General features: G+C 65.7%; 55 protein-coding genes (1 of these 55 running past the window's edge). 27 read left to right on the top strand and 28 right to left on the bottom strand.

Annotated elements, in window-relative coordinates; translation table 11 throughout:
- The 3 genes in view from glmS to BMW90_RS14385 are tightly spaced (each overlapping or abutting the next) and all read left to right on the top strand, a layout consistent with a single transcriptional unit that may run on beyond the window.
- Window positions 1–540, top strand: partial view of a glutamine--fructose-6-phosphate transaminase (isomerizing) gene (gene glmS / locus BMW90_RS14395; protein ID WP_074837208.1) — the 3' end only. The gene continues 1,284 nt to the left of window position 1, outside the view; the window shows 540 of its 1,824 coding nt (coding positions 1,285–1,824); the start codon falls outside the window, past its left edge; it ends in the stop codon at window positions 538–540.
- Window positions 540–1,091, top strand: coding sequence for a pyridoxamine 5'-phosphate oxidase family protein (locus BMW90_RS14390; protein ID WP_074837207.1), 552 nt, complete (start codon window positions 540–542; stop codon window positions 1,089–1,091). Before glmS ends, BMW90_RS14390 begins: the two co-directional genes overlap by 1 nt.
- The gene (locus tag BMW90_RS14385; RefSeq protein ID WP_074837206.1) at window positions 1,088–1,768 is read left to right on the top strand and encodes a DNA alkylation repair protein; all 681 of its coding nucleotides are present in this window, start codon (window positions 1,088–1,090) and stop codon (window positions 1,766–1,768) included. The genes BMW90_RS14390 and BMW90_RS14385 overlap by 4 nt, the downstream gene beginning before the upstream one ends.
- Here the strand turns inward: BMW90_RS14385 and BMW90_RS14380 are convergent.
- Complete coding sequence (locus BMW90_RS14380; RefSeq protein ID WP_244526519.1) at window positions 1,758–2,249, bottom strand: hypothetical protein; 492 nt, start codon at window positions 2,247–2,249, stop codon at window positions 1,758–1,760. The genes BMW90_RS14385 and BMW90_RS14380 overlap by 11 nt on opposite strands.
- 82 nt (window positions 2,250–2,331) lie before the next feature.
- Here BMW90_RS14380 and moaA point away from each other — a divergent pair, with 82 nt between their 5' ends.
- Entirely contained in the window at window positions 2,332–3,339 is a 1,008-nt protein-coding gene (gene moaA / locus BMW90_RS14375) for a GTP 3',8-cyclase MoaA (RefSeq protein WP_074837291.1), read from the top strand.
- A 156-nt stretch (window positions 3,340–3,495) separates the two neighbouring features.
- On the opposite strand, the gene BMW90_RS14370 is transcribed toward moaA, so the two are convergent.
- Window positions 3,496–4,275, bottom strand: a complete 780-nt coding sequence (locus BMW90_RS14370; protein WP_074837204.1) for a glycosyl transferase — start codon at window positions 4,273–4,275, stop codon at window positions 3,496–3,498.
- Between the two features lie 183 nt (window positions 4,276–4,458).
- Between BMW90_RS14370 and BMW90_RS14365 the strand changes: the two genes are divergently transcribed.
- Together BMW90_RS14365 and rsgA are read left to right on the top strand one after the other, a co-directional pair.
- The gene (locus tag BMW90_RS14365; protein ID WP_074837203.1) at window positions 4,459–4,764 is read left to right on the top strand and encodes a DUF2934 domain-containing protein; all 306 of its coding nucleotides are present in this window, start codon (window positions 4,459–4,461) and stop codon (window positions 4,762–4,764) included.
- Window positions 4,765–4,973: 209 nt separating this feature from the next.
- Window positions 4,974–6,008, top strand: a complete 1,035-nt coding sequence (gene rsgA / locus BMW90_RS14360) for a ribosome small subunit-dependent GTPase A (protein WP_074837202.1) — start codon at window positions 4,974–4,976, stop codon at window positions 6,006–6,008.
- A gap of 84 nt (window positions 6,009–6,092) precedes the next feature.
- Here the strand turns inward: rsgA and BMW90_RS14355 are convergent, their stop codons facing one another.
- The gene (locus BMW90_RS14355) at window positions 6,093–7,256 is read right to left on the bottom strand and encodes a M20 aminoacylase family protein (protein ID WP_074837290.1); all 1,164 of its coding nucleotides are present in this window, start codon (window positions 7,254–7,256) and stop codon (window positions 6,093–6,095) included.
- A gap of 52 nt (window positions 7,257–7,308) precedes the next feature.
- Window positions 7,309–9,129: an ABC transporter ATP-binding protein gene (locus BMW90_RS14350; protein WP_074837201.1), complete on the bottom strand. Its 1,821-nt coding sequence runs from the start codon at window positions 9,127–9,129 to the stop codon at window positions 7,309–7,311.
- Between the two features lie 249 nt (window positions 9,130–9,378).
- On the opposite strand from BMW90_RS14350, the gene BMW90_RS14345 reads away from it, so the two are divergent.
- The 4 genes from BMW90_RS14345 to BMW90_RS14330 all read left to right on the top strand — a co-directional run bounded on the left by BMW90_RS14345 (window position 9,379) and on the right by BMW90_RS14330 (window position 14,438).
- Window positions 9,379–11,076 (top strand): peptide ABC transporter substrate-binding protein, encoded by a 1,698-nt coding sequence (locus BMW90_RS14345; RefSeq protein WP_074837289.1) that lies wholly within the window; start codon window positions 9,379–9,381, stop codon window positions 11,074–11,076.
- Between the two features lie 89 nt (window positions 11,077–11,165).
- Window positions 11,166–12,203 (top strand): ABC transporter permease, encoded by a 1,038-nt coding sequence (locus BMW90_RS14340; RefSeq protein WP_048532331.1) that lies wholly within the window; start codon window positions 11,166–11,168, stop codon window positions 12,201–12,203.
- Entirely contained in the window at window positions 12,196–13,146 is a 951-nt protein-coding gene (locus tag BMW90_RS14335; RefSeq protein ID WP_244526518.1) for an ABC transporter permease, read from the top strand. The genes BMW90_RS14340 and BMW90_RS14335 overlap by 8 nt, the downstream gene beginning before the upstream one ends.
- Before the next feature lie 209 nt (window positions 13,147–13,355).
- Window positions 13,356–14,438: a YeeE/YedE family protein gene (locus BMW90_RS14330; RefSeq protein ID WP_074837199.1), complete on the top strand. Its 1,083-nt coding sequence runs from the start codon at window positions 13,356–13,358 to the stop codon at window positions 14,436–14,438.
- Here BMW90_RS14330 and BMW90_RS14325 read toward each other — a convergent pair.
- The 3 genes from BMW90_RS14325 to BMW90_RS14315 form a co-directional block, all read right to left on the bottom strand.
- Entirely contained in the window at window positions 14,365–15,654 is a 1,290-nt protein-coding gene (locus BMW90_RS14325; RefSeq protein ID WP_074837198.1) for a DUF3422 family protein, read from the bottom strand. The genes BMW90_RS14330 and BMW90_RS14325 overlap by 74 nt on opposite strands.
- A 487-nt stretch (window positions 15,655–16,141) precedes the next feature.
- Complete coding sequence (locus BMW90_RS14320) at window positions 16,142–17,575, bottom strand: NAD(P)(+) transhydrogenase (Re/Si-specific) subunit beta (RefSeq protein WP_048532335.1); 1,434 nt, start codon at window positions 17,573–17,575, stop codon at window positions 16,142–16,144.
- A gap of 13 nt (window positions 17,576–17,588) precedes the next feature.
- Window positions 17,589–19,160: a Re/Si-specific NAD(P)(+) transhydrogenase subunit alpha gene (locus tag BMW90_RS14315; RefSeq protein ID WP_048532336.1), complete on the bottom strand. Its 1,572-nt coding sequence runs from the start codon at window positions 19,158–19,160 to the stop codon at window positions 17,589–17,591.
- 333 nt (window positions 19,161–19,493) lie between these two features.
- Here BMW90_RS14315 and BMW90_RS14310 point away from each other — a divergent pair, with 333 nt between their 5' ends.
- Window positions 19,494–20,243: an SDR family NAD(P)-dependent oxidoreductase gene (locus BMW90_RS14310; RefSeq protein ID WP_074837197.1), complete on the top strand. Its 750-nt coding sequence runs from the start codon at window positions 19,494–19,496 to the stop codon at window positions 20,241–20,243.
- A gap of 27 nt (window positions 20,244–20,270) precedes the next feature.
- Here the strand turns inward: BMW90_RS14310 and BMW90_RS14305 are convergent, their stop codons facing one another.
- The 4 genes from BMW90_RS14305 to BMW90_RS14285 form a co-directional block, all read right to left on the bottom strand.
- Window positions 20,271–21,128 (bottom strand): lysophospholipid acyltransferase family protein, encoded by an 858-nt coding sequence (locus BMW90_RS14305; RefSeq protein ID WP_074837196.1) that lies wholly within the window; start codon window positions 21,126–21,128, stop codon window positions 20,271–20,273.
- A gap of 145 nt (window positions 21,129–21,273) precedes the next feature.
- Window positions 21,274–23,994 (bottom strand): M1 family metallopeptidase, encoded by a 2,721-nt coding sequence (locus tag BMW90_RS27015; RefSeq protein ID WP_244526517.1) that lies wholly within the window; start codon window positions 23,992–23,994, stop codon window positions 21,274–21,276.
- 72 nt (window positions 23,995–24,066) lie between these two features.
- Complete coding sequence (locus BMW90_RS14290) at window positions 24,067–24,477, bottom strand: CopD family protein (RefSeq protein ID WP_048532340.1); 411 nt, start codon at window positions 24,475–24,477, stop codon at window positions 24,067–24,069.
- A 4-nt stretch (window positions 24,478–24,481) separates the two neighbouring features.
- Window positions 24,482–24,754 carry a DUF2312 domain-containing protein gene (locus BMW90_RS14285; RefSeq protein ID WP_048532341.1) on the bottom strand — a complete coding sequence of 91 codons (273 nt, stop codon included), beginning with the start codon at window positions 24,752–24,754 and terminating at the stop codon, window positions 24,482–24,484.
- Window positions 24,755–24,870: 116 nt separating this feature from the next.
- Between BMW90_RS14285 and BMW90_RS14280 the strand changes: the two genes are divergently transcribed.
- The gene (locus BMW90_RS14280) at window positions 24,871–25,086 is read left to right on the top strand and encodes a hypothetical protein (RefSeq protein ID WP_048532342.1); all 216 of its coding nucleotides are present in this window, start codon (window positions 24,871–24,873) and stop codon (window positions 25,084–25,086) included.
- A 58-nt stretch (window positions 25,087–25,144) separates the two neighbouring features.
- Here BMW90_RS14280 and BMW90_RS14275 read toward each other — a convergent pair whose 3' ends face one another.
- Window positions 25,145–25,360 (bottom strand): hypothetical protein, encoded by a 216-nt coding sequence (locus BMW90_RS14275; RefSeq protein ID WP_048532343.1) that lies wholly within the window; start codon window positions 25,358–25,360, stop codon window positions 25,145–25,147.
- 282 nt (window positions 25,361–25,642) lie between these two features.
- Between BMW90_RS14275 and BMW90_RS14270 the strand changes: the two genes are divergently transcribed.
- Genes BMW90_RS14270 through BMW90_RS14260 form a run of 3 tightly spaced genes read left to right on the top strand, consistent with a single transcriptional unit; the run spans window position 25,643 to window position 26,940 of the window.
- Window positions 25,643–26,068: a YeeE/YedE family protein gene (locus BMW90_RS14270; protein ID WP_074837194.1), complete on the top strand. Its 426-nt coding sequence runs from the start codon at window positions 25,643–25,645 to the stop codon at window positions 26,066–26,068.
- Window positions 26,068–26,499, top strand: a complete 432-nt coding sequence (locus BMW90_RS14265; RefSeq protein WP_048532345.1) for a DUF6691 family protein — start codon at window positions 26,068–26,070, stop codon at window positions 26,497–26,499. Before BMW90_RS14270 ends, BMW90_RS14265 begins: the two co-directional genes overlap by 1 nt.
- A 9-nt stretch (window positions 26,500–26,508) precedes the next feature.
- Window positions 26,509–26,940 (top strand): protein tyrosine phosphatase family protein, encoded by a 432-nt coding sequence (locus tag BMW90_RS14260; protein ID WP_048532346.1) that lies wholly within the window; start codon window positions 26,509–26,511, stop codon window positions 26,938–26,940.
- 14 nt (window positions 26,941–26,954) lie between these two features.
- Here the strand turns inward: BMW90_RS14260 and BMW90_RS14255 are convergent, their stop codons facing one another.
- From BMW90_RS14255 to BMW90_RS14235, 5 genes are all read right to left on the bottom strand, one after another.
- The gene (locus BMW90_RS14255; protein ID WP_074837193.1) at window positions 26,955–28,040 is read right to left on the bottom strand and encodes a FliM/FliN family flagellar motor switch protein; all 1,086 of its coding nucleotides are present in this window, start codon (window positions 28,038–28,040) and stop codon (window positions 26,955–26,957) included.
- A gap of 59 nt (window positions 28,041–28,099) precedes the next feature.
- Complete coding sequence (locus BMW90_RS14250; protein ID WP_074837192.1) at window positions 28,100–30,829, bottom strand: ATP-binding protein; 2,730 nt, start codon at window positions 30,827–30,829, stop codon at window positions 28,100–28,102.
- A complete protein-coding gene (locus BMW90_RS14245) occupies window positions 30,826–31,113 on the bottom strand; it encodes a hypothetical protein (protein WP_048532349.1) in 288 nt (95 codons plus the stop codon). Before BMW90_RS14245 ends, BMW90_RS14250 begins: the two co-directional genes overlap by 4 nt.
- Window positions 31,110–31,478 (bottom strand): response regulator transcription factor, encoded by a 369-nt coding sequence (locus tag BMW90_RS14240; RefSeq protein WP_048532350.1) that lies wholly within the window; start codon window positions 31,476–31,478, stop codon window positions 31,110–31,112. Before BMW90_RS14240 ends, BMW90_RS14245 begins: the two co-directional genes overlap by 4 nt.
- Before the next feature lie 184 nt (window positions 31,479–31,662).
- Entirely contained in the window at window positions 31,663–32,976 is a 1,314-nt protein-coding gene (locus BMW90_RS14235; RefSeq protein ID WP_074837191.1) for a helix-turn-helix transcriptional regulator, read from the bottom strand.
- A 223-nt stretch (window positions 32,977–33,199) separates the two neighbouring features.
- Here BMW90_RS14235 and BMW90_RS14230 point away from each other — a divergent pair, with 223 nt between their 5' ends.
- The 9 genes from BMW90_RS14230 (at window position 33,200) to aat (ending at window position 41,944) form a co-directional block, all read left to right on the top strand.
- Complete coding sequence (locus BMW90_RS14230; RefSeq protein WP_048532352.1) at window positions 33,200–34,546, top strand: substrate-binding protein; 1,347 nt, start codon at window positions 33,200–33,202, stop codon at window positions 34,544–34,546.
- A gap of 109 nt (window positions 34,547–34,655) precedes the next feature.
- The gene (locus BMW90_RS14225) at window positions 34,656–35,687 is read left to right on the top strand and encodes a branched-chain amino acid ABC transporter permease (RefSeq protein ID WP_048532353.1); all 1,032 of its coding nucleotides are present in this window, start codon (window positions 34,656–34,658) and stop codon (window positions 35,685–35,687) included.
- Between the two features lie 4 nt (window positions 35,688–35,691).
- Window positions 35,692–36,906 (top strand): branched-chain amino acid ABC transporter permease, encoded by a 1,215-nt coding sequence (locus BMW90_RS14220; protein WP_048532354.1) that lies wholly within the window; start codon window positions 35,692–35,694, stop codon window positions 36,904–36,906.
- Between the two features lie 12 nt (window positions 36,907–36,918).
- Window positions 36,919–37,674 (top strand): ABC transporter ATP-binding protein, encoded by a 756-nt coding sequence (locus BMW90_RS14215; protein ID WP_074837190.1) that lies wholly within the window; start codon window positions 36,919–36,921, stop codon window positions 37,672–37,674.
- Window positions 37,675–37,757: 83 nt separating this feature from the next.
- The gene (locus BMW90_RS14210) at window positions 37,758–38,513 is read left to right on the top strand and encodes an ABC transporter ATP-binding protein (RefSeq protein WP_048532356.1); all 756 of its coding nucleotides are present in this window, start codon (window positions 37,758–37,760) and stop codon (window positions 38,511–38,513) included.
- 199 nt (window positions 38,514–38,712) lie between these two features.
- Window positions 38,713–39,222, top strand: a complete 510-nt coding sequence (locus BMW90_RS14205) for a hypothetical protein (protein ID WP_074837189.1) — start codon at window positions 38,713–38,715, stop codon at window positions 39,220–39,222.
- Between the two features lie 221 nt (window positions 39,223–39,443).
- Entirely contained in the window at window positions 39,444–39,935 is a 492-nt protein-coding gene (gene accB, locus BMW90_RS14200; protein ID WP_048532358.1) for an acetyl-CoA carboxylase biotin carboxyl carrier protein, read from the top strand.
- A 10-nt stretch (window positions 39,936–39,945) separates the two neighbouring features.
- Window positions 39,946–41,292: an acetyl-CoA carboxylase biotin carboxylase subunit gene (gene accC / locus BMW90_RS14195; RefSeq protein WP_074837188.1), complete on the top strand. Its 1,347-nt coding sequence runs from the start codon at window positions 39,946–39,948 to the stop codon at window positions 41,290–41,292.
- A gap of 4 nt (window positions 41,293–41,296) precedes the next feature.
- Window positions 41,297–41,944, top strand: a complete 648-nt coding sequence (gene aat, locus BMW90_RS14190) for a leucyl/phenylalanyl-tRNA--protein transferase (RefSeq protein WP_048532360.1) — start codon at window positions 41,297–41,299, stop codon at window positions 41,942–41,944.
- On the opposite strand, the gene BMW90_RS14185 is transcribed toward aat, so the two are convergent.
- The 7 genes from BMW90_RS14185 to BMW90_RS14155 all read right to left on the bottom strand — a co-directional run bounded on the left by BMW90_RS14185 (window position 41,911) and on the right by BMW90_RS14155 (window position 48,056).
- Window positions 41,911–42,267, bottom strand: a complete 357-nt coding sequence (locus BMW90_RS14185) for a DUF2155 domain-containing protein (RefSeq protein ID WP_048532361.1) — start codon at window positions 42,265–42,267, stop codon at window positions 41,911–41,913. The two genes, aat and BMW90_RS14185, sit on opposite strands and share 34 nt — an antisense overlap.
- Complete coding sequence (mlaD, locus tag BMW90_RS14180) at window positions 42,267–42,716, bottom strand: outer membrane lipid asymmetry maintenance protein MlaD (protein ID WP_048532362.1); 450 nt, start codon at window positions 42,714–42,716, stop codon at window positions 42,267–42,269. Before mlaD ends, BMW90_RS14185 begins: the two co-directional genes overlap by 1 nt.
- A gap of 10 nt (window positions 42,717–42,726) precedes the next feature.
- A complete protein-coding gene (locus BMW90_RS14175; RefSeq protein ID WP_074837187.1) occupies window positions 42,727–43,110 on the bottom strand; it encodes an NADH:ubiquinone oxidoreductase subunit NDUFA12 in 384 nt (127 codons plus the stop codon).
- A gap of 125 nt (window positions 43,111–43,235) precedes the next feature.
- The gene (clpX, locus tag BMW90_RS14170) at window positions 43,236–44,501 is read right to left on the bottom strand and encodes an ATP-dependent Clp protease ATP-binding subunit ClpX (protein ID WP_048532364.1); all 1,266 of its coding nucleotides are present in this window, start codon (window positions 44,499–44,501) and stop codon (window positions 43,236–43,238) included.
- A 125-nt stretch (window positions 44,502–44,626) separates the two neighbouring features.
- A complete protein-coding gene (locus BMW90_RS14165) occupies window positions 44,627–45,256 on the bottom strand; it encodes an ATP-dependent Clp protease proteolytic subunit (RefSeq protein ID WP_048532365.1) in 630 nt (209 codons plus the stop codon).
- Between the two features lie 116 nt (window positions 45,257–45,372).
- Entirely contained in the window at window positions 45,373–47,352 is a 1,980-nt protein-coding gene (locus tag BMW90_RS27205) for a sensor histidine kinase (RefSeq protein WP_139211386.1), read from the bottom strand.
- Between the two features lie 116 nt (window positions 47,353–47,468).
- Entirely contained in the window at window positions 47,469–48,056 is a 588-nt protein-coding gene (locus BMW90_RS14155; protein WP_074837185.1) for a riboflavin synthase, read from the bottom strand.
- Between the two features lie 98 nt (window positions 48,057–48,154).
- On the opposite strand from BMW90_RS14155, the gene BMW90_RS14150 reads away from it, so the two are divergent.
- The 3 genes from BMW90_RS14150 (at window position 48,155) to BMW90_RS14140 (ending at window position 52,752) form a co-directional block, all read left to right on the top strand.
- The gene (locus BMW90_RS14150; protein WP_074837184.1) at window positions 48,155–49,447 is read left to right on the top strand and encodes a capsule biosynthesis protein; all 1,293 of its coding nucleotides are present in this window, start codon (window positions 48,155–48,157) and stop codon (window positions 49,445–49,447) included.
- Between the two features lie 130 nt (window positions 49,448–49,577).
- Complete coding sequence (locus BMW90_RS14145; RefSeq protein WP_456152286.1) at window positions 49,578–50,714, top strand: polysaccharide biosynthesis/export family protein; 1,137 nt, start codon at window positions 49,578–49,580, stop codon at window positions 50,712–50,714.
- Between the two features lie 4 nt (window positions 50,715–50,718).
- Window positions 50,719–52,752, top strand: coding sequence for a capsular polysaccharide biosynthesis protein (locus BMW90_RS14140; protein WP_074837182.1), 2,034 nt, complete (start codon window positions 50,719–50,721; stop codon window positions 52,750–52,752).
- Window positions 52,753–52,760: 8 nt separating this feature from the next.
- On the opposite strand, the gene ribD is transcribed toward BMW90_RS14140, so the two are convergent.
- From ribD to BMW90_RS14120, 4 genes are all read right to left on the bottom strand, one after another.
- Window positions 52,761–53,855: a bifunctional diaminohydroxyphosphoribosylaminopyrimidine deaminase/5-amino-6-(5-phosphoribosylamino)uracil reductase RibD gene (ribD, locus tag BMW90_RS14135; RefSeq protein WP_244526516.1), complete on the bottom strand. Its 1,095-nt coding sequence runs from the start codon at window positions 53,853–53,855 to the stop codon at window positions 52,761–52,763.
- 17 nt (window positions 53,856–53,872) lie between these two features.
- Complete coding sequence (gene nrdR, locus BMW90_RS14130; RefSeq protein ID WP_048532372.1) at window positions 53,873–54,340, bottom strand: transcriptional regulator NrdR; 468 nt, start codon at window positions 54,338–54,340, stop codon at window positions 53,873–53,875.
- Between the two features lie 254 nt (window positions 54,341–54,594).
- On the bottom strand, window positions 54,595–55,638 hold the full coding sequence (locus BMW90_RS27200) for a DNA methyltransferase (protein WP_083416058.1): 1,044 nt from the start codon (window positions 55,636–55,638) through the stop codon (window positions 54,595–54,597).
- A 24-nt stretch (window positions 55,639–55,662) separates the two neighbouring features.
- Window positions 55,663–55,979: IS5/IS1182 family transposase (locus BMW90_RS14120; protein ID WP_074837180.1), on the bottom strand; the 317-nt coding region annotated here is incomplete at its 5' end.

Below are 55,979 nucleotides of genomic sequence, written 5' to 3'. Positions count from 1 at the left end.
CAGGATCACCTGGCCACCCTGCGCGCGCTGCCCGGCCAGATCAACGACGCCCTGACCCTGAGCGACGCGCTGCGCGACATCGCGCACGATCTTTCCGATGCCAGCGACGTGCTGTTCCTCGGCCGCGGCCTGATGTACCCCCTGGCATTGGAGGGCGCGTTGAAGCTCAAGGAAATCAGCTATATCCACGCCGAAGCTTATGCGTCGGGCGAGCTCAAGCACGGCCCCATCGCGCTGGTCGATCCGACGGTGCCGGTGGTGGTCATGGCACCGCGCGACTCGCTCTTCGACAAGACGGTGTCGAACATGCAGGAGGTCATCGCCCGCTCCGGCCGGGTCATCCTCATCACCGATGCGCAGGGCCGCGACGAGGCCGCCGAGGACGTCTGGCACAGCCTGGCCCTGCCGACGGTGCCCGAGGTGCTGACCCCGATCCTCTATGCCATCCCGGCACAGCTTCTGGCCTATCACACCGCGATCGCCAAGGGCACCGACGTCGACCAGCCCCGCAACCTCGCCAAATCGGTGACGGTGGAATAATGGGCAAGCAGTTCGAGGCCCTGAGCGACGCCCACCGCGATTTCATCGCCGCGCAGCACATGTTCTTCTGCGGCACGGCGGCGGCCGAGGGCCGGGTCAATATCTCGCCCAAGGGCATGGACAGCCTGCGGGTGCTCGGCCCCAATCGGATCGTCTGGCTCAACATGACCGGATCGGGCAATGAAACCGCCGGCCACCTGGCGCGCGACCCGCGGATGACGCTGATGTGGTGTTCTTTCGACAAGCGCCCGCAGATCCTGCGCACCTATGGCCGCGCCCGCACCCTGCACCGCGATGCCGCCGACTGGGACGACATGATCGCCCGGTTCGGCGACCGGCTCGGCGCGCGCCAGATCTATGACCTGAGCATCGACATGGTGCAGACCTCCTGCGGCTATTCCATCCCCTTCATGGATTTCACCGGCGAACGCGACACCCTCACCCGCTGGGGCGAGGACCGGGGCGCCGAGGGGATCCGCGACTATTGGGCCAGCCGCAACCGCGAGACGATCGACGGCCTGCCCACCGGCATCGACGCCAACCTGACATGACCCTCGACGACGCGCTCGCGGCGCTCGAGGCCCGAAGCGACGCCGGCCGCGCGGCAGGCGCCTCCGCCTATCACAAGGCGGCGCGGCGCTATCTCGGCGTACCGAACCCGGTGCTCAACGACCTGACCAAGAGCTGGCGGCAGGCGCTGTCGCTGCCCGAACGCCTGGCCCTGGCCGAGGCCCTCTGGCAGACCGACATCCACGAGGCCCGGATCGCCGCCGCCAAGCTGCTCACCCAGGCGCGCCTCCGCCCGGATGACGCCGTCTGGGCGCTGATCTGCACCTGGGTTCCCGATTTCGACGCCTGGGCGATTGCCGATCATGCCTGCATGGCCGGGCAGCGTCGGCTGAGCGCCGATCCGTCGCGGCTCGACCAGGTCGAGACCTGGACCGCCTCGGATCACCTGTGGACCCGGCGCGCAGCGCTTGTCATCACCCTGCCCTGGGCCAAGCTGCGCCATCCGAAGCCGGCGCAGGAGGCCGAGCGGCACCGTATTCTCGGCTGGGCGGCGGGCTACGTCGACGATCCCGCCTGGTTCATCCAGAAATCCGTGGCCTGGTGGCTGCGCGACCTGTCGAAACATGCCCCCGAGCTGACCCGCGCGTTCCTGGCGCAGCATGGCGCGCGGATGAAGCCCTTTGCCCGCCGCGAGGCCGGCAAATACCTCAGTTCCTGAACACCCGGAGCGTGACCAGCCCGGTCAGCGGCGCTCCGAGCAGGCGCATCGCAGGCAGCGAAATCCGGCTACCGGCGGTCGCCGCCCCATCGATCGGGATCAGCTCGACCTGCGCCGATTTGCCGGTCTCCGGGTACTCCACCCGGCCCTGCGCCGGCGCATCCACCAGCGGTGTCTCGAGCCAGAAGCCGGAGCGCGTCGGATCGCCCAGCGAGGCGACGGTGGTGCCAAGCGATTGCGCGCCGGCCTCGGAGGGCGCCGCGGCGGCCCTGGCGCGCTCTTCGGCCGACGTGGTGTCAAAAGCCGCTTCCGACGCCGCATCGGCCGGCGGCGCGGCAGCCGTTTCCGGCGCACCGTCGGTGTCGGAAACCCCGGCAGGCGCATCCGCCTGCCGCTCTCGTTGCTGGAACGGGGCGCTCAACTCGGTACAACCTGCCAGCACAACCAGCGCCGTGGCGCCGAAGAAAAACCGGTACATCATGGCGGCAGGTTACGCCAATGGTCTCGGCCGTCAACGCCACATTCCCCTTGTCGGCCCGTTTCGGCAACCTTACGTTCATCACATGACTACAAAGCTCATCGATCCCTTTCTCCGCCCGATCTCCTACCTTCGGGTCTCGGTCACCGACCGCTGCGATTTCCGCTGTGTCTATTGCATGGCCGAGAACATGACCTTTCTGCCCAAGAAAGAGCTGCTGACGCTGGAGGAACTGGATCGGATGTGCTCGACCTTCATCGGCCTCGGGGTGGAAAAGCTGCGCATCACCGGCGGCGAACCTCTGGTGCGTCGCGACATCATGACGTTTTTCCAGGCGATGACCCGCCATCTCGACAGTGGCGCGCTCCAGGAATTGACCCTGACCACCAATGGCAGCCAGCTCGAACGCTTCGCCGATCAGCTTTTTGCCGCCGGCGTGCGCCGGGTCAATGTCTCGCTCGACACGCTGGACGAGGAGAAATTCGCTCGCGTCACCCGCTGGGGCCGCCTGCCCCAGGTGCTGCGCGGCATCGACGCGGCGCAAAAGGCCGGGCTCCGGGTCAAGATCAACACCGTCGCGCTCAAGGGCTTCAACGAAAACGAGCTCTTCACGCTCACCCGCTGGTGCGCCGCGCGCGACATCGACCTGACCTTCATCGAGGTGATGCCGATGGGCGATCTCGGCAACGAGGACCGGGTCGGCCAATATTGGTCGCTCGACGACCTGCGCGACCAGCTGCGACAGGAATACCGACTCACCGACCTGCCCGAGCGCACCGGCGGCCCGGCGCGTTACGTGCGGCTCGAGGAGACCGGCCAGAAACTCGGCTTCATCACGCCGCTGACCCATAATTTCTGCGAAAGCTGCAACCGCGTGCGCCTGACCTGCACCGGCGAGCTGTTCATGTGCCTCGGCCAGGAAGACAATGCCGACCTGCGCGCCGCGCTGCGCAATCATCCCGAGGATGACGCGCCGCTCGAGGCCGCAATCCGCGACGCCATCGCGCACAAGCCCAAGGGCCATGATTTCGATTATTCCCGCCAGCGCGCCGATGGTCAGGTCTCGCGCCACATGAGCCACACCGGCGGCTGATCCGCCGGCGGCGCGCCCGGGGCGGCCGGCGCGCAGCGTATTTGTCAAAGAGAAGAAGCAGCAGGTCTTTCTTCTCTTTCCCAAATACGCCTGCACCTCGTTTCATGCCCTGTTTGACGCCAGTTGGGCGCGGTGTCCCCGGCCAGGGTCACCGGATCAGGCCCACTCCGGCCCGAGATCGTCGTGGGCGCGATCGATCCAGTGGTCTTTCAGCCAGTCGCAGGGCTTGGAGTAGCGGATGAAAGAGCCGGTGTACCCCTCGAGCGCATCCGGCATTTTCGGGCGCCCGTGGAAACAGACGACGCGCGCCTCGTCTGGCAGGCGCGGGGCGGCAAGGTAATTGCGCGGGAACGGGTTGCAATCGTATTTGTAACTCACCACCCAATCGCCGGGAATATAGTCGAAGACGCCCTCATCCATCGCCTTGTGCGACGTGTAACGCTGTTCGGATCCACGGGCCTTTTCGACTTCTTCGTAAGGGTTTGCGGCCAGATCTTCATACAGGAACCCATGCCGGCCGGGATCGAAGCGAAACACCGATCCATGACCGGTGGGCCGGCCCTTGCGGGCTTCTGTCCAGTCGTGGCGCATGGCGATCTTGCCCGGCGACATCTTCCAGATCGGCGTCAGGTCGCCGGTGATCACCACGTCGAGATCGAACCCCAGCACCGGCCCGTCGAGATCCGGCACCAGCCCGGGGCGGAACAAAGAGACCTTGCGCATCGCCCCCTGCCGGTTGGCGACGGCAAGGGCGGCATTCATCGGCTCGGCAAAGGGTTCGACCGGCAGGTCGAGCAGCTCGATGTCCGGGTGCAGCCCGGCGCGCTCTTCGGTCATGCAGAAAAACCGCACCGGGTGGTCCAGGTTGCGCCGCACCCCGGAATAGAGCCGGTTGACGTACTCCGGGCCGAAAAGCGTGCCCCATTTGATGCACATGATGTTCGCGGTCTGAGCTTGCGTCACCCTTGGCTCCTTTTTTCTGCCCTCCCCGCTTAGCGCGGATTTTTTTGCCACACCAGCCGGGGCGTGACATTTCTGCACAGGTCCGGGGAATTGTGCAGGTGCAGAAAAAACGCTATCCATGTTAGCGCTAACCTAACCCATGAGCGAGGGGACATCATGTCCGAGGGTCACACCGCCGACACCACTGCCATTGCCGAAGCCGCGTTTTACCTGTGGCTCGAAGAAGGCCAGCCGCATGGCCGCGATCAGGAATTCTGGCTGCGCGCCGAACAGACGCTGAACGCGGCCATTGCCGCGCCCAAGGCGCGCCGCGCCACCGCCCGAAAAACCGCATCGCCGAAGAAGGCCGCTGGCAAGACAACTTCCAAGGCCAAATCCGCCGCCAAGCCGGCTGCCAAAGCGGCGGCCAAAACGGCGCCCAAGACCGCCAAACCCAAGGCCCCTGCCAAACCCAAAGCCTGAGCCTCGATGGACGGGTGGCTTGCTGCGGCCGCCCGCCAATTCACTTGATCCGCCGCATCCGGCGGATTAAGGTGCCCGCAGCCATTGTTTCAGCGCAGGAGGGCTTCATGGAGAATGTCAGCACCCTGCGGGCCGCCGTCTGACGGCGCCCGGTTCGGAATTATGCTTGGACACCGAGCATGTGATCCCCCTGAAACAGGACAAATCCCTTGAACGATAAAACCTTGTCTGACCTCGGATGGTCGGAGCAATTCGCACGTCAGCTCACCGCGGCCGACGCCGTCTTTTCGCCTGCCCGCGTGGCCGAAATCCATCGCGACCGGCTGGTCGTTGTCACGCCCGAAGGCTCTTTCAACCTGCACCCGCGCGAAGCCAGCGGCGCCTATGCGGTGGGCGACTGGGTGCTGACCGATGGCACCTCGGCGGTGCGCCGCTTGACGCCGGTGTCCGATCTCAGCCGCCGCGCCGCCGGGCCGGGCGTCGCCGCGCAGCGCATTGCCGCCAATATCGACACCATCGGCATCGTCACCAGCTGCAACGACGATTTCTCGGTGCCCCGGCTCGAGCGCTATCTGGCGCTGGTCTCCTCCGCCGGCTGTCTGCCGCTGGTGATCCTCACCAAGGCCGACAAGACCGAGGACGCCCGTCCCTTCCTGCGGCAAGCCGAAAAGCTCTCGCCGCTGGTGACCGCGCTGGCGCTCAACGCCAAGGACCCGGAGGATGCCGCGCGGCTCACGCCCTGGTGTTCCAGGGCGCAGACCCTGGCGCTAATCGGCTCGTCCGGTGTCGGCAAGACCACGCTGCGCAATGCGCTGACCGGAGAAAGCGCCCAGACCCGCGAGATCCGCGAAGACGACGCCCGCGGCCGCCATACCACAACCTTTCGGGCGCTGCGGCCGACGCGGGCCGGCGGCTGGCTGATCGACACCCCGGGCATGCGCGAGTTGCAGCTCACCGATGCCGCCGAGGGTATTGGCGCGGTGTTCGACGATCTCGAGGAGTTGGCCGCCGATTGCCGGTTCAGCGATTGCGGCCATGACAGCGAGCCCGGCTGTGCAATCAAGGCGGCGGTGGCCAGCGGCGCGGTGGCGCCCGACCGGGTGGCGCGTTGGCAGAAGCTCTTGCGCGAGGATCGCCACAACTCGGAAACCTTGGCACAGTCGCGGGCCCGTGGGCGGAGCTTTTCCCGGGTGATCAAGGAAGCCAAGGCCGAAGGGCGACGCAAGCGCGACGTCGAACGTTGACCTGCCCGCGTCCCGGACCCCGATCCGGGACCTCGCCCCGCAAGGAACCGCGCGGCCCCGGATCACGTCCGGGGCGCGTTGCGGCTATGCCGCCGGCATCCGGGTCTCGACGATCTCGGCCCACCAGGAGCAGCCCGCCGGGATCGCGGCGTCGTTGAAGTTGTATTCCGGGTGGTGCACCGCCGCGGTGTCGCCATTGCCGACGAGGATATAGGCGCCGGGGCGCTCTTCGAGCATATAGGCGAAATCCTCGCCGCCCATGATCAGCGGCGCGGTGGCGCAATCGCCGGCCACCTTGCGGGCGACCTCGGCGGCGAAATCGGTCTGTTCCTCGTGGTTGACCATGCAGGGATAGCCGCGGTGATAGCGCACATCCACCGTGCCGCCAAAGGTCGCGGCGATGCCGTCGCAGATCGCGGCAATCCGGGTCTCGGCAAGATCGCGCATCTCGGCGGACATGGTGCGCACGGTGCCGCGCAGATCGACCTTTTGCGGAATGACGTTGAAGGCATTCGACGAGGTCTGGAACGAGGTCACCGAGACGACGACCTGATCTACCGGATCGGCATTGCGCGACGCGATGGTTTGCAGCGCCAGCACCGCCTGCGCCGCCATCACCGTGCTGTCGACCGTCTCATGCGGTTTCGCGGCATGGCCGCCCTTGCCTTCGAAGGTGATGTCGAACTGGTCGGTCGCGGCAAAGAAGGCGCCTGGCCGGATGGCGAAAGAGCCCAGCGGCTGGCCCGGCCAGTTGTGCATGCCATAGACTTCCTGGATGCCCCAGCGCGTCATCAGCCCTTCGTCGCACATTTCCTTGCCGCCGCCGCCGCCCTCTTCGGCGGGTTGGAAGATCACCACCACGGTGCCATCGAAATTGCGGGTCTCGCTCAGGTATTTGGTGGCGCCCAGCAGCATCGCGGTATGGCCGTCATGGCCGCAGGCGTGCATCGCGCCATCAGTCTTGGAGGCATAGTCGAGCCCGGTCTGCTCGTGGATCGGCAGCGCGTCCATGTCGGCGCGCAGCCCGATCACCTTGCCCGAGCCATTGGCCTTGCCCTTGATCACGCCGACCACGCCGGTGCGGCCGATGCCGGTCATCACCTCGTCACAGCCGAAGTCGCGCAGCTTGTCCGCCACCAGCGCGGCGGTGCGATGGGTGTCAAACAGGATCTCGGGGTGCGCGTGCAGATCCCGGCGCCATTCGGTGATCTCCTCCTGGAGCTCGGCAAAACGGTTCTTCACGGGCATCATCACTCTCCTTGTCTGCTTGCCTCTGAGGTGCGCCTTTCCGCGCCGCGCGTCAATATCCCGATGCGGTCGTCAGAACAAAGTGATCGGTGCCGGCCTGCGCATACACCGAAGGCTCGGGCACATGGCCCACAGGATGAATTGGCGAGGGGATGGGCTTGAAATTCAGGTCTTTTTCGCCTTTCCGGCGCTGCGGATCGGCGACCGGCACCGCCTTGATCAGCGCCTTTGTATAGGGGTGCTGCGGATTTTCGAAGACCGCCGCGCGCGGCCCGATCTCGACGATGCGGCCCAGGTACATGACGGCGACATCATGGCTCACCCGTTCGACAACCGCCATGTCGTGGCTGATGAACAGGAAGGACAGGCCGAGATCGGCCTGCAACTCCATCATCAGGTTGAGCACCTGCGCCTGCACCGAGACATCCAGTGCCGAGACCGCCTCGTCGGCGATGATCAGCTTGGGGTTCAGGGCCAGCGCCCGGGCGATCGCCACCCGCTGGCGCTGGCCGCCCGACAGTTCATGCGGGTAGCGCCGCAGGAAGCTGCGCGGCAGGTGGACCCGGTCGAACAGCGCGGCAACCCGATCGGTCAACGCGCTGCCCGAGGCAATGTTGAAATTTCGTAGCGGCTCGCTCACCTGGTCGAACAGCCGCATCTGCGGATTGAGCGAGGCAAAGGGATCCTGAAAGATCATCTGCATGTCGCGCCGCGCGCGGCGCAATTCTGCCGGGGCCAGCGCCGTGACATCGGTCTCGTCCAGATGCACCTGGCCCGCCTGCGGTTCGACCAGCCGCAGGATCGAACGGCCGGCGGTGGATTTGCCGCAGCCCGATTCGCCGACAAGGCTGAGGGTGCGCCCGCGATTGAGCGTGAACGACACATCCTCGACCGCATGCACCTGCGCCACCGTACGTCGGAACAGCCCGCCCCGAACGGCAAAGCGCGTGGTCAGGTTGCGCACACGCAGCAGCGGCGTCGTGCTGCCCGGGATCGGCGCGATCCGCTGATCGTCGGCGCCCAGGAGCCGCATCGGCTCCGGCGCCGGCTTGCCGCGCATCTCGCCCAGCCGCGGCACCGCCGCCAAGAGCGCCCGCGTATAGGCGTGTTGCGGCGCCTCGAAGAGGCGCTCGACCGGCCCCTCCTCGACCTTGCGGCCCTGGTGCATGACAACCACCCGGTCGGCCATCTGCGCCACCACGGCCATGTCATGGGTGATGAACATCACCGCGGTGCCGGTCTCGCGCTTCAACCGGTCGATCAGCGCCAGGATCTCGGCCTGGATGGTGACGTCGAGCGCGGTGGTCGGCTCATCCGCGATCAGCAGACGCGGCGCGCAGGCCAGCGCCATGGCGATCACCACCCGCTGGCGCATGCCGCCGGACAGCTCGTGCGGATATTGCCGCAGCCGCCGCTCAGGCTCGGGCATCCGCACCTGGCGCAACAACTCGAGCGCCCGCGCGCGCGCCTGACGCCGGCTCATCCCCCGGTGCAGGCGCAGCCCCTCGGTCAATTGCCGGCCGACGGTGAACACCGGGTTGAGCGCGGTCATCGGCTCTTGAAAGATCATGCCGATTTCATTGCCGCGAATGCCGCGCATCGCCTCCTGCGTGCTCTGCGTCAGATCGGTTTCGCCGCCCTCGCGCCGGTCGAACAGCAGCCGGCCGCCGGCGATCTCGCCGCCGCCGAACTCCACCAGCCGCATCAGAGACAGCGACGAGACCGATTTGCCGGAGCCGGATTCGCCGACCACGCAGACCGTTTCGCCGGGATTTATGTCGAACGACAGATCGGCGACCCCGGCAACCGGACCGTCGCGGGTCTGAAAGGTGACGCGCAGGCGGTCGATCCTGGCAATCGGCTGATCGAGCATCTGGCGAATGTCCCCGTGGGTGCTGAATTGGCGGGCAAGCTAGGCGCGGGTCAAAGCGGTGTCAAACCGACAGCCCCCATGGCAGAATGACAACGCTTGCATTTCTTTCAGCTTCTGTTTCGATGTGTGCCTGTGAAAGGCTGGCAAAATACCGCCTATACGCGTAATTCTGCTCGCACCACTCACAACCCGATGCTGCGTCATCCCGGCCGCGACACCGTGCGGCGCAGAGTCAGCAAGGAGATCGACATGACGGCAAGAACCCTTTTGCTCGGGGCGACGGCGAGCATTGCCATGGCCGCAAGCGCGCAAGCCGAACGGGGCAGCGACGGCGAGCTCCGGCTGCTCTACTGGCAAGCGCCTTCGACGCTGAATCCGTTTCTATCGGGTGGGCGCAAGGATTCCGAAGCCGCCGGGCTGGTGCTCGAGCCGCTGGCGCGATTTGACGAGCGCGGCGTTCTGACCCCCTGGCTGGTCGACGAGATCCCAACCGTCGAAAATGGCGGGGTGCGCGAGGATCTGACCCAGATCACCTGGAAGCTCTCTCCCGGCGTCACATGGTCCGACGGCACGCCGCTGACCTCGGCCGACGTCAAGTTCACCTACGATTATTGCACCCATCCCGAAGGCGGCTGTGCGCATCAGACCAAGTTCGACGGCATCACTTCGGTCGAGGCGCCCGACGCGCAGACCGTCGTCATCACCTTCGACGCCCCCACCCCAAATCCGCATGTGGCCTTTGTCGGTCTCGAGAGCCCGGTTTTGCAGGCAGCGCAATTCGCCGACTGTCTCGGCGCCACCGCCTCGACCTGTACCGAGGCCAATTTCAACCCGATCGGCACCGGCCCCTTCGTGGTGGACGAGTTCAAGCCGAACGACGTGATCATCTATTCCGCCAATGACCGGTTCCGGCTGGAAGGCAAGCCGCATTTCGGCAAGGTGACGCTCAAGGGCGGCGGCGACGCGGCTTCGGCGGCGCGGGCGGTGATGGAGACCGGCGAATTTGACTACGCCTGGAACCAGCAACTGGCCCCCGACATCATCAAAAGCATGGAAGCCAGCGGCAAGGGCCGGTTCATCTCGGAATTCGGCCCGACGGTCGAACGGCTGGTGCTCAACCACAGCAATCCCGACCCGAGCCTCGGGCCCGACGAACGCTCGATCATCAAGCCGCATCCCTTCTTGCAGGATCCGGCGATCTACAAGGCGATGTCGATGGCGATCGACCGGCCGCTGCTGGTCGAAGTGGGCTATGGCCCGGCCGGCAAGGTCACCTGCAACTGGGTGCCGGCGCCGGAGTGGCACAACTCCGACACCTTCGATTGCGACGAACAGGATCTCGAAGGCGCCAACAAGCTGCTGGATGACGCCGGCATCGTCGATACCGACGGCGACGGCATCCGCGAAAAGGACGGCGTGCCGCTCAAGGTGCTGTACCAGACCTCGACCAATGCGGTGCGCCAGGACACCCAGGAGCTGGTCAAGATGATGTGGGCCGACATCGGCATCGAGACCGAGCTGCGCAACATCAATGCCAGCGTCTATTTCGGCGGCGATGCCGGCAGTCCCGACACCTTCCAGAAGTTCTATGCCGACGTGCAGATGTATTCCAACACCTTCGGCGGCACCGATCCCCAAGGCTATTTCGGCAACGGTCTCTGCGACAAGGCGCCGACCCCGGAAAAGCAATGGCAGGGGGAAAACATCTCGCGCTACTGCAACCCGGAATTTGACGCCCTGTTCGAAGAGCTCAAGACCGCGGTCGGCAACGAGGCGCGCGGCGCCATCGGCCGCAGGCTCAACGACATGGCGATCGAAGATGGCATGATGATCCCGCTGGTGCACCGCGGCCGCGTCTCGGCACAGTCCAACACGCTCGAAGGGGTGGTGATGAACGCCTGGGACAGCGAGCTCTGGAACATCCACGACTGGCGCCGCGCGGATTGATCGGCGCCGAAACCTGACCGCCAGGCGGATGACCGCGCCTGGCGGTTTCGACGACAAGCGCCTGCGCGCTGACACGGATCTTCCATGACATGCTGACTTTTGCCATCAGACGGTTGGTGCTTTCGGTACCGACGCTGCTTTTCATCGCGCTGGTGATCTTTCTGCTGCTCAACCTCGCGCCGAACGATCCGATGGCGCAGGTGCCGCTGACGATCCCGCCCGAGGTCAAACAGAAGATGCGTGAGGCGCTTGGCATCGGCGAGGCGCTGCCGCTCCAGTTCTGGAAATGGCTGGTGGCGATGTTCTGGACCGAGCCCAAGGTGCTGATCGACTGGCTCACCGCCGACAGCCTGCTGCTTGGCTGGTTGCCCGATACCGCGCTCTACCAGGGCGAGCTGCGGGTGATCTCCTGGCAGACCCGGTCACCGGTGATGGACATCGTTGTCCAGCGCCTGCCGCAGACGCTCTGGGTGGTGGGCACCGCCTATCTGCTGGCCATCGTCATCGCCGTGCCGATCGGCATCTATTCCGCCTATCGGCAATATTCCTGGTTCGACCAGGCCGGCACCTTCGTGTCGATGATCGGCTTTTCGATCCCGCCATTCTTTTCCGGCGTTCTGGTTATCGTGATCTTCTCGGTCCAGCTCGGCTGGTTCCCCTCGATCTACGACACCACCTTGCAGGTGACCGACTGGGACAGCTTTCTGCGCCAGATCAACCAGATGATCCTGCCGGTGATGGTGCTGACCTTGCAGATCACCGCGCAGCTCAGCCGTTTCATGCGTGCCTCGATGCTCGACAACCTGGGCCAGGATTACGTGCGCACCGCCCGCGCCAAGGGGCTGGGCGAACCAAATGTGGTGCTGGTGCACGTGCTCAGGAATTCGATGATCCCGGTGGTCACGGTGATCGCGCTTGGCGTGCCCAATATCTTTGGCGGCGCCATCATCACCGAGCAGGTGTTCAAGGTGAACGGCATTGGCCAGTTGCTGATCACCGCAATCGAGGCCAATGACCTGCCGATGGTGCAGACGCTGACTTTTGTCTTTGCGGTGCTGATCGTGCTCTTCAACCTGATCGCCGACCTCGCCTATGGCATGCTCGACCCGAGGATCCGCTATGACTGACACCCCGCTTGCCCCGCCGCGCAGCCAATGGGCCGACGTCTGGCACCAGTTCCGGCACCATCGCGGCGCGATGTTCGGCGCCTTTGTCTTCCTCTTCCTCGTGGCGGCGGTTTATCTCGGGCCGCTGGTCTGGACGGTCGATCCGCAGTTTCTGCCGCGCGGCCGCGACTTTCTCGATCTGCGCGACACCCGACCGATCTACGTGGCGCTCTGGGATGGCGGCGCCAAGGTGAGCTGGGCGCATCCTCTGGGCACCGACAACCTCGGCCGCGACACACTCGCCCGGCTGATGTTCGGTGGCCGGGTCTCGATTGCGGTGGGGCTGACCGCCATGGTGCTTTCGGTGCTTCTGGGCACCTTCATCGGCATTCTCGCCGGGTTCTTCCGCCGCCTCGACGGGCCGTTGATGCGGCTCACCGATCTGTTCCTGGCGCTGCCGCTGCTGCCGCTGATCCTCGTCGCGTCGCTGCTCTTTCGCGAGGCGCTTGCGGCGCGTTTCGGGCCCGAAGGCGGGGTGTTCATCCTGATCGTCACACTGATCGGCCTGACTTCCTGGATGCAGACCGCGCGGATCGTGCGGGGCGACGTGCTGGCGCTGAAAGAGCGCGAATTCGTCCTCGCCGCCCGCTCGATCGGCACCACCGACACGCGGCTGATCACCCGCCACATGCTGCCCAACATCCTCTCGCCGATCCTGGTCTCGGCGACGCTGGGCATCGCCACGGCGATCATCACGGAATCTGCGCTCTCCTTTCTCGGCTTCGGATTTCCGCCGGATTTCCCCACCTGGGGCCGGCTGCTCAACGACGGCGTGGTGCGGCTCTCGAGCTACCCCGAGCGGCCGATCTGGCCGGGCATCCTGATCTCGCTTACCGTGCTCTCGGTCAACTACCTCGGCGACGGGCTGCGCGATGCGCTCGACCCGCGGATCCGGGGGCGGTGAGGCGAAAATAAGATCACCTGTTCGGCCCGACCGGCGCGCGGCTGGCGGCGATTTCGACCCGACGGAGCCCGCCGGAACGCCATTCCGCCCAAAGCCCGGGCGACAAGGCGAATGTTCCGTGAAAGCCGGCCAGATCCCCGGCCTGCCCCCTTGATCGCGGCGGGATTTATGCGCATGTGCACCCGGATCTGCCAAAGGGAGTCTGCCCCATGTTCGAGCAATTCGGCTTTGAGGACACCACCGTCAAACAGGCCAGCCTTGTGCTGGCGCTGATCCTTGGCGCGCTCTTCGGCATTCTGGCCGAACGCACCAAATTCTGTTTCCGCCGCGCTCTGGTGGGCGAAGACCGCAAGCAGGCCGCCGGCGTCTGGCTCATGGCGCTGGCCACCGCCCTGCTCGGCACCCAGGCCGCCGTGGCCGCCGGTGTGATCAGCTTCGACGACCACCGCTTCATGACCGCCGATCTCGCCTGGCTCGCCATTGCGCTCGGCGGCGCGATGTTCGGTGCCGGCATGGTGCTGACCCGGGGCTGCATCTCGCGACTGACGGTGCTGGGCGCCGGCGGCAACCTGCGGGCGCTGACCGTGATCCTGGTCTTTGCCGTGGTGGCGCATGCGACGCTCAAAGGCGTTCTGGCCCCGGCCCGCACCGCCCTTGCCAGCGTCACCCTGCCGCTGGGCGAGAATATCTCGCTGGCCGCCCTGCCCCTCGGCGCGCTTGTCTGGACCGGCCTCATCGCGGCGCTGGCGCTGGGCGTTGCCCTGCGCTCGGGCAGCCGCGCCTCGCATCTCGTCATGGCCGGCCTTCTGGGCCTGCTGGTGCCCGCCGCCTGGGTCGGCACCGGCTTCCTGCTCTACGACGATTTCGATCCGATCGCGATGGAAAGCCTGTCCTTCACCGCCCCCGCCACCGAAACTCTGTTCTGGAGCGTTGCCAGCACCGCCATCGCGCCGGGCTTTGGCGTCGGCTTCTTCGGCGGTGTCCTCGGCGGCGCGCTGCTGGCCGCGCTGGTCTTTCGCAGCTTCCGCTGGCAGAGCTTTGTCTCGCCGCGCGAAACCGGCCGCTACCTGTCCGGCGCCACGCTGATGGGGATTGGCGGCGTTCTGGCCGGCGGCTGCACCGTCGGCGCCGGCCTCGCCGGTGTACCGACGCTGTCGCTTGCCGCGCTCCTGGCGCTGGGTTCCATCGTCGTCGGCGCCCTGGCCACCAATGCGGCGCTCAATGCTGGGCGCCGAGGCGACTCCTCATCCGGTGCAGCGCCCAAGCGACAAGCAGCACAACCGGCAGAGTAAGCCCGGCCAGCACCCATTCCTTGCTTATCCCGAGGCTCTTGCCAAAGGGATAGGCGAGGTAGCCGGCCAGCGACACGGCGTAATAGCTGATCGCCACCACCGACAGACCTTCGACCGTTTCTTGCAGGCGCAGCTGCAATTCCGCCCGCTTGTTCATCGCCTCGAGCTGCGACTGGTTCTGTGCCGAGCGCTCGACCTCGATCCGCGTGCGCAGGAGTTCGCTGGCCCGCATTGCCCGCTCTGCCATATTGGCCAGCCGCCGCTCGGTCGATTTCACGGTGCGCATCGCCGGGTCATACCGCCGGATCATGAATTCATGCCAGCTCTGCCGGCCATTGAAATGGCTTTCCCGCAGCATCTCGATCCGTTGCAGCACGATGGCCTCATAGGCCCCCGTGGCCCCGAACCGGAAGGACGAGGTCGCCGACTGCGCCTCGAGCTCGGCCGAAATCGCCAGCAGCGCTTGCAGCGTCTCATCGGCCGGAACGGTCTCGTCCGTCATCCGGTTCATCAGGTCCGACAGCCGGTCATCCAGCGCCCCCAGGACCGGGCCCAATTCGCGTGAGCGGGCAAAGCCCAACATCGACAAGGATTTGTAAAGCTCGATCTCGCAGATCCGTTGCAGGATTCGGCCGACCCGGCTGGCGCCCGTGCCCTCACCGGGAAATACCGCAAACCGCACATGCCCGGCCGGATCGATGCGGAAATCCCCCGCCACGATCGCCGCTCCTTCCAGCACATGGCTGACCGCCAGGCTTTCCGGCACGAACCATTCCTGCAAGGCATGCGACAGCCGCTCCTCCTCCGGTGGCGTCTCGACCCTGACCAGCGCCGATGTCACCCGCTGGCCCGGCGCGCTGGCCAGCCAGTCCTTGGGAAAGACGTCGAAATCCGCCGGGTCGAAGGGCCGCTCGCCCAGACCGTCCATGAACACCGAATAGGTCACCACCTCGGTGTGGCTCTCCCATTTGAGATTGTGCTTGCCGATCTGCGCCGAATGATGAGTCGCGCCGGGCTGGGGATGCGCCGCGCCGTAGCGGTCCAGCAGGTCTATGAGATGCGCCAGGTCTTCGCTCTTGTCGCGAGAGGCGGCGTGATTTTCTTTCCTGACAACAAGATAGACCGCCCGCCCCGGCGCATGTGCGGTCGGAAACGGCCGTGCGTGCAGCTCGTTCGACAGCTGGTAGCGCAAGGGATGATCGGTGAATTCCGGCATGGCAGCGGCCCCGTTGTTTTGGTGCAACTTAACCGCTCTTCCCGCAAGGTAAAGAAAGATATTGTCGCAGTTTCAATATGTTACGTGAATACAACGGCATACCGATCGCGCTGCCCCCGGCGCCCGAACGCAAACGGGGCGCCGCATCGCCGCGCCGCCCCGGAGATCGTCTTCAAAAGGCCGGATCACGCGGCCTTTTTCAGCGCTTTCTTGGCTTTTTTCAGCTTGGCTTCCTGCCGCGCGACTTTCTTCTTGCGGGCGGCCACTTCTTTTTTCAGGTCTTTGATCTTTGCTTTGCTCGCCATGACAGGCTCCTTTTTGATTGAGGTCACACGCGGTCTGCGCCGCGCTGTATATATTCATACTATAGACAAAGTATATACGTAACCCGAAATCTGCGGCCTGCCGCAAAGAAAAAGCCTCCCCGGATATCTCCGGGAAGGCTTGTTGATGTTCGTTGGGCGGGTGTTCAACCCACCGCCGGCTGTCAGTCGACCAGCCCGAGAAGCTTGTCGAGGCTTTCGCGCGCGTCGCCGTAGAACATCCGCGTGTTGTCCTTGAAGAACAGCGGGTTCTCGATGCCGGAATAGCCGGTGCCCTGGCCCCGTTTGCAGACAAAGACCTGCTTGGCCTTCCAGCATTCCAGAACCGGCATGCCGGCGATCGGGCTGTTGGGGTCGTCCTGGGCGGCCGGGTTCACGATGTCGTTCGAGCCGATGACGATGGCAACGTCGGTCTCCGGGAAGTCCTCGTTGATCTCGTCCATCTCCATCACGATGTCATACGGCACCTTGGCCTCGGCCAGCAGCACGTTCATGTGGCCGGGCAGACGGCCCGCCACCGGGTGGATGGCGAAACGCACGTTCTTGCCCTGGCCGCGCAGCTTCCGCACCAGGTCCGAGACCGCGTTCTGCGCCTGGGCCACCGCCATGCCGTAGCCGGGGATCAGGATCACGCTGTCGGCCTCGTTCAAGGCCTGGGCCACGCCCTCGGCATCGATGGCGATCTGCTCGCCCTCGACCGCCATCTGCTCACCCGCCGGGCCGCCGAAGCCGCCGAGGATGACGCTGACGAAATGCCGGTTCATCGCCTTGCACATGATGTAGGACAGGATCGCACCCGAGGAGCCGACCAGCGCGCCGACCACGATCAGCAGATCGTTGCCGAGCGAGAAGCCGATCGCCGCGGCGGCCCAGCCCGAATAGGAGTTCAGCATCGACACCACCACCGGCATGTCGGCGCCGCCGATGCCCATGATCAGGTGATAGCCGATGAAGAGCGCCGCCAGGGTCATCAGGAAGAGCGGCAGGAAGCCACCGGTGTTGAAGTACCACACCAGGCAGAGCAGCGAGACGATCGCGGCCGCGAGGTTGAGCATATGCCCGCCCGGCAGCTTGGTCGCGGCCGAAGTGACCTTGCCGGCCAGCTTGCCGAAGGCCACGACCGACCCGGTGAAGGTGATCGCCCCGATGAAGATGCCGAGGAACAGCTCGACCTTGAGGATCGCCAGCTCGGCGCCGTTCTTCTTGGCCAGCACGGCGGCGAAACCTTCCAGCGCCTTGCGCGCCTCGGGCTCCATCGCCAGCACCCGGCCCATCTCGAAATGCGCGTTGAAGCCGACGAAGACGGCGGCCAGACCGACGAGGCTGTGCATCGCCGCGACCAGCTGCGGCATCTCGGTCATCTGCACGCGCTTGGCCACATAGACGCCGATCACGCCGCCGGCGGCGATCAGGATCAGCGACAGCAGCCAGAGCCCCGCGCCGGGGCCGACCAGGGTGGCAAAGACCGCCAGGCCCATGCCGACGATGCCGTACCAGACAGCGCGCTTGGCGCTTTCCTGGTTCGACAGGCCGCCGAGCGAGAGGATGAAGAGAACAGCCGCGACAACATAGGCGGCAGTGGTGAATCCGAATTCCATCTGCACGGACTCCTTAGGATTTCTGGAACATGGCGAGCATGCGCCGTGTGACGAGGAAGCCGCCGAAGATGTTGATTCCGGCCATGAAGATCGACAATGCCGCCAGCAGGATCACCAGCCAGGAGCCCGAACCGATCTGCATCAGAGCGCCGAGAATGATGATCGAGGAAATCGCATTGGTGATCGCCATCAGCGGCGTGTGCAGGCTGTGCGCCACGCCCCAGATCACCTGGAAGCCGACGAAAACGGCCAGCACGAAAACGATGAAGTGCTGCATGAAGCTTGCCGGGGCGACGAGGCCCACCAGCAGCATCAGCACGCCGCCGACGCCGAGCAGGGTGAACTGCCGCTTGGTCTGCGCCTTGAAGGCCGCAACCTCCTGCGCCTTCTTCTCCTCGACGGTCAGCTCCTTGGGCTTCTCCTTCTTCTGCGCCGCAATCGCCTGCACCTTGGGCGGCGGCGGCGGGAAGGTGATCTCGCCCTTGTGGGTCACGGTCGCGCCACGGATCACGTCGTCGTCCATGTTGTGGTTGACCGTGCCGTCCTTGTCGGGCGTCAGATCGGTCAACATGTGACGGATATTGGTGGCATAGAGCGTCGAGGATTGCGTCGCCATGCGCGAGGGGAAATCGGTATAGCCGATAATGGTCACGCCATTGTCGGTCACCACCTTCTCGTCGGCCACGGTCAGCTTGCAGTTGCCTCCCTTTTCCGCCGCCAGGTCGACGATCACCGAACCGGGTTTCATGGATTTCACCATGTCCTCGGTCCAGAGCTCGGGCGCCTCGCGGTTGGGGATCAGCGCCGTGGTGATGACGATGTCCATCTCGGGGGCCAGCTCGCGGAACTTGGCCAGCTGGGCCTCGCGGAATTCCGGGCTGGAGACCGCGGCATAGCCGCCGGTGGCGGCGCCGTCGGCCTGTTCTTCCTCGAAGTCGAGATAGACAAACTCGGCCCCCATCGATTCGACCTGTTCGGCCACTTCCGGCCGCACGTCGAAGGCATAGGTGATCGCGCCAAGCGAGGTCGAGGTACCGATTGCGGCCAGACCGGCCACACCGGCGCCGACCACCAGAACCTTGGCCGGGGGCACCTTGCCGGCGGCCGTCACCTGACCGGTGAAGAAGCGGCCGAAGTTGTTGCCGGCCTCGATCACCGCGCGGTAACCGGCGATATTGGCCATCGACGACAAGGCGTCCATCTTCTGCGCACGCGAGATACGCGGCACCATCTCCATCGCGATGACCGAGGCGCCCTTGGCCTTGGCGGCCTCCATGCCCTCTTCGTTCCCGGCCGGATTGAAGAAGGAAATCAGCGTCTTGTCTTCGGTCAGATAGTCCAGCTCTTCGGTGGTCGGAATCCGCACCTTGGCAATGATGTCGGCCGTGCCCCAGAGCGCCTCGGCGCTGTCGACGACGGTGACACCCGCCTCGCGGTAGAGATCATCCGAGAACCCGGCTTTCGCCCCGGCCCCGGTCTCGACCAGGCACTCGTAGCCCAGCTTCTGCAACTGCGTCGCGCTGTCCGGCGTCATGGCGACCCGGTTCTCGCCGTTCAGTATCTCTCGTGGCGTCCCGATTTTCACGTGTGCGTTTCCTTCGTCGGTTACGTCGTTCCATTGCGCAATATCCGCTGCGCAATTATATTTCAACGCGACTTCTGTCGAGATGAAAGAACACAGGTCGATTCCCTGCCGCAACTTCATATTTGTTGCGTTGCGGCATGTCCATGCCGCCACGTAATTCACGAATATTGACGAATTATCGTGCAGATTCGACGCCACCAGAGGAAACCTTGCCCGGCCTCAGGCCCGCGCCCGGACGCGCCGCCATCGTCATTTGCCCCGTAGCAGGGGCGCGGCCTGCTTGCCAAAAGGCGGCATTGCGGCGCAGGTTGGCGACACAGCGAAGGAGACGACATGCTCGAGGGAAAACACGCCGTGATCACCGGTGGCGGCACCGGCATCGGGCTGTCGATCGCGCAGGCGCTGGCCGGGGCCGGCGCTGAGGTGACTATCACCGGCCGCCGGGCCGAAGTGCTGGAGGCGGTCGCCGGCCCCGGGCTGCATCCGCTGGTGATGGATGTGACCGAGGAAAGTTCGGTGACCCGAGGCGTTGCGCAGGCGGTGGCGGCGCGGGGCCCGGTGCAAATCTGCGTGCCCAATGCCGGGATTGCCGAAGGCCAGTCGATCCGCAAGACCGATCTGGACGCCTGGCGGCACACGATGCGCACCAATCTCGACGGTGCCTTTCTGACCATCCGCGCCTGCCTGCCCTCGATGACCGAAACCGACTGGGGCCGGGTCATCGCCGTCTCGTCGATTGCCGGCATCCGCGGGTTGCGTGGCGCGCCGGCCTATACCGCCTCGAAACACGGGCTGGTCGGGCTGATCCGCGGCCTGAGCGAGGATTTCCTCGGCACGCCGTTTACCTTCAATGCGCTCTGCCCCGGCTATGTGGACACCGAGATTGTCAGCCGCAACCAGAGCAGCATTGCCGAACGCACCGGGATGAGTGCAGAGGATGCGCTGGCGGTGATGGTCAAGGCCAACCGCCACCGGCGGCTGCTGGACGCCGAAGAGGTTGCGGCGGCGGCGCTCTGGCTCTGCGGGCCGGGCTCGCAAAGCGTCAATGGCCAGACCATCGAGATCGCCGGCGGCCAGATGTAGCGGATTGCCAGAGGCCGGCGGCAGCCGTCAGGCCAGTTCCGGCGCATGTACCAGCGGCACGGCGCGTTCGTAATCCGACCGCCCCCCGGCCAGCGACAGGGTCGCCTCGCGCAGCATGGCGATCCCCTCTTCCGGCCTGGCCGGAAGATCTGCGGCGGCAATCGGTGTGCCGACCTGGATGCGGAAGATCTGGCGATGCTTGTTCAGCGTCTCGTGAAACAGGGTGATGTCGCGCAGGGTGGGGTGGATCGCGTCAAACAGGTAGAACAGCGCGGAATTGCGCGCCTCCATCCGCAGCGGGATGACCGGCAGGCCGAACTTGCGCGCGAGGGTCACCGGCGAGGACATCCACGGCCGTTCATAAAGCCTCAGGCCGCGCCGCTTGGCCAGGCGGCCGGAGGGAAAGATCACCCCCAACCGGCCCTCTTTGACCGCCTTGCTGGTATAGGCCATGGTCTGTCGCGTCTTGGCATGGCTGCGCTTTTCCTTGCGCCATTCGACCGGGGCGATCATCCCCTCCATCTGCGGCAGCACGCGCAGGATGTCGTGATTGGCAAAGAAATAGCTGTCGGGGCGTTTGCGGGCCAGAAGCCGGTGCAACACGATGCCATCGGCAATGCCTGTCGGATGGTTGGCGACGATCAGCGCCGGCCCGCTGGCGGGAATGTTCTCGAGCCCGCTGGCCTCGACCCGCCGCGCCAGAAGCCGACCCATGCGATCCATGATCTCGGGATAGGGGCTGTCGCGCAGCTCCGTGGCCAGCGCAATGGTGTCCTCGTAACTCAACATGCGGTCGAGGAGGCGACGGGCCAGTCGCGCCTGCAAGCGGTCGGCAAAGAGCCAGTTGGCGCGCTCTTGAATCAGTGGGTCTATGCGATCTCTCATTCGCCCAAATCGTCATGGCTAAGCAACAGCTTCATGACATATGGCGCGAATTCGGTCCGAGGAAAGCCCGGCGGGGCAAAAAGCCGTTTGATGCGCCAAAACCCGCCGCCCCCGGCCCGGACCGGCCGGGAGGCGCGCGTCGGCATCAGGCGCCGGCAAGCATCCGGGTGACCATTTCGGTGGTGTCGCGGCTGAGCCCGGGGGTGGCCGCAATCCGCTCGAGCGCCGCCCTGGCATGGGCCTGACGAGACGCGTCATAGCGCCGCCAGGTCTGGAACAGCGCGCACATCCGCGCGGTGGTCTGCGGGTTCTTGGCATCGAGCGCGATCAGCTTGTCGGCCACCAGCGCATAGCCCTTGCCCGAGCCATGGTGAAAGCCCGCGTGGTTCATGCCCAGCGCGCCCAGCACGGCGCGGAACCGGTTCGGGTTGGTCAGGGTGAAATCCGGGTGCCGGGTCAGCCGTTCGGCCACCTCGGCCGCCCGGGCGGGCGCGGCATGGCTCACCTGCAAGCCGAACCACTTGTCCATCACCAGACGGTCATCCTTCCATTGCTGCTGGAATGCCTCGAGCTCGGCCTCGCCCTTGCCGGCGATCAGCAGACCTGCGAGCGCCGAGAGCTGCAAGGTCATGTTGTCGGCCCGCGCATATTGCTGTGCCGCCTGGGCACCGCCGTCGATCCGGCTGAGCAGCCCCAGCACTGCCGTGCTCAGGTCGCGTTTGCTTGCCTGGTCGGCGTCGGGGCGATACGGCGCCTCGATCTGGTTCTCGGCGTAGAGCACCGGCAGAAGATCCTGCAAATGCTCGGCCATCCGCAGCTTGAGCGTCTCATGCGCGGTATAGATCGCCTCAGGGTCGGGGGTCTGACCGCGATCATGCTGCATCTGCGCGATTTCGGATTGCGTCGGCAGCGCCAGCATCTGCGCCCGCAGCGCCGGATCGAGCCCCCGGTCGCGCAGCACGGCGGTAAGCCCGTCGAGGTAGTCCCCATCCGGCCGTGCATCGCCCGTCGCCATGTCGAGCAAGGTTGCCCGGGCCAGGTTGCGCCCGGCCTCCCACCGATTGAAAGGATCGGTGTCATGCGCCAGCAGAAAGGCGTTCTCGGTGCTGGTCAGGCTGCGATCGAGGACAACCGGCGCCGAAAAATCGCGCAGGATCGACGGCACCGGCTTCGTCGCCAGCCCGGTGAAGCGAAAGCTCTGTTCGGCCTGCGTCATCTCGAGCACTTCGGTCGGCCGCACCTCGGCGCCGTTCGGCCCCAGCAGCCCGACGGCGATCGGGATGACCTGTGGCAGTTTCTCCTCCTGCCCCGGCGTCGGCCGCGTCTCCTGCCGGAAAGTCAGCGTATAGGTGCCGCCGCCGGTCGGCGCAGCCCCGCCCGAAGCCTGTTCGCGCGCCGCGCCCCGGACCTGATCCGGGGCCCCTTGGCTTCCCTTTGAATCATCACTTGCCCCTTGTTCGGCGGCGAGGTCCCGGCTCGGGGGGCGGGACGCGGGAACGCCTTCCGCCCCGGTCTCGCCCGGCTCCCAGGCCTCCTCGACCGTCAGCCGCGGGGTGCCGGATTGCGAATACCAGCGCTTGAACTGGCCGAGATCGCGGCCCGTGGTGTCCTCGAACACCTTGAGCCAATCCTCGATCGTCGCCGCATCGCCATCATGGCGCTCGAAATACAGCTCGACCGCCTTGTAATACGCCTCCTCTCCGACCAGCCGTTTCAGCATGCCGATCACCTCGGCGCCCTTTTCATAGACCGTGGCGGTGTAGAAATTGTTGATTTCCTGAAAACTCTCCGGCCGCACCGGGTGGCTCAGCGGCCCGTTGTCCTCGGGAAACTGCCGGCCGCGCAGGTCCATGACATCGCCGATCCGCTTGACCGGGGCCGAACGCACATCCGAAGTGAACTGCGCATCGCGGAACACCGTCAGCCCCTCTTTCAGACAGAGCTGGAACCAGTCGCGGCAGGTGATGCGGTTGCCGGTCCAGTTGTGAAAATACTCGTGCGCGATGATCGCCTCGATACGTTCGAAATTCGCATCGGTCGCGGTCTCGGGGCTGGCCAGAACCGCCGAAGAGTTGAAAATGTTCAAACCATTGTTCTCCATCGCCCCCATATTGAAGTCATCCACGGCCACAATGTTGAAGATGTCCAAGTCATATTCACGCCCATAGACCTCTTCATCCCAGGTCATCGAGCGTTTGAGCGCCTCCATGCCAAAGGCGCATTTGTGCAGATCGCCCGGACGCACCCAGATGTTCAGCTCGACCGCGCGTCCCGATCCGGTGGTGAAACTGTCGGGGTGGTTGACCAGATCGCCCGCCACCAGCGCAAAGAGATAGGCCGGTTTCGGCCAGGGATCGTGCCATTCGGCCCAGCCCGCGCCCTGCCCCGCCTTGTTGCCGTTCGACAGCATCACCGGCAGATCGCCCTCGATCCGCACGGTAAAGACCGACATCACGTCGGGCCGGTCGGGGTAGAAGGTGATCTTGCGAAAGCCCTCGGCCTCGCATTGGGTGCAATACATCCCCGACGACATGTAGAGGCCTTCGAGCGCGGTATTGTTGGCCGGGTCGATCTCGACCTCGGCCTCCCAGGTAAAGGCGCGCTCGGGCACGGCGCAGGTCAGCCCCCTGTCGCTGAGCTCGGGGTTGACCTCCCTGCCGTCGATCCTGGCCGAGATCAGGCGCAGATCTTCGCCGTGCAGAAAGAAGGTCCGGTCCGTCGCCTCGGGGTTGGGCGCAAAGCGGATCTTCGACAGCACCCGCGTCGCATGCGGCGCCAGCCGAAAGGTCAGCTCGACACTTTCAACGGTGAATCCGAAGGGCGTGTAATCCTTGAGATAGATGGTCTGGGGGGATGCGTCTTTCATGGCGGGCCTGCTCCGTATGGGTCTGGGGCGGAAGGTAGGCCCTGTGCCGGACCTCCACAAGCCAAAGCCCGGTCAGAACGGTTTGACCACCACCACCCAGAGCACGGCAACCACGCCCAACACGCTGATTTCGTTAAAAACCCGCAGGTAAAGATCGCTTTCGCGGAACTCGCCCAGCCGGGCCCGCGCCACCATGCGGCCGGTCAGGACGTAATGCCCGGCCAACAGTGCCACCAGGCCCAGCTTGACCCAGACCCAGGGCGCGAAGGCCCAGGCCCATCCCAGCCAGAGCCCGGTCAAAAGCGCGATGACGCCGAGCCCGGCAGAAAACCGATAGAGCCGATAGGTCAGATCGCCCAGCGGGCCGAATTCCCCCAGCCGCGCCCATTCGCGCTTCCAATAGATCAGCGCGCGCGGGACCGCGAAGATCGAGGTCATCCAGCCCATGACGCAGAGCAGATGTATGATCTTGACCCAGTGCATGGGCTCAGGACATGCCCAGCGCTTCCTTGTACATCTCGAGCACCGCCTCTTCCTCGGCGATGTCGTCCTTGTCGCGCTTGCGCAGCGCGATCACCTTGCGCATGACCTTGGTGTCATATCCGCGTGCCTTGGCCTCGGCCATCACCTCTTTCTGCTGTTCGGCGATGTCCTTCTTTTCCTGGTCCAGCCGCTCGAAGCGTTCGATGAACTGGCGCAGCTCGCCGGCGGTCACCTTGTAGCTGTCGGGGATACCATTCTCGTTCTCGGTCACGTCCATGATGTGCTCCTGCCTGTTTTCAGGTGTTGCTAGCTTTGCCGCGCCTTTACCGCAAGACCCTTGCGATGGCACGCCGCTTCTATTACCGAAGCGCGAAATTGCTCAGGAGACGAGATATGGACTGGCTGATCTGGGGCGGCGCCGCGCTGTCGGTGGTGGGATTGCTCGGGCTGGTCTGGTGCATCGTCACCGTGATGCGTGCGCGCAGGGCCGGCCTTGACGATGCAGAGATGCGCGCGGTGATGCAACGGGTGCTGCCGCGCAATCTCGGATCGCTGTTTCTGTCGGTGATCGGGCTGATGATGGTGATCGTCGGCATTTCCCTCGGCTGAGGACGGCTGCGATCGCGCCGGAATGAGGCCCGCCCCCGGGGGGCAGGCCCCGGTTCTCTCAGACCGGAAGATTGTCGAACTGCGCTTCGACCTCTTCCTCGAAGCGGTCCTGCTCGGGCCGCGTGCCATAGCGGCCAAAGTGGACGCGGTCGGTCCCCGCCTTTTGCTTCATCGCGGCCAGATGGGCGCGCAGACGGTCCTTGTCCAAGGGGCCGCTGGCGGCGATCTGGGCTTCGATGTCGGCGATCAATGTCTGATATTGCATCCTGGTCATTTTGGTCCTCCCCGTAGCTGCGACAGTAGCACACTCTCAGATTCGAGTAACAGTTTCTGCACGCATGGGTTGTATTTCGGGCGATTTTCGGTGGGTTTTTGCTCTTTTTCCTCGGCGCTGCCCAGTATGTCGGCAATGCCGTCGGGCGCGCGTTGACCCACATCAAGCCCGCGTCAATCCGGGCGCGGCATGTCCCCCCTTGAAACACATTCCATTATCAATATATGAAGTATTCGAAGGACGGGCCGAAGACCGGCCCGGCGCAGGAAAAGGTCGGCACGAATGGAAGCGGATTGGATTTGGGGGCTGGTCGGCGGGCTGCTGATCGGCAGCGGCGGCGCGGTGTACCTGCTCGGCAACGGCCGGATCATGGGCGCCAGCGGCATCATTGGTGGACTGGTCGATGGCAGCGGTCGCGGCACCGTCGGGGAACGGCTGATCTTTCTCGCCGGGGTCTTTGTCCTGCCGCTGCTGCTCCTGCCGCTGTTTCCCGAGGCCGACACCCATCTGACAACCAACCCGGCGGTGCTGGTGGCGGCCGGGCTGCTGGTCGGCATCGGCACCCGGCTGGCCAATGGCTGCACCTCCGGCCATGGCGTCTGTGGCATTTCGCGGCTGTCGCTGCGCGGCATCGTCGCCACGGTGTTCTATATCGGCGCCGGGGCGCTGACGGTCGTGTTGTTCCGCCACCTTCTGGGAGTGATCTGATGCGGTATCTGATGGCTTTGCTGGCCGGGTCGCTGTTTGGCGCCGGGCTGTTCATCTCGGGCATGACCGACACCGCCAAGGTGCAGGGCTGGCTCGATGTCTTTGGCGATTGGGATCCGACGCTGGCCTTTGTCATGGGCGGCGCGATCGTGCCGATGGCGCTGGCCTGGCGGCTGACCCGGCGTGGCACGCCGCTGACCGGAGGCAGCTTCCCCGCCCCGCCAGAGCCGAAGCTCGGCCGCAACCTGGTGCTGGGCTCGGTGCTCTTCGGCATGGGCTGGGGGCTCTCCGGGCTCTGCCCCGGCCCCTCCATCGCGGCGCTGGGATTTGGCCATTGGGGCCATGCGGTCTTTGTCGCGGCGATGCTTGCCGGGATGTTCGCGGCGCCGGCGATCAGAGGGCAACTGGACAGATACGGCGCGCCGGCCTAATAGGGCATCATGGATATCAGGCACATTGACGAGAGCTATCACGTCTCTCCCCAGATCACGCCCGAAGACGCCGCCGCGCTGGCCGAGGCGGGGTTTTCGACCCTCATCTGCAACCGCCCCGATGCCGAGGTGCCGCCGGCGCTTCAGGCCGAGGCGATGCGGCAGGCGGCCGAGGCGGCCGGGCTCGACTTTCACGTCCTGCCGCTCACCCATCAGACCATGACGCCGGACAATATCGCTGAACAGGCGCGGCTCGTGGCCGAGGCAAAGGGGCCGGTTCTGGCCTATTGCGCCTCTGGCACGCGCTGTACGGTGATCTGGTCTCTGGCACAGGCGATGGCCGGCGACCGCTCGACCGACGAGATCCTCGCCAAGGCGGCCGAGGGCGGCTACGACCTCGCCGGTCTGCGCCCGCAGCTCGACCTGATGCGGCAGATCTGAGCCCGCCGCCGGGATCATTCGAACCCGGCATTGCCCAGTTCCTGCGTCCCGTCCAAGGCCACCGGCGCGGTGTCCGGCTCCGGCGGGTCGTCGAAATCCATGGGCGGCAGTTCGGGCAGCGACGTCACCTGCTCTTTCGGCACCTGCCGCGCCGGTCCGGCGGGCGCGCTGCGCGCTGGTGTATCCGCCACTGGCTCGGCCGGGGGCTCGGGCCGCGCGGCCGGGCCAAAGCGCACCGCCCAATGCTCGCCCACGCGACCCAGCCGCGCCTGCCCGGCCAGGGTGCCGTCAACCGATCGCAGTTCGGCCGTGGCCAGCGCCAGCCGGTCCAGCGGCAGCACATCGCCGGGCCGCAATGCCCCGGCGCGCGACAAGGGCAGCGACAGGCGCCCGGCAACGACCCGCAGCTCGGCCGGAACCTGCAAGAAACTCTCGCCCGCCGTTGCGGCGGGTTCGGCCTGGTTCCGGCGCTCGGCCATGTCGGCGGCCGGCAGCAGCAGCGCGATCTCGCCGGTCCGTCGGCCCAGCGCCACATCCACCGTCAGCCGCAGCAGGTGAAACCGGGTCGCGTCGAGCGCCAGCGCCAGCGCGCGGGCATCCTCGGCCATGGCGCCAAATCGGTAGCCGACCAGCCAGTCGCCCGCCTTGCCACAGTCCGGGCCGGTCCCCACGGGCAGCCCCTCCGCAAGCGCAAGGTCGACCCGTTCCAGGGCGGCATCGAGCCAGGGCGCCACCATCGCGGCGTCGGTCGGCGTCAACGCCCGGTCGGACAGCTCGAGGGTGCTGACCACGCCCATGACCTGCACCTCGATCAACGCCGCCACCATCGCCCGGTTCAGCGCCACTGCGCCGCGCGCGCCATCCGGCCCGTCGAGCAACGCCAGCAGCATGTCCGGGCCGCAGGCGGCGGCAACCTCCTCGCCGCCGAGCCCCGTGCTCTTGACCTCGGTGACCTGCACCGGCAGCTCGTAGAGCTGCGCGGCAGCGCGGGCCAGCCCCAGTCGCAGCGCCCGGGCCGGCGACATTTCCCGCACCTCCTGCGCCCTGCGCGCGGCAGAGGCCAGATCCCGGAGCAGATTCTTGCGTTGGGTGTCAGCCATGATTTCCCGGTCATCGCGAGCCCGGCGGGCTCTTTGCTCATACCCGATGATCTATGCCGTCAATTGGTTAACTTCGGCTTACCCCGTGCCGGCCGCGCAGCCGCGGCAGTGGCAGGCAAGGTGACGCGGAAATGCGCATTGCGCTCCGACGGCAGGTAATCCACCGCCCCGCCCAGCCGCTCCATGATCTGGCGGCAGATCGACAGGCCCAGCCCGGCCCCGCCGGCCCTCTGCGGGCTGGCACGGGCGAATTTCTCGAAGATCAGGTCGCGCGCCTCGAGCGGAATGCCCGAGCCATTGTCGACGAAATCCACCTGCACCTGCCCGTCGGAGAGCGGCCGCGTGGTGATCCGCAATTCCGGCGCCGCGGCGTCACAATATTTGCGGGCATTGGCGATCAGATTGATGAAGACCTGCCCCAGCCGGTCGAAATCGGTTTCCAGCCGGATCGGGGCGGCGGCATCCTCGCGCAGCACCCGCAGCCCGGCATCGCCTTCGGCGGCGGCGGCCGAAACCGCCTTGTCCAGCGCCTCGCGCAGATCGCCCTGGCGGATGTTGAGGTTGACCTGGCCGTTCTCCAGCACGCTGAGATCGAGCAGATCGTCGAGCAGCCGGGTCAGCCGGACGGATTCGTCATGGATGATCGACGAATATTTCCGCTGTTCCTCGGGCGAGACATCGGCGGTGTCGCGCAGGATCTCGGAAAACGCCCGGATCGAGGTCATCGGCGTGCGCAGCTCGTGGCTGATCTGGCTCAGGAAGGCGTCCTTCTGCACCGACAGCCGGGTCAGCTTGTCATTGGCCTCGCGCAGCTTGGCGGCGGTGGCGGCCAGTTCCTTGGACTGCGCCTCGAGCCGGTCGGAATATTCGATCATCTGCGCAGTTTCGTCGGCCACCGCCAGCAGTTCCCGCACCGAGACGCTGGCGCCGCCGACGATCTGCGCCACCATGGCATGCGCCGTGGCCGCCCCGACCGAGCCCGACAGCTCGCGCTCCAGCCGTTGCAGGAAATCCGGGTTCGGCTCCGGCAGGGCGCCGGGGCGCACCGCCCGGCCCGATTGCCGTTCCGCCTCCTGCTCGAAAAACGCCTGCGCCTCGGGCGCGCCGAGGATACGCTGCGCCATGACCATCAGGTCCTCGGCCTGCGCCGCCCCGGCCGACCAGCTACGCGCCGAGCCGGCCTGATTGAGCACATTGACGAATTGCGCCCCCTGAAGCCGCTCCAGCGGCGTCGGGAACGTGGCGAGCGACACGGTGAAGAAGGTCAGCGCATTGAGCAGAAGCGACCAGAGCACCGCATGCACCAGCGGATCGAGCCCCTCGATGCCAAAGAGCGCCTGCGGCCGCAGCCAGGCGATGCCGAGCGGGCCGTTCGCGAGGATGTCCTGCGGCATGATCCCGCCGCCGAGGCTCGGCAGGAACAGCGCGTAGCCCCAGAGCCCGAAGCCGACGCTCAGCCCCGCCAGCGCGCCAAGCCGTGTCGCGCCACGCCAGTAGAGCCCGCCGATCATCACCGGCAACACCTGCGCCACCCCGGCGAAACTGACCAGCCCGATCGAGGCCAGCGCCGCGCCGCCGCCGGTGGTGCGGTAATAGACGTATCCCAGCGCCACCACCCCGGCGATGGAAATCCGCCGTGACAGCAGCACCACATGGCGCACGTCCCCCGATACGCTGGCCCGCCCGCCGGTCCAGCGCAGCCAGAGCGGCATCACCATATGGTTCGACACCATGGTCGCCAGCGCCAACGCCGCCACGATCACCATCGAGGTCGCCGAGGAAAAGCCTCCGAGAAAGGAAAAGATCGCCAATGCGGTCTGGCCCTCGGCCAGCGGCAGGGTGAGGACAAAGAGATCGGGGTTCGCGCCCTCGGGCAGCCGTTCGAGCCCCATCACCGCGATCGGCACGACAAACAGGCTCATCAGCAGCAGATAGCCGGGAAAGGCCCAGGAGGCGGTGCGCAGATGCGCCTCGTCGGCGTTTTCCACCACCATCACCTGAAACATCCGCGGCAGGCAGAGGCAGGCCGCCGCCGACAGGAAGGTCAGCGCCGCCCAGCGGCCGCCGTCCATCTGCCAGTTGCCGATCTTCGAGGCATCGATCCGCGCCAGGGTCTCGTTCACCCCGCCGGAAAGGCCCCAGACCACGAAGACGCCCACCGCCAGTAACGCCACCAGCTTGACCACCGCCTCGACGGCGATGGCCATGACGACGCCGTGGTGACGTTCGTTGGCATCGAGATTGCGGGTGCCGAAGAGCACGGTAAAGAGCGCCAGCCCCATCGCCACCCAGAGCGCCGTCGAGGCGCGCGCGCCGTCCCCCGGCCCGGGCTGGCCCACCGCATCGGCGAAAGAGGCGAAGGACAGGGTCACCGATTGCAATTGCAGCGCGATGTAAGGCGTGGTGCCGACCACGGCGAGGATGGTGACACCGACCGCGAGCAGGTTCGACTTGCCGAACCGCGCCGAGATCAGGTCGGCGATCGAGGTCACCCGCTGCGCCCGGCCGACCCGCACCAGCTTGCGCAGCACCCACCACCAGCCGATCATCACGATGGTCGGCCCGAGGTAGATGGTGATATATTCAAGCCCCGATCGCGCGGCATAGCCGACGGCGCCGTAAAACGTCCAGGCGGTGCAATAGATCGACAGCGACAGGGTGTAGACCATCGGCGAGCGCAGCCAGCGGCCGCGGCCGCGCATGGCGCTGCGCTCGGCCACGAAGGCGACGAGGAAGAGCAGCGCCACATAGACCGTGCAGACCAGGATCAGCAGGTTGACGGTGTTCATCTGCCGGCCTCCCGCCGGCTTTCCGGCGGGCTGTCCTCGGGCTCGCTCCGGTCGTCGCGCAGATAGAGCGAGAGCACCATCGCCGCCGCCACCAGCGCCGCCCAGATCAGAAAGAGATAGATCACCGCGCCCGACATCGTCACGCCCTCGGCGCCTTCGGACCAGAGCAGCGGCACCATCATCAGCACGATGCCCAGCACCGGCAGGAACCGCGCCGCATCCTGAAGCCGGCGCCGGCGATAGGTCTGGCGCTCGACAAACAGATGCCGGGGCCGGTCGCTCATGCCTCGGCCAGCTCGCGCACGGCTTCGAGAATGTCGGTGTTGGAGAACGGCTTGGTCATGAAGCGGCTGGCCCCCGCCGCCGCCGCCATCTCGCGGTCTTTTGTCTGGCCGCGGGCGGTGAGGATCAGCACCGGCAGCTTCGCCCAGCGTTCCTGTGCCCGGAGTTCGCGCAGGATTTCATAGCCCGAGCGGCCGGGCAGCATGACATCGAGGATCAGCAGATCCGGCGCCCGCCGGTCCACCGCCTCGAGCGCGTCGTGACCGTTGGAATGGGTGAAGACCTCCCAGCCGTCGCGGGACAGGAAAAACTTGATCGCCTCGATGATATTCGGCTCGTCCTCGATGACGAGAACCCGTTTGCCCATCGCGTCCTCCTCCCCAGGTCAGCGCCGCGCACTTATATTATCCCGGCTTTATCGGCCGATTTCCGGGGCAAGTCAAAACGCTTTCTGGCCGCCGGCGCGTCCCCGGGGGGCTCTGCCCCCGGCCTGCGGCCTCCCCCGAGGGTATTTTCGGCAAGAGGAAGCAGGGGCGTCAGCCCGGGGCCGGTCACAGCCCTTCGGCCAGCACCGAGGGCTCGCGCCGGGCGCTGCATCCGGTGCGGGCGCAGATCCGGCAGGAGACGCCGATCGGCACCGGGGCCTGGCCGGTCTGCCCCGCGCGCTGGCTGTCGAAGCTCGGGCGGAACAGCATCACCGCCTCGATCCGCGCCACATCGCCGAAGCGCATGCCACCGGTGGGCTCGGCCACCGAGAAGGTCTCGAAGCGCCGCGCCTCGCGGGCGGATTGCTCGACCAGGCGATAGATCGGCTGCGCCGGCCGGGTCAGCGCGGTGAACAGCGGCCAGAGCGCGCAGGCGGCGCCGAAGCGCGGCAGCGGGAACTCGTCGAGCGGCTTGCGGAACAGCAAGGTGCCCGAGGCGTCGCAGATCACCAGCCCGAGCGGCCCCAGCCCGGCCTCGGCCTGCAGGGTCGCCAGCCGGTGCAGCGCGCTGCCCAGCGGGGCGTCGAAGGCCTGCGCCAGGGCCGCCGGGTCGAAGCCCTGGGCGGCGACGAAATCGCGCAGCGGCGCGGGGGGAATGCGGGTCACGTCGCGGGCGTAGCGCGACAGATAGCGCCGCATGGCATCGCGCGAGGCCGCCATGGTGAGCGACGCCGAGCCGTCGACGATCTCGTCCACCGTGCGGCTTCCCTCCTCGAGCACCGGGAAGTGATAGGCGTTTTCCTCGAGAAAGGCCTCCACCTCTTCCTGCGGCGAGGTCAGGTTGGCCTCGCTGTCAGCGGAATCGAGGTAGCGCACCAGCGCGGTCGAGCTTTCCGCCAGCCGGCGGGCATCCTCGTTGATGTTGCGGTGGAACCGGTCGCGCCATTCCGGCTCGATCTCGCCGGTCTCGGCGAGGATGCCGGCGGTGGAGCGGATCGAGGTCACGGTCGAGAGCATGTCGTGCAGCGAGGCGGCGAGATGCGGGTCATGGGTGAGCCGGTCGGTCAGGGTCTCGACCGTGCGTTCCAGCGCGTCGATCCGCTTGCGGCTGTCGGCCAGCAGCGCCGCCCAACCGGGAAAGCGACCGGCAAATTCGTCGATCCGGTCGAGCTCGGCCTTGAGATCGGGGCGCGCCGCGGCGGCCTCGCGCAGCGCCGCGATCAGCGCCACCTCGGCGCCCTCGACAAGCGCCGAGGGCTCGACCTCGAGGATGCGGGCGATCGAAAGCAGCAATTTTCCGCCGATTCTGCGGCGGTTGTGTTCGATCAGATTGAGGTAGGAGGCCGAGATGCCCGCCGCCTCGGCAAGCTCGGCCTGCTTGAGCCGGAGCGCGGTGCGCCGCTCGCGGATGCGGGTGCCTGTCAGAGTGTCGCGGGCCATGGGCATTTCCCCGGAAGTTTCAAGGGCGTTCTGCGTCGCAGAATAAGTTATTTACAAATTCTGCCCCTGCATAGTCCATTTCTTTACAAAAAAAACGTTCCATCAAAAGCCCTTGTTGCGAAATTTTCTGAGCTGCCGCGATAATGGCCCTGCACGAAAAGTGCCATGTGCCCCGGGGAAGAGGAGCCCCGAGGGGCACCAATCATCAAACGGGAGGATATCCATGTCCAAATCGAACTTCACGCGACGCGGCGTGCTGCGCACGGGCGCGATGACCGCCGGCGGCCTCGCGCTGCCGACGATCCTGACCGCCGCCAGCCATTCCGGCTTTACCAACGCGCCCGCCGGCGCGACAGTGACGCTGGGCTTCAACGTGCCGCAGACCGGGCCTTATGCCGACGAGGGGGCCGACGAGCTGCGCGCCTATGAGCTGGCGGTCGAGCATCTGAACGGCGGCGGCGATGGCGGCATGATGGGCACCTTCTCGTCGAACGCGCTTCAGGGCAACGGCATCCTCGGCAAGAAGGTCGAATATGTCACCGGCGACACCCAGACCAAATCCGACGCCGCCCGCGCCAGCGCCAAGTCGATGATCGAGAAGGACGGCGCCATCATGATCACCGGCGGCTCGTCCTCGGGCGTGGCGGTGGCGGTGCAGGCGCTCTGCCAGGAGGCGGGCGTGATCTTCATGGCCGGTCTCACCCACTCCAACGACACCACCGGCAAGGACAAGCGCGCCAACGGCTTCCGCCACTTCTTCAACTCCTACATGTCCGGCGCGGCGCTCGCTCCGGTGCTCGAGAAGATGTATGGCTCGGACCGCAAGGCCTATCACCTGACCGCCGACTACAACTGGGGCTACACCACCGAGGAAGCGGTCAAATCCTCGACCGAGGCGATGGGCTGGGAGACCGTCAACACCGTCAAGACGCCACTCACCCAGACCGACTTCTCCTCCTATATCGCGCCGGTGCTGCAATCGGGCGCCGACGTGCTGGTGCTGAACCACTACGGCGGCAACATGGTCAACTCGCTGACCAACGCGGTGCAGTTCGGCCTGCGTGACAAGCAGGTCAACGGCAAGAACTTCGAGATTGTCGTGCCGCTCTATTCGCGGCTGATGGCCAAAGGTGCCGGTGCCAACGTCAAGGGCATCTTCGGCTCCACCAACTGGCACTGGTCGTTGCAGGACGAAGGGTCCAAGGCCTTCGTCAAGTCCTTCGGCACCAAGTACGGCTTCCCGCCGTCGCAGGCGGCGCATACCTGCTACGTGCAGACCCTGCTGTATGCCGATGCGGTCGAGCGGGCCGGCTCCTTCGCGCCCTGCGCGGTGGCCGAGGCGCTCGAGGGCTACGAGTTCGACGGGCTCGGCAACGGCAAGACGCTCTACCGCGCCGAGGATCACCAGTGCTTCAAGGACGTGCTCGTGGTGAAAGGCAAGGAGAACCCGACCTCGGATTTCGACCTGCTCGAGATCGTCGAGGTCACCCCGGCGTCGCAGGTCACCTATGCGCCGGACCACCCGCAGTTCTCCGGCGGCGCGCTCGGCACCTGCAACAACGGCGCCTGATACGCCGGGCCCGGACGTTTCCAAGAAGTCCGGGCCGATTTCTTTCCAGGACATCGGGGCCCCGCGCGGATTGCCGGGCCCCGACATGCAACCGCCGGGGGTGGGTCTCATGGACGCAATCATTCTTCAAATACTCAACGGTCTCGACAAGGGCTCGGCCTATGCGCTGATCGCTCTGGGGCTGACACTGATCTTCGGCACCCTGGGGGTGGTGAACTTTGCCCATGGTGCGCTGTTCATGATCGGCGCCTTCTGTGCCGTCACCCTGAGCCGGATTCTGACCCTCAGCCGCACCACCATCGACGAGACGCAGACCGACTTCCTCGGCAATCCGCTCAAGGTCGAGGTGCCTTATGCGCATGACTTCTTTGGCCCGGTGGTGGGCGACGCGCTGATCGACTGGGCGGTGCCGCTTGCGATCCTGTTCTCGATCCCGGTGATGCTGCTGGTGGGCTTCGTGATGGAGCGCGGGCTGATCAAGCATTTCTACAAGCGCCCCCATGCCGACCAGATCCTCGTCACCTTCGGCCTGGCCATCGTCTTGCAGGAGGTCATCAAGTATTTCTACGGCGCCAATCCGATCCCGACCCCGGCCCCCGATGTCTTTCGCGGCTCGTTCGATTTCGGCGCGATGGTGGGCTTCGAGGCCAACCAGATCATCTATCCCTACTGGCGGCTGGTCTATTTCGCCTTTGCGGCGCTGATCATCGGCGCGGTCTTTGCCTTCTTGCAGTTCACCACCTTCGGCATGGTGGTGCGCGCCGGCATGGCCGACCGCGAGACTGTGGGCCTTCTGGGCATCGACATCGACCGCCGCTTCACCATCATGTTCGGCATCGCCGCCGCCGTCGCCGGGCTTGCGGGGGTGATGTACGCCCCGATCAACTCGCCCAACTATCACATGGGCATGGATTTTCTGGTTCTGAGTTTCGTGGTCGTCGTGGTCGGCGGCATGGGCTCGCTGCCCGGCGCCGTGCTGGCCGGCTTCCTGCTCGGCATCCTCGAGAGCTTTGCCTCGATGTCGGCGGTGATCGACCTCATTCCCGGCATCAACCAGGTCATCATCTACCTGGTCGCCATCACCATTCTGCTCACTCGTCCGCGCGGCCTCATGGGTCGCAAGGGCGTGATGGAGGACTGACCCCATGTTCGGATTAGACAAGACCGACACCAAGCTCCTGCTGATCGTGGCGGTGCTCTGCCTGTTCGCGCCCTTCATCCTCAACCCGTTTCCCACCAGCAGCGGGCTGGCGCAGTTCAACGCCGGCTACCCGGACCTGATGCAGCGCTTCGTGATCTTCGGCATCTTCGCCGTCGGCTTCAACATCCTGTTCGGGCTGACCGGCTACCTCTCCTTCGGCCATGCCGCCTTTCTGGGCGTCGGCAGCTATTCGGCGGTCTGGATGTTCAAGTTGCTGAGCATGAACGTGATCCCCGCGATCCTGCTCAGCGTGCTGCTCTCCGGCGTTTTCGCGCTGATCATCGGCTATGTCTCGCTGCGCCGCTCGGGGATCTACTTCTCGATCCTGACGCTGGCTTTCGCGCAGATGTCCTTTGCCCTGGCTTATTCGGTGTTCACCCCGATCACCGGCGGCGAGACCGGCTTGCAGCTGGCGCTCGACGATCCGCGCATTCTCGGCATCAGCCAGACCGCCGGCGGCAACATCCCGGTGCCCGCCCTCTTCGGGCTGGAGATGCGCGCGTCCTGGGATCTGGTCCTGGGTGACTGGCAGTTCACCTTCAACGCCGGCTACTACCTCTGCGCGCTGATCCTGCTTGCCGCCTTCTACATGGCGATCCGCATCTTCCGCTCGCCTTTCGGCATGATGCTGCGGGCGGTGAAATCGAACCAGCAGCGGATGAACTACACCGGACTGAACACCAAGCCCTATACCCTCGCGGCCTTTGTGATCTCGGGCATGTATGCCGGGCTGGCCGGCGGGCTGATGGCCTCGATGGACCCGCTGGCCGGCGCCGAGCGGATGCAATGGACCGCCTCCGGCGAGGTGGTGCTGATGACCATCCTCGGCGGCGCCGGCACCCTGATCGGGCCGGTGCTGGGCGCGGGCTTCATCAAGTATTTCGAGAACATCTTCTCGAAACTCAACGACAATGTGCTGCACGGCTGGTTCGCCTTCATGCCCGACGGGCTGGAAAACCTGATGGTCACAATTGTGCATCCCTTTGTCGGCAAGGGCTGGCACCTGACGCTGGGCATTCTCTTCATGCTGGTGGTGATCTTCCTGCCCGGCGGGTTGGTCGAGGGCGGTCAGCGGGTCGGGCGGCTGTTCCGCCGCCGCGACATCAAGTCGACCGGCCCCGAGGCCGAGGCCGCCCAGCAACGCAACGCCGCGGAATAAGGAGCGCGACCCATGGGTATTCTTGAAGTCAAAGACGTGGGCAAGCGGTTCGGTGGATTGCAGGCGCTGGGCGACGTCAATCTCAGCGTGCAGGAGAACTCCTGCCACGCCATCATCGGCCCCAATGGCGCCGGCAAGTCCACCCTGCTCAACTGCCTGATCGGCAAGCTGATCCCCGACACCGGATCGGTGCTCTTCGACGGCCAGTCGGTGCTGGGGCGCACGCCCTACGAGATCTGCCAGATGGGGATTTCCCGGGTGTTCCAGACGCCCGAGATCTTCGGCGACCTCTCGGTGCTGGAAAACATGATGATCCCGATCTTCGCCAAGCGCGATGGCGCCTTCGAACTCAACGCCTTTTCCAGTGTCTTCGCCCAGCGGGACGTGCTGGAACAGGCCGAGCACATGCTGGCCGAGATGAACCTGGCCGACAAGCGGCATATGCACGCCGCCGCGATGTCGCGCGGCGACAAGCGGCGGCTCGAGATTGCCATGTGCCTCAGCCAGAACCCGCGCCTGCTGCTGCTCGACGAGCCGACGGCCGGCATGGCGCGGGCCGACACCAACAACACCATCGACCTGCTCAAGCAGATCAAGGACGAGCGCGACATCACCATCGCCATCATCGAGCACGACATGCATGTCGTGTTCTCGCTCGCCGACCGGATCACCGTGCTGGCCCAGGGCAGACCGCTGGTCGAGGACACGCCGGACAAGATCAAGGGCCACCCCAAGGTGCGCGAAGCCTATCTGGGCGAAAGCGCCTGACACGAGATCACCGCGCCCCGGACCTGCTCTGGGGCCTCCACCGCCATGAGGTCCCGGGGCGAGCCCGGGACGGGGAGCGCAAGATGAACATCAAACCGGACTTCAGCAAGAACGCCAACATGGCCGAAACCGCCCCGGCCTTTCTCTCGGTCTGGGACATGCACGCCTATTACGGCGAGAGCTACATCGTGCAGGGCGTGAGCTTCAACGTCCACGAAGGCGAGATCCTGGCGCTTCTGGGCCGCAACGGCGCCGGCAAGACCTCGACCCTGCGCTCGATCGCGCGGATCGGCTCGCCGCTGGTCACCCAGGGCGAAATCTGGCTCGATCACCAGCCGCTGCACAAGATGGCGAGCCACGAGGCGGCGTGCAGCGGCCTCGGCCTGGTGCCCGAGGATCGCCGCATCATCCCCGGGCTGACGGTCGAGGAGAACCTCGAACTGGCGCAGATCGCGCCGCCGGTGGGCTGGTCGCTCGAGCGGCTCTATGACCTCTTTCCGCGGCTCGGCGAACGTCGCAAGCAAGAGGGCGTGACCCTCTCGGGCGGCGAGCAGCAGATGCTGGCCATCGCCCGGGCGCTGGCGCGCGACATCAAGGTGCTGCTGCTGGACGAGCCTTACGAGGGCCTGGCCCCGGTGATCGTCGACGAGATCGAAAAGACCCTGATGCACATCAAGAGCCAGGGCATGACAACCATCCTGGTGGAACAGAACGCGGTGCGTGCGCTCGAACTGGCCGACCGCGCGGTGATCCTCGATACCGGCGGCATCGTGTTCGACGGTACCGCTGCCGAAGTGCTGGAAAACGACGAATTGCGCGCCGAATACTTGGCGATCTGACTCTTTTCGGGAGTTGGTAACGATTGCACCCCGCGCAGGCGGTCCCCGGCTGCGCGGGTTTTTGTCTCGGATCGGTCAATCGCGTTTTAGACAAATGGCCGGGGTCTGACGCGGCACTGTTAAGCGGCTGTTAAGGCCTCTTCATCATTCTTTAGACAGTCATAAGGATCTGTCACCAATAGCCACCCCGGAGCTGAGAATGATGTTCACTGCCGCTCTGCCCCTCACGGCACCGCAAACCACCGGACATCCCGCCGCCCTGCCCCAGGAACTCGGGCGGCAGACCGGCGACACGCGTATCGCCGCCAGCCAACCCGGGGGCGCGGCCGGCTCTGCCCGAAGCGATCATTCCGCCGGCGACAGCCCCCGGCACAACGCCCGCAACCGGGAACAGGCCTCGGCGCCGCCAACCATCCTTCAGCTCAAGATCAACACCCTGCTCGAAGAGCAACAGCAGCGCGCGCAGGAGACCGCCGCCGATCACGCCGCCCCGGACGGCGCGCCGGCGGCCGCACATGACATGGCGCAGGCCCCCGGCGGGCGTGACGGCCCTGCCCCGCACGCCGCCGCGCCACACGCCGTCGAACCGCCGTCAACCACCCCGCCCGGGCCGGAAGACAGTGCACCGGCGCCCAGCCCGGCCAGCACGCTCTACGCCGCCGCCGCCGGCCCCGAGGCGCCCGAACCCGGGCTGAGCAAAGCGATCTGACCGCGCCCGCGGCCCGCCTGTGCCGGCCCGGGGCGAGAGCTGCGTCGAAATTCTCGCGAGTCCCCCTGTTTTTCCCCCACAAACCGCGTTATCGGCAGTTCACACACATGCCGATGGCCGGTTTGATCGCTTTTCACAGCCGTTTCGCTGGCCTATAAGCAACCTCGGGACGAGATGGCAAAAGACCGGCCCGCGGGGCAAAACAACGGGTGGAAACGAGAATGACGAAGAATACGCATGACGCCGATGTGACCTTTATCGAAGCCCTCGCAAAGCTTCTGCATGACAACGACCTGACGGAATTGCAGGTCAAGCGCGAATACGGCGAGGACGACAGCCTGAACGTGCGGGTAAGCCGCGCCGCGCCGGCTGCGGCCCCGATCCAGGTAGCCGCACCGGCACCTGCCGCCGCAGCGCCCGCCGCGAGCCCGGCACCTGCCGCCGCTGCCGAAGCCGACACCAGCGATCCGGCCAACCACCCCGGCGCCGTCGCCTCGCCCATGGTCGGCACCGTCTACATGCAGGCCGAACCGGGCGCGCCCAGCTTCATCAGCGTCGGCGACAGCGTCTCCGAGGGCGATACGCTGCTCATCGTCGAGGCGATGAAGACCATGAACCACATCCCCGCCCCCCGCTCGGGCAAGGTCACCCGCATCCTGGTCGGCGATGGCGACCCGGTGGAGTTCGGCTCGCCGCTCGTGATCCTCGAGTAAGGGGCCACAGATGTTCGATAAAATCCTGATTGCCAACCGTGGCGAGATTGCCCTGCGGGTGATCCGCGCCTGCCGTGAAATGGGTATCGCCAGCGTTGCGGTGCATTCCACCGCCGATGCCGACGCGATGCATGTGCGCATGGCCGACGAATCGATCTGCATCGGCCCGCCGCCCTCGCCGCAGAGCTACCTGTCGATCCCCTCGATCATTGCCGCCTGCGAAGTGACCGGCGCCCAGGCGATTCACCCGGGCTACGGCTTCCTGTCGGAAAACGCCAATTTCGTGCAGGTGATCGAGGATCACGGGCTGACCTTCATCGGCCCCACCGCCGAGCACATCCGCATCATGGGCGACAAGATCACCGCCAAGGACACCATGATCAAGCTCGGGGTGCCTTGCGTTCCCGGCTCCGAAGGCGGTGTGCCCGATCTGGCCACGGCCAAGAAACTGGGCCAGGAAATGGGCTATCCGGTGATCATCAAGGCCACCGCCGGCGGCGGCGGCAAGGGCATGAAGGTGGCCAATTCCGACAAGGAGATGGAAAAGGCTTTCATGACCGCGCGCGCCGAGGGCAAGGCCAACTTCGGCAACGACGAAGTCTATATCGAGAAATACCTGCAAAAGCCGCGCCATATCGAGATCCAGGTCTTTGGCGACGGCAAGGGCACCGCGGTGCACCTGGCCGAGCGCGACTGTTCGCTCCAGCGCCGTCACCAGAAGGTGTTTGAAGAGGCGCCCGGCCCGTCGATCACACCCGAGGAACGCGCCCGCATCGGCAAGATCTGTGCCGAGGCGATGGCCAATATCAACTATATCGGCGCCGGCACCATCGAGTTTCTCTACGAAGATGGCGAGTTCTATTTCATCGAGATGAACACCCGGCTTCAGGTCGAACACCCGGTCACCGAAGGCATTTTCGGCGTCGATCTGGTGCGCGAGCAAATTCGCGTCGCCGAGGGTCTGCCGATGTCCTTCACCCAGGACGAGCTGGAAATCAACGGCCATGCCATCGAGGTGCGGATCAACGCCGAGAAGCTGCCCAACTTCTCGCCCTGCCCCGGGCGCATCACCCAATACCACGCCCCCGGCGGGCTTGGCGTGCGGATGGATTCGGCGCTTTACGACGGCTATTCCATCCCGCCCTATTACGACAGCCTGATCGGCAAGCTGATCGTGCACGGCCGTGACCGGAAAGAGGCGCTGGCGCGTCTGCACCGCGCGCTGGGAGAGCTGATCGTCGATGGTGTCGATACCACGATCCCGCTGTTCCACGAGCTGCTGCAAGAGCCGGCGATCCTGTCCGGCGATTACAACATCCACTGGCTCGAAAAGTGGCTCGCCCGCAACCTGGGCTGACCGCATGAGTGATCCGGCCCATGCGCTGGACCCGGACCTGGTGCTTCAGGCCTATGCGGCCGGCATCTTTCCGATGGCCGAGCGGCGCGACGACCCGGAGGTTTTCTGGGTCGATCCGCGCCGCCGCGGCATCCTGCCGATCGACGGCTTTCACCTGTCGCGGTCGCTGGCCCGCCGGCTGCGTCGCACGCCGCACGACATGCGCATCAACACCGCTTTCGGCGAGGTAATGCGCGCCTGTGGCGAGCGCGACGAGACCTGGATCAACCCGCCGATCTTCGATGTTTTCCAGACGCTGCACGCCCATGGCTATGCCCATTCGCTGGAGATCTGGCAGGAGGATGCGCTGATCGGCGGCGTCTACGGGCTGGCCATTGGCGGGCTGTTCTGTGGCGAGTCGATGTTTTCGCGCCGCACCGATGGTTCGAAAATGGCGCTGGCCTATCTGATCGACCGCTTGCGGCAGGGTGGTTTCACCCTGTTCGACACCCAGTTCCTGACCGATCACCTTGCCTCACTTGGCGCGATCGAAGTGCCCCGGGCCACCTATCACGGGCTGTTGCGCGCCGCCACGGCGCGCGAGGCTTCGTTTCTGGCGCCGCCCCTCGCGCGCGCCGATCAGGTCTTGCAGCGCATGACCCAGACGTCGTAACGCGCGTGATCGAGCGCGTTGAGCGCCGGCGACGAGGCGATCATCCAGCCCGAGAACACCGGCTGATCGGCGCCCTTTTCCCAGATGTTGAGAAAGGCGAAGGCATCACCAGACGGGTCGCCCTCGGGATAGCGGCATTCGCTCATGTCGATGCGCAGATTTCCAAACTCTGTCGCGCCACCATTGGCCAGCTCGAGATCGGTAGTTTCGCCCGACACCTTGTCGAGGCCGCGCAGAACAGCCCCGTCTCCGCGCGCGGCGGGCTCTTGCGCCGCCAGCGGGAACGCGGCCAGGCACAGGGCGGCCAGAACCGGATGTTTCATCAGCTCTCTTCCCCGCCGGAGACGAATTTCAACAGCAGCGAGATCAGGCTCACCGCGCCTTGGGTGTCTTCCATTTCCTGGCCCGGCTCGTAATAGAACGGCGATCCGCCCGGCACGATTTCCACGAAATTGCCGCCCAAAAGCCCCTCCTGCGCGATCACCACCGCGCTGTCATCGGGGATCTGGATGCCGTTGGCGACGGAAAAGACTGTGTCGGCGCGAAACGTTTCGGCGTTGAGCGCGACGTCGGTGACGGTGCCGATCTTGACCCCGGCCAGCCGCACATCGGTGCCCACCTGCACCCCTTCGAGCGAGCGAAAGCTCGCATGAAGCGGATAGCCCTGGCTGCCCTGGGCCAGCCCGGCGGCCTGACCGGCATAGATCAGAAAGCCCAGCGCCACCGCCAGAACGGCGCCACCGACGAGAACTTCGGTTTTGTTTTCAGACATGTGCGCGACCTTATTCGGGGGTCCAGGCCTCATAGTCCTGCCGCGGGGCAGGCTCTGCCCGGCGCAAAGATCCGGCTGGCGCATAGGCCAGCGGCGTGCCTGTCAGGTTTTCCTGGTGCGGCTTTTCCCAGGCCTTGTGCGGCAGCGGGCGTTTGTTCGGCGGCTCTTTCATCGTGTGGTGCAGCCAGCCGTGCCATTCCGGGTTCACCCGGCTGGCCTCGGCCTCACCGTTGAACATCACCCAGCGGCGCTTGCCATCACGGGTCTCGAAATAGACATTCCCCTGATCGTCGTCACCTACCTGCACGCCGTTGCGACGGGTGTAGAGCTGGGTGTTCAGCGTCGAACCGTTCCACCATGTCACGGCGCGCAGAAGCGTGTTCAGGATACCCATGGAAGCCTCCGATTTGCTTGTGATCGGTATGGATCAAGCGGCGGCAAAGATCCAGCCGCAATGCCCGCCGGTCCGTCGCGCCGGGTTGGGCGAAGGCCGGGCTGACGCCCGGCCCACGAGATCAGTCACCCGGCGGTGGCGGGGGTTTTCTCGGCATCGGCATAGATCATCAGCGGTGCGGCGTCGGATGTGACCGCCTCTTCGTTGACGACAACCTCGTCGACGTTTTCCATCCCCGGCAGGTCGAACATCGTGTCGAGCAGGATATCCTCGAGGATCGAGCGCAGGCCACGGGCGCCGGTCTTGCGTTCGATGGCGCGCTTGGAAATCGCGGTCAGCGCCTCATCGGTAAAGGACAGCGTGGTATCCTCCAGCTCGAACAGCCGCTGGTATTGTTTGACCAGCGCGTTCTTGGGCTTGGTCAGGATCGTCACCAGCGCGTCTTCGTCGAGATCCTCGAGCGTGGCCAGAACCGGCAGACGGCCGACGAATTCCGGGATCAGGCCGAATTTCAGCAGATCCTCGGGCTCGAGATCCTTGAACACCTCGCCAACGCCACGGTCGTCATTGTCGCGCACATCGGCGCCAAAGCCCATCGCCGAGCCCTTGCCCCGCTGGGCGATGATCTTGTCGAGCCCGGCAAAGGCCCCGCCGCAGATGAACAGGATGTTGGTGGTGTCGACTTGCAGGAACTCCTGCTGCGGATGCTTGCGCCCGCCCTGCGGCGGCACCGAGGCGACGGTGCCTTCCATCAGCTTGAGCAGCGCCTGCTGCACACCCTCGCCCGAGACGTCGCGGGTGATCGAGGGGTTTTCCGACTTGCGGGTGATCTTGTCGACCTCGTCGATATAGACGATGCCGCGCTGCGCCCGCTCGACATTGTATTCCGAGGATTGCAGCAGCTTGAGGATGATGTTTTCCACATCCTCACCCACGTAACCGGCCTCGGTCAGCGTGGTGGCGTCGGCCATGGTGAACGGCACGTCGAGGATGCGCGCCAGCGTCTGTGCCAGCAGCGTCTTGCCGCAGCCGGTGGGGCCGATCAGCAGGATGTTGGATTTCTGAAGCTCGATATCTCCGGATTTCGCCGCGTGATTGAGCCGCTTGTAGTGGTTGTGCACCGCGACAGAAAGCACCCGCTTGGCCACTGCCTGACCGATCACGTAGTCATCGAGCACCTGACAGATCTCTTTCGGCGTGGGCACCCCGTCCGAACTCTTGAGCCCGGCCGATTTGGTTTCCTCGCGAATGATGTCCATACAGAGCTCGACGCATTCATCGCAGATGAACACCGTCGGTCCGGCAATCAGCTTGCGCACCTCGTGCTGGCTCTTGCCGCAGAAGCTGCAATAGAGGGTGTTCTTGCTGTCACCGCCGGTTGTCGTCGCCATGTCTTACCTTTCGGAGCCGTCTTGTGCTCTTGTGACGCTGCGCTCACCACCGCCACAGGCTTTCACCCAGCTTAGGACAGGCGGCAAGGGGTCACAATTGCAAAATGTCCCCTGCCGCCCCTTGCTTAGTCTTCGTCGCCCGCCTTGGCGCGATTTTCGACGATCTCGTCGATCAGGCCCCAGTCCTTTGCGTCCTCGGGAGACATGAAGTTATCGCGTTCCAGCGCGGCTTCCACCTTTTTCAGGGTCTGGCCGGTGTGCTTCACGTAGATTTCATTCAGCCGCTTCTTCAGCTTAAGCGTTTCCTCGGCGTGGATCATGATGTCCGTCGCCTGCCCCTGATAGCCGCCCGAGGGCTGGTGCACCATGATGCGGCTGTTGGGCAGCGAGAAGCGCATGCCCTTTTCGCCGGCGGTCAGCAGCAGCGAGCCCATCGAGGCCGCCTGGCCGATCACCAGGGTCGAAACCTTGGGTTTGATGTATTGCATCGTGTCATAGATCGAAAGACCGCTGGTCACCACGCCGCCGGGGCTGTTGATGTACATCGAGATGTCTTTCGAGGGGTTCTCGGCCTCGAGGTGCAGAAGCTGGGCCACGATCAGCGACGACATGCCGTCATGCACCGGGCCGGAGACAAAGATGATCCGCTCCTTCAGCAGGCGCGAAAAGATGTCGTAGGCGCGTTCGCCGCGGCTCGTCTGTTCGACGACCATCGGGACGAGCGTATTCATGTAGGTGTCTAACGGGTCGTGCATCGCAGCCTGCCTCTTGTGCTCTGGGGGTTTCTACCCCGCCGGAATTACCAGAGTCTTAGTCATGGGCTTGGGGGGCTGCAAGGGGCGGCGGGGAAAAGGATGCCGCGGCCCCGGGCTCAGGCGCAGGCCAGGGTGCGGTCGTCCTTGTCGGACGGGGCGGCGCGGCCAAAGCGGCTTTCGCCGTAGTCACCGACATAGACCACCGGAAGATCGGGAAAGCGGTTTTCGATATCGGCGCGGATCTGCTCGCCGTCGATGCCGCCGAACTGCCCCTCGTCGATCAGCACCACCGAGGGCAGCCGGGTGATGTCGAGAAATTCCAGCGCCTCCTGCTCGGTGCCCACCCGGCGCACATGCCGGTCCTGGCCATCGAGATAGCCAAGAACGTCGCGGTGCCGCCAGGCGCTGTTGGCCACCAGCAGGATATCGACCGGGGCGCTGCCCTCCCCGGCCGGCGTGGCCTGGTCGTCTTCGGCGGGCGCGACCGGCAGCGCGACGACGACGGTGGTGCCCGCCCCCGGTGCGCTGTTGATCAGCAGGCCGCCGCCGATCTGCTGGCAGACGCCATTGACCGAGGCCAGCCCGAGGCCGCTGCCCTTGCCCACCTCCTTGGTGGTGAAATAGGGCTGCACCGCCCTGCGCACCGTCGCCTCATCCATCCCCAAGCCGGTGTCCGTGACCTCGATGACCACATGTTCGCCGGGGGTCAGGCCGGCGTTGAAATTGAAGGTCGCGGCAAAGCCGTTGGTGATGACCCGCTGCGAGATCGTGACATGAAGATCGCCGCCCGAAGGCATGGCGTCGCGCGCGTTGACCAGAAGGTTGAGCAGCGCCCGCTCGAGCGTGGAATCGTCGATCCCGACCCGGCCCAGGGTGGCGGGCTGCGCGGTCAGGGTCACACCGATGTTGATCGGCGCCACCCGCTTGAACAGCTCGACGACCTGCTCGGCGATGGTGACGACATCGCCGTCGCCCTTGTGCAGCCGGGTCTGGCGGCCGGAGTCCAGCAGCTGATTGGTCAGCCCGGCAGCGCGGTCGGCGGCGCTGATCGCCTCGCGCAGGTAGGTGCCGGATTTCGAGGGATCGATTTCCATCAGTTCAAGGTTGCCGCGCAAGGCCGTGAGAGCATTGTTGAAATCATGCGCCACCCCGGCGACGATCTGGCCCAGGATGCGCAGGTTCTCATCCCGGGCGTTGTTGATCTCGATGTTTTGCAAAGCCCGGTCCGAGGCGCTCTCGAGCGCCGTGATCCGTTTTTTCTCGGCCTCCAGCCGGTCGATCAGAAAGCCGACGATCAGCGCCGAGGCCACCAGCAAGGCGATCATCGCGCTGCACAGGAAGACCAGGCGGAAATCCGGGGTGATCCAGTCACGCAGGGTCATGAACCGCGTCAGCTCGCCGATCACCAGCACCCCGAGGATCGACAGGATCAGCGAGGCCCGCAGGATCACGCTCTGCCGGCGCGGGCCGAACAGGCCGCGAAAATGCGGGCTGTCGCGGTGCGACAATACCAGCGAGAGGTTCAGCAGGAAGACGCCCGCCGCGGTGGAGAGCGACATTTCCTTGAAGCCCAGCACATCGCGCACCGAGGCCGAAGACAAGCCATGTGCCATCAGTGCCGTGCCCGACACCAAGGCACAGAGCGCACTGGCGGTGATGGCGACCGCACGCGCGCCGCGGACCGGCACCGCCAGCGCCACGATCGCGATGCCGAGGCACAGCAGACAGAAGCCCGTGGCCATTGCCATGCCGTCGCCGGGGGCGGGCACGATGCGCTCGCCCGCGGCCAGCCCGCGGCGCATCACCGGCTCGATGAAATAGGCCCCGACCACCGCCGCCAGCGCCAGGGTGGCCAGCGCCGCCACCGCCGGCGGCCATCGGTTGATCGTGGCCAGCGTTCCGATGCCGGCAAAGACCAGCGCCAACGCGGTTTCCGGCACCATCGCCGGAAGATCGGCACGCAGCCGCACCAGCCCCTCGTACCCCAGCCCCCAGCCCAGCCCGAGCACCAGCAGCGCCCAGGCCAGCGGCAGCACCGCAAGAAGGTTCGTCCAGTCCGGCATGTCACGGCGCCGGCGGGTCAGATCACGGGTCATCGACAGGCTCCGCCCAATCGAGAAGAACACATTCTTCAGCGACGATAGCCCGACATCCTTGCCGATGGGTTAATTTTGCAGATTTCGCCGATTTGGCGCGGCTTTGGTGTCGCCGGTCAGCCCCAGTCGCGCAGTCGCGCCACATAGCGCGCCAGCGTGTCGATCTCGAGGTTGACCCGGTCGCCGACCTGCGCCCGCCCCCAGGTCGTCACCTCCTGGGTATGCGGAATGACGTTGATGCCGAACGTGCAATCCGCCACCTCATTGACCGTCAGCGAGGTGCCGTTGAGCGCCACCGAGCCCTTGGAGGCGATGTATTTCGCCAGCGCCTCCGGCGCCCGCAGGGTCAGCCGCGTCGAATCCCCCTCGTCGGTCATCGCCATGATCTCGGCCACGCCGTCGACATGGCCCGAAACGATATGGCCGCCCAGCTCGTCCCCGACCTTGAGCGACCGTTCGAGATTGATCGTGCGCCCCTCGGCCCAGAGACCGAGATTGGTCCGCGACACCGTCTCGGCACTGATGTCCACGTCGAACCAGTCCGGCCCCAGCGCCACCGCCGTCAGGCAGACGCCGTCACAGGCGATGGAAGCGCCGATCTCGATCGTCGCGGTGTCATATCCGGTGGTGATCCGTGCCCGCAGGTCGCCGCGCTTCTCAAGCGCCGCAATCCGGCCCATGTCGGTGATGATCCCGGTAAACATCGTTTTCCCTCGCCGCTGCTGGCGCTTTCGGCCATATTTTCGTCCAGATGGCTTGCTACACAGCCGCCATCCGCAACCGTATGAGGGAAATCCGCCTGATGGGCAACGCCGCCGGAGAGAAAAGGGTCTTCCTGTTCCTACAGGGTCCGCACGGCCCGTTCTTTCACCGTCTGGGACGGATGCTGCGGCTCACCGGGGCGCAGGTCTGGCGGGTGGGGTTCAACGCCGGCGACCGGGCATTCTGGTTTCACCCCAAGAGCTTCATCCCCTACACCGGCACCCCCGAAGGCTGGCCCGAGGCCTTTGCCGGGATGATCGCCGAACGGCAGGTCACCGACATCGTGCTGTATGGCGACACCCGCACCATCCACGCCGAGGCGATCCGGATCGCCCGCGATCTGGGGCTCACCGTGCATGTCTTCGAAGAGGGCTACATGCGGCCCTATTGGGTGACCTATGAGCGCGGCGGAGCGAACGGCCATTCGCGTCTGATGGAGATGCCGGTCGACGAGATGCAGAAGGCGCTGCAACTGTCGGACATGGAGGCGCCGCTGCCGCCGGGCCACTGGGGCGACACCCGGCAACATGTGTTCTATGGCGCGCTTTACCACTGGTTCGTTATGTTCCGAAACGGCGATTACCGCAATTTCCGCGCCCATCGCGACCTGCCGGTGACAATGGAATTCGCGCTGTATCTCAAGCGGCTGCTGCTGATGCCGTTGCACGCGCTGGAGCGCCGCGCCGCGACCTTCGGCATCCGGCACGGCGGCTATCCCTATCACCTCTGCCTGCTGCAACTCGAGCATGACAGCTCCTTCCTCGAACATTCGCCGTTCAAGCGGATGACCGAGTTTCTCGAACTGGTGGTCGAAGGCTTTGCCCAGGGCGCGCCGGGCCATCATCACCTTGTCTTCAAGGCGCATCCGCTGGAAAACGGCCGCACCAACATCCGCCGCGAGCTTCGGCGGCTGGCGCAGAAATACGGTGTCAGGGGCCGGGTGCATTATGTCCGCGGCGGCAAGCTTGCGCCGCTGCTGAACGATGCCCGCAGCGCGGTGACGGTGAATTCCACCGCCGGTCAGCAGGTGCTCTGGCGCGGCATTCCGCTCCGGGTCTTCGGCCGCGCGGTCTATGCCAAACCCGAATTCGTCTCGATGCAGCCGCTCAAGGAATTCTTTGCCGCGCCCGAGCGGCCCGACAACCGCGCCTACAAGGATTACCGCCGCTACCTGCTGGAAACCAGCCAGGTGCCGGGCGGTTTCTACTCGGCCAAGGGCCGCCGCCAGTTGCTGCGGCTGGTGGTCGACATGATGCTCTCACCGGAAGATCCCTATGACGGGTTCAATTCCGGCACCGCGGCCCCACGGCAACAGTTGCGGCTCGTGACCTGATATCCACAGGTGCGGCCTCTGGCGTTTTGATACGGATTCCCGTAGCCTGCGGCAAAAAGCTGAGGCAGCATAACGACAAGGTCGAGGAGACCGAGCAGTGAAAAACCATCAGACAGGATGGGCCCGTTCCGTGGCCCTGCTTCTTGCCGTATCGCTTGCGGCGTCTTGCGGATTGCCGCGCTCCGGCCCGAACAAGCGTGAAATCTTTGCCGGATCGGTGCAGCGCCAGGGCGATGCCTTCATCGTCAGCGTCAACGATCGCGTGACCCGCGCCACCGGTGTGGTGCCCGCACTGGGCTTTTCCGAGACCTTCAAATCCGCCGGCGTGATCGGCTCTGACGTCATCCGCCCCGGCGATACGCTGGGACTGACGATCTGGGAAAACGTCGATGACGGGCTTCTGGCGGGCGAAACCTCCTCCTCCACCCTGCTCGAGACGGTACAGGTCGATGGCGCGGGCTTTATCTTTGTGCCCTATGCCGGGCGCATCAAGGCCGCCGGCAACACCACCGAAGCCGTCCGCCGCATCATCACCCGCAAGCTCGAAGAACAGACCCCCGATCCGCAGGTCGAAATCCGCCGCGAGGCCGGTGACGGCGCCACCGTCTCGGTGGTCGGGGCGGTGGGCGCCCAGGGCGTCTATGCGATCGAGCGGCCGACCCGCACGCTGTCGTCGATGATGGCCCGTGCCGGGGGCGTGACCATCGAGCCCGAAATCGCCCAGATCACCGTCACCCGTGGCGGTCAGACCGGCAAGATCTGGTTCGAGGATCTCTATGCCCATCCGCGCATGGACATCGCCCTGCGTGGCGGCGACAAGATCCTGATCGAGGAAGACACCCGCGCCTTTGTCGCCCTCGGCGCCACCGGCGCGCAATCGCGCGTGCCCTTCGAGACACAGACCCTCTCGGCGGTCGAGGCCATCGCCCAGGTCGGCGGGCTGCTGTCGACCTCGGCCGATCCGACCGGCGTCTTTGTCCTGCGCAACGAGGCCGAGGTGATCGCCGAGAACGTGCTGGGCCGCGACGATCTGCAAGGCCCGCAGCGCATGGTCTATGTGCTCGATCTGACCGAGCCCAACGGGCTGTTCCTGGCGCGCGATTTCATCGTCCGCGACGACGACCTGCTCTATGTCACCGAAGCGCCGCTGTCGCAGTGGAACAAGACCATCGCCGCCCTCACCGGCAGCCTTGGCGCGATCACCACGCTGTCCTCGACGGCGACCTCGGTGAACGCATTGGCCTCCGGCGATCTGACCGGCGGCTGACCAAGTGAGCACAGCCGATGACGACAACCGCGCCGGGGCCGCAGGGCCCCGGCGTCTTTATGTCTACAACGGCGGTTTCCTGACCCAGCCCCGACTGCGCCGCATCCTCACGTTGGCCGGCTACGACATCCGCATCGGCCTGCCCGGCCCCGACGACCTGGTGGCGGTCTGGGGCCAGAGCCCGACGGCCCATCGCGGCGAAGCCGTTGCCGCCCGTCGCGGCGCCGGCCTTGTCCGCATCGAGGATGCCTTTCTGCGCTCGCTCCACCCCGGCCGTGCCGGCGGCGAGCCGCCGCTGGGGCTGATGATCGACCATGCCGGAGTGCATTTCGACGCCGCCAGGATCAGCGATCTCGAACGGCTGCTGACCGAGGCGCCGCTCGACGATGCCGCGCTGATGACCCGCGCCGGCGACGCCATTGCCCGGATCCGGGCCGCACATCTGACGAAATACAGCGGTTTCGACGCCATGACCCCGGCACCGGCGCCCGGCTATGTGCTGGTGATCGACCAGACCCGCGGCGATGCCTCGGTCACCGCCTCGGGCGCGGCGCGGGCGCAGTTTCAGGAGATGCTGGTCTTTGCCCAGGAGGAACACCCCGGCACGCCGGTCGTCATCAAGACCCACCCCGAGACCGCCCGCGGCCTGCGCCCCGGCCATTTCACCGAGGCCGACGCCAACGACCGCATCACCCTGCTGAGCGAGCCGGTCAGCCCCTGGCGGCTGTTCGAGGGCGCTGTCGGGGTCTATACCCTGTCGTCGCAGATGGGCTTCGAGGCGATTTTCGCCGGCCACAAGCCCCGCGTCTTCGGCCAGCCCTTCTATGCCGGCTGGGGGCTGACCACGGATGAGACCCCGGTGCCCCGGCGCGAACGCCGACTGACCCGGCATCAACTCTTTGCCGCCGCGATGATCCTCTATCCGCGGTGGTATGATCCGTTCACCGACCGACTCTGCGGCATCGAGACCGCGCTCGACGCCTTCGAGGCCCGCACCCGCGCCTGGCGCGAGGATCATCGCGGCTGGGTCGCCTCGGGCATGCGGCTGTGGAAGCGCCGGCCGTTGCAGAAGGTGTTCGGCCGCGAGCGCCCCATGGTCTTCGAAGCGGACCCCGCCAAGGCGCGCAGCCGCGCCGAGACCGAAGGCCGCCGCCGCATGGCCTGGGCCGGCAAGGCGGGGGACGGGGATGCGGTGGTGCGGGTCGAGGACGGGTTCCTGCGCTCGCGCGGGCTGGGCGCGAATTTGGTGCCGCCGCTCTCGCTGGTCGCCGACGATCTGGGCATCTACTACGATCCGCGCCGAGAGAGCCGGCTGGAGCGGCTGATCGCCGAAAGCGAGGGCCTGCGCCCCGACGAGCTGCACCGCGCTTACGGGCTGCGACGCGACATCCTCAAGGCCCGGCTGAGCAAATACAACCTGGCAGGCGCCACACCTGCCCTGCCCGAAGGCCATCGCATTCTGGTGCCCGGGCAGGTCGAGGACGACGCCTCGATCCTCACCGGCTGCGCCGGGATCAACACCAACCGCGGGCTGCTCGAGGCGGCGCGCGCGGCCAACCCGCAGGCGGTGATCCTGTACAAGCCGCACCCGGATGTCGAGGCCGGCCTGCGCCGGGGGGCCGTGCCCGAGGCGCGGGATCTGGCCGATCTGGCGCTCGATCACGCCGACCCGGTGACGCTGCTCGATCAGGTGCAGGAGGTCTGGACACTGACCTCGCTGCTGGGCTTCGAGGCGCTGCTGCGCGAGGTGCCGGTGACCACGCTGGGCGCGCCCTTCTATGCCGGCTGGGGGCTGACCCGCGATCACGGCGCGGTGCCCGCCCGGCGCCGGGCGCGGGTGTCGCTCGATGCACTGGTGCATGCCACGCTGATTGCCTATCCGCGCTATCACGATCCGGTCACCGGCCTGCCCTGCCCGCCCGAGGTGGTGGTACAGCGGCTCGCCGGCGGCGCCTTGCCCGGGCCCGGCCCGGCCAATCGGCTGCTGGCGAAACTCCAGGGGCTCTTTGCCAGTCAGGCGCATCTCTGGCGGCGCTGAAACAGCCCTCAGACCCTGCGCCAGACCGACATTACATCCGCCCCCACCGGGCGCACTTCGGCCAGGGCCAGCCGCGGCGCCTCGGCCAGCCGTTCCACCCCCAGCGCGCCGATGGCCGGCTGGCCCTCGGCACCCAGCGCCATGCCGGCGGTGAAACAGATCAGCTCGTCCACCAGCCCGGCCGCCAGCAGCGAGGCGGCCAGTTGCCCGCCGCCCTCGCAGAACACCCGCGTCAGCCCGGCGGCGCCCAGCCCGTGCAAGGCATCGCGCATGTCGACCTGGCGACCGGCCAGCCGACAGGATACCAGCCGTGCCCCCAGCCCCTCCCAGGCCTCGCAGAGCCCCGGATCGGCGTCGGGGCCGTGGCAGAGCCAGACCGGCACATCGCCGGCGGTCTGGGCCAATTGCCCGGTCAGCGGCAGATCGAGCTTGCGCGAGACCACGATGCGCAGCGGCTGATGCCGGATGCCCAGGCCGCGCACTGTAAGCGCCGGGTCATCCGCCCGCGCCGTGCCGCCGCCCACCATCACCGCGTCATGCCGCGCGCGCAGCGCATGCACCTCGCGGCGCGCGCCGGGCCCGGTGATCCACTGGCTTTCGCCGGTGGCAGTGGCAATGCGGCCATCGAGCGTGGTGGCAAGCTTCAGCGTCACGAAGGGCCGGCCCGCCCCGGTCTTGAGGAAAAAGCCCGCGTGATCGCGCGCCGCCTCCTGCGCCAGCACGCCGGTCTCGACCGCGATGCCGGCGGCGCGCAGCATGGCGAGACCCCGGCCCGCGACCCGCGGGTCGTCATCCTCGACCGCCACCACCACCCGGGCCACGCCGGCGGCAATCAGCGCCTCGGCGCAGGGCGGTGTCTGGCCGTGATGGGCGCAAGGCTCCAGCGTGACATAGGCGGTGGCGCTCCGCGCCGCCGCCCCGGCCCGGGCCAGGGCCTGCGTCTCGGCATGCGGCCGCCCGCCCGGCTGGGTCCAGCCGCGCCCGACAACCCGGCCATCGCGGACAATCACGCAGCCCACCGCCGGATTGGGCCAGCAGCGGCCCTGGCCGCGGCGGCCCAGCACCAGCGCATGCGCCATGTGGCGCCGATCCTCGTCTCTCATGCCGCGGGCCTTTCGCCTCACCCTTCTTTCGGGGCGTCCGGGCGAAGCTCGCTGACGAATTTGTCGAAATCGTCGGCGGCCTGAAAGTTCTTGTAAACGCTGGCAAAGCGCACATAGGCAACGGTGTCGATCCGGGCCAGGCTCTCCATCACGATCTCGCCGATCTGCTTCGAGGGGATGTCGGTCTCGCCCATGCTTTCGAGCCGCCGCACGATGCCGGAGATCATCTGATCCATGCGCTCGGGTTCGACCGGGCGTTTCTGCAAGGCGATTCGGATCGAGCGCTCGAGCTTGTCGCGGTCGAAATCCTCACGCCGTCCGTTTGTCTTGATCACCACCAGATCGCGCAGCTGCACCCGTTCATAGGTGGTGAAGCGCCCGCCACAGGCCGGGCAAAAGCGCCGCCGCCTGATCGAGACATGGTCCTCTGCGGGCCGTGAATCCTTGACCTGAGTGTCGATATTTCCGCAAAACGGACAGCGCATTGGCCGTTCCCCTTTTCCTCTAATCCGCCTCTTATGGGTCTCCTTGCCCACTTATCCACAAAGTATAGGAGAGCCGCCCGCATTTGGGTAGAGCGAAAATCGCACAACAATATTGTGTGGCGCATGGGTCAAGGGGAATTTTGTCTTGGATTACCCGGTCTCTGCCTCGGCGCGCCAATTGTAGCGTGAATGTAGCGTGAAACCGATATTTGCAGAGTTTGAAAGCAATATTTGCAGCAGACGGTTTCTCGAATTCACCCTGTGACGCGCCGCTCTCGGAACGACGGCATAACCGGAACGTCAATGGACGAGTCGATTAGGTCGACAACGCTCTTGCCCCCCTTGATCGGCAACATCATCTCGCGCTGAGTGAGGTCTCTGGGCTTGCGGTATGCATCGAGCTTGGACTTCTTCCGACCGATCGCGGCGGCCGTCACCGTGTCGAGCATCGCAGGCACGTTGATCGTCGCGCCCGCGAACATCTCTGCCACGGTTATGATTTGAACTGCCGGAATTTGCCCGATAAATGTATCGATCTTGCCGAACTCACGAGCAGCATCGCGCATGCCCTTAGTCGGTTCATGAGCGCAGATCAGCACGCCGATGGCCTTATCGTCACGGGTCAGTCGGCGCTGGGTTTCCACGGTTCCACCGAGGTCCCGAACCATTCCAGGATTGAGGTTGCGCCCGCCTTTGACCGACACAATCCCGCGGCTGCGGTCATCGCTGGCCGTAAGGTAGTAGAAGCTTCCGTCAATCCCGCCATCGCCGCGGAACTTGCCAGAGTGCATCGCCCCGAGCGCAGTGACCGCCCACTCCTCGAACTTAAAGGGATGGTTCTCGGCCAGCCAGAGCGCGCCGTCTGCACTCTTGGGGATGCCGAAGACGTCGTATTTGATGCCCGGGAAATGGTGTTTTAAACGGTCTTGAACAACGTGCATGGACTGAACGGCAACATCGATTCCGATCCATTTTCGCCCGAGTTCCTGCGCTGCATGCAGCGTTGTCCCGCAGCCGCAGAAGGGATCCAGGACGACGTCTCCGGGTTTTGACGACAGCGAGATGATCCGTTCCAATAGCTTGAGGGGCTTTTGCGTCGGGTATCCCAACCTCTCCCGGGCTTGCGAATTTAGAGGTAGGATATCTGTCCAAACGTCGGGTAATGGTAACCCTTTCTGTTCGTCGAGATAGCGCTTGAATTGTGGAACTCTTCCCGGCGCAGACTGACTTATCAAACCGGCTTCCAATGCAGCCTGCATCCGGTGCTCGGTCCAGCGCCAAGTACGTGTCACACCCATAAACTCGTACTCTAGGGTCAGGACTCATAGCCAGTAAATGACGAGTGCGGCGAGAGCGATGGCTGACAGGAAGACCTTCGGGCACCGGTCGTATCGGGTCGCCACACGCCGCCAATCCTTCAGCCTGCCGAACATGATTTCGATCCGATTGCGGCGTCTGTAGCGGCGCTTGTCGTACTTGACGGTTTTCTTGCGCTGCTTGCGACCGGGGATGCAGGCGCGTATCCCTTTGTCTTTCAACGCTTCTCGGAACCAGTCGGCGTCATACCCTCGATCTCCGAGCAGCCATTCCACCTTTGGCAAACTGCTCACCAAGGCGCGGGCACCGATATAGTCGCTGA

It is taken from the genome of Marinovum algicola (assembly GCF_900109145.1).
Lineage (GTDB): Bacteria > Pseudomonadota > Alphaproteobacteria > Rhodobacterales > Rhodobacteraceae > Marinovum > Marinovum algicola.
Note: the sequence above shows the minus strand (reverse complement) of the source record. Positions and strands in the feature narration are given on the sequence as shown.

Coding starts and splice junctions, on each gene's coding strand:
- BMW90_RS14390 (WP_074837207.1), top strand. CDS start 540: ATGGGCAAGCAGTTCGAGGCCCTGAGCGACGCCCACCGCGATTTCATC.
- BMW90_RS14385 (WP_074837206.1), top strand. CDS start 1,088: ATGACCCTCGACGACGCGCTCGCGGCGCTCGAGGCCCGAAGCGACGCC.
- BMW90_RS14380 (WP_244526519.1), bottom strand. CDS start 2,249: ATGATGTACCGGTTTTTCTTCGGCGCCACGGCGCTGGTTGTGCTGGCA.
- moaA (WP_074837291.1), top strand. CDS start 2,332: ATGACTACAAAGCTCATCGATCCCTTTCTCCGCCCGATCTCCTACCTT.
- BMW90_RS14370 (WP_074837204.1), bottom strand. CDS start 4,275: ATGTGCATCAAATGGGGCACGCTTTTCGGCCCGGAGTACGTCAACCGG.
- BMW90_RS14365 (WP_074837203.1), top strand. CDS start 4,459: ATGTCCGAGGGTCACACCGCCGACACCACTGCCATTGCCGAAGCCGCG.
- BMW90_RS14355 (WP_074837290.1), bottom strand. CDS start 7,256: ATGCCCGTGAAGAACCGTTTTGCCGAGCTCCAGGAGGAGATCACCGAA.
- BMW90_RS14350 (WP_074837201.1), bottom strand. CDS start 9,129: ATGCTCGATCAGCCGATTGCCAGGATCGACCGCCTGCGCGTCACCTTT.
- BMW90_RS14345 (WP_074837289.1), top strand. CDS start 9,379: ATGACGGCAAGAACCCTTTTGCTCGGGGCGACGGCGAGCATTGCCATG.
- BMW90_RS14340 (WP_048532331.1), top strand. CDS start 11,166: ATGCTGACTTTTGCCATCAGACGGTTGGTGCTTTCGGTACCGACGCTG.
- BMW90_RS14335 (WP_244526518.1), top strand. CDS start 12,196: ATGACTGACACCCCGCTTGCCCCGCCGCGCAGCCAATGGGCCGACGTC.
- BMW90_RS14330 (WP_074837199.1), top strand. CDS start 13,356: ATGTTCGAGCAATTCGGCTTTGAGGACACCACCGTCAAACAGGCCAGC.
- BMW90_RS14325 (WP_074837198.1), bottom strand. CDS start 15,654: ATGCCGGAATTCACCGATCATCCCTTGCGCTACCAGCTGTCGAACGAG.
- BMW90_RS14320 (WP_048532335.1), bottom strand. CDS start 17,575: ATGGAATTCGGATTCACCACTGCCGCCTATGTTGTCGCGGCTGTTCTC.
- BMW90_RS14310 (WP_074837197.1), top strand. CDS start 19,494: ATGCTCGAGGGAAAACACGCCGTGATCACCGGTGGCGGCACCGGCATC.
- BMW90_RS14305 (WP_074837196.1), bottom strand. CDS start 21,128: ATGAGAGATCGCATAGACCCACTGATTCAAGAGCGCGCCAACTGGCTC.
- BMW90_RS27015 (WP_244526517.1), bottom strand. CDS start 23,994: ATGAAAGACGCATCCCCCCAGACCATCTATCTCAAGGATTACACGCCC.
- BMW90_RS14290 (WP_048532340.1), bottom strand. CDS start 24,477: ATGCACTGGGTCAAGATCATACATCTGCTCTGCGTCATGGGCTGGATG.
- BMW90_RS14285 (WP_048532341.1), bottom strand. CDS start 24,754: ATGGACGTGACCGAGAACGAGAATGGTATCCCCGACAGCTACAAGGTG.
- BMW90_RS14280 (WP_048532342.1), top strand. CDS start 24,871: ATGGACTGGCTGATCTGGGGCGGCGCCGCGCTGTCGGTGGTGGGATTG.
- BMW90_RS14275 (WP_048532343.1), bottom strand. CDS start 25,360: ATGACCAGGATGCAATATCAGACATTGATCGCCGACATCGAAGCCCAG.
- BMW90_RS14270 (WP_074837194.1), top strand. CDS start 25,643: ATGGAAGCGGATTGGATTTGGGGGCTGGTCGGCGGGCTGCTGATCGGC.
- BMW90_RS14265 (WP_048532345.1), top strand. CDS start 26,068: ATGCGGTATCTGATGGCTTTGCTGGCCGGGTCGCTGTTTGGCGCCGGG.
- BMW90_RS14260 (WP_048532346.1), top strand. CDS start 26,509: ATGGATATCAGGCACATTGACGAGAGCTATCACGTCTCTCCCCAGATC.
- BMW90_RS14255 (WP_074837193.1), bottom strand. CDS start 28,040: ATGGCTGACACCCAACGCAAGAATCTGCTCCGGGATCTGGCCTCTGCC.
- BMW90_RS14250 (WP_074837192.1), bottom strand. CDS start 30,829: ATGAACACCGTCAACCTGCTGATCCTGGTCTGCACGGTCTATGTGGCG.
- BMW90_RS14245 (WP_048532349.1), bottom strand. CDS start 31,113: ATGAGCGACCGGCCCCGGCATCTGTTTGTCGAGCGCCAGACCTATCGC.
- BMW90_RS14240 (WP_048532350.1), bottom strand. CDS start 31,478: ATGGGCAAACGGGTTCTCGTCATCGAGGACGAGCCGAATATCATCGAG.
- BMW90_RS14235 (WP_074837191.1), bottom strand. CDS start 32,976: ATGGCCCGCGACACTCTGACAGGCACCCGCATCCGCGAGCGGCGCACC.
- BMW90_RS14230 (WP_048532352.1), top strand. CDS start 33,200: ATGTCCAAATCGAACTTCACGCGACGCGGCGTGCTGCGCACGGGCGCG.
- BMW90_RS14225 (WP_048532353.1), top strand. CDS start 34,656: ATGGACGCAATCATTCTTCAAATACTCAACGGTCTCGACAAGGGCTCG.
- BMW90_RS14220 (WP_048532354.1), top strand. CDS start 35,692: ATGTTCGGATTAGACAAGACCGACACCAAGCTCCTGCTGATCGTGGCG.
- BMW90_RS14215 (WP_074837190.1), top strand. CDS start 36,919: ATGGGTATTCTTGAAGTCAAAGACGTGGGCAAGCGGTTCGGTGGATTG.
- BMW90_RS14210 (WP_048532356.1), top strand. CDS start 37,758: ATGAACATCAAACCGGACTTCAGCAAGAACGCCAACATGGCCGAAACC.
- BMW90_RS14205 (WP_074837189.1), top strand. CDS start 38,713: ATGATGTTCACTGCCGCTCTGCCCCTCACGGCACCGCAAACCACCGGA.
- accB (WP_048532358.1), top strand. CDS start 39,444: ATGACGAAGAATACGCATGACGCCGATGTGACCTTTATCGAAGCCCTC.
- accC (WP_074837188.1), top strand. CDS start 39,946: ATGTTCGATAAAATCCTGATTGCCAACCGTGGCGAGATTGCCCTGCGG.
- aat (WP_048532360.1), top strand. CDS start 41,297: ATGAGTGATCCGGCCCATGCGCTGGACCCGGACCTGGTGCTTCAGGCC.
- BMW90_RS14185 (WP_048532361.1), bottom strand. CDS start 42,267: ATGAAACATCCGGTTCTGGCCGCCCTGTGCCTGGCCGCGTTCCCGCTG.
- mlaD (WP_048532362.1), bottom strand. CDS start 42,716: ATGTCTGAAAACAAAACCGAAGTTCTCGTCGGTGGCGCCGTTCTGGCG.
- BMW90_RS14175 (WP_074837187.1), bottom strand. CDS start 43,110: ATGGGTATCCTGAACACGCTTCTGCGCGCCGTGACATGGTGGAACGGT.
- clpX (WP_048532364.1), bottom strand. CDS start 44,501: ATGGCGACGACAACCGGCGGTGACAGCAAGAACACCCTCTATTGCAGC.
- BMW90_RS14165 (WP_048532365.1), bottom strand. CDS start 45,256: ATGCACGACCCGTTAGACACCTACATGAATACGCTCGTCCCGATGGTC.
- BMW90_RS27205 (WP_139211386.1), bottom strand. CDS start 47,352: ATGACCCGTGATCTGACCCGCCGGCGCCGTGACATGCCGGACTGGACG.
- BMW90_RS14155 (WP_074837185.1), bottom strand. CDS start 48,056: ATGTTTACCGGGATCATCACCGACATGGGCCGGATTGCGGCGCTTGAG.
- BMW90_RS14150 (WP_074837184.1), top strand. CDS start 48,155: ATGGGCAACGCCGCCGGAGAGAAAAGGGTCTTCCTGTTCCTACAGGGT.
- ribD (WP_244526516.1), bottom strand. CDS start 53,855: ATGAGAGACGAGGATCGGCGCCACATGGCGCATGCGCTGGTGCTGGGC.
- nrdR (WP_048532372.1), bottom strand. CDS start 54,340: ATGCGCTGTCCGTTTTGCGGAAATATCGACACTCAGGTCAAGGATTCA.
- BMW90_RS27200 (WP_083416058.1), bottom strand. CDS start 55,638: ATGGGTGTGACACGTACTTGGCGCTGGACCGAGCACCGGATGCAGGCT.